At 44.6% G+C, this 57671-nt stretch carries 57 protein-coding genes and 4 tRNA genes (2 of these 61 cut by a window edge); 23 read left to right on the top strand and 38 right to left on the bottom strand.

The window, feature by feature from the left end; translation table 11 throughout:
• The 13 genes from E7008_04025 to plsY all read right to left on the bottom strand — a co-directional run.
• Positions 1-40: the 5' portion of a hypothetical protein gene (locus tag E7008_04025; protein MBE6457080.1), read on the bottom strand. The gene continues 1298 nt to the left of window position 1, outside the view; only the first 40 of its 1338 coding nucleotides appear in the window; the start codon lies at positions 38-40; the stop codon falls past the left edge of the window.
• A gap of 90 nt (positions 41-130) precedes the next feature.
• Positions 131-206: transfer RNA gene (locus tag E7008_04020), tRNA-Thr, on the bottom strand.
• Positions 207-323: 117 nt separating this feature from the next.
• Positions 324-1967 (bottom strand): tRNA uridine-5-carboxymethylaminomethyl(34) synthesis enzyme MnmG, encoded by a 1644-nt coding sequence (gene mnmG, locus E7008_04015; protein MBE6457079.1) that lies wholly within the window; start codon positions 1965-1967, stop codon positions 324-326.
• Between the two features lie 190 nt (positions 1968-2157).
• Positions 2158-2886, bottom strand: a complete 729-nt coding sequence (gene fabG, locus E7008_04010; GenBank protein ID MBE6457078.1) for a 3-oxoacyl-[acyl-carrier-protein] reductase — start codon at positions 2884-2886, stop codon at positions 2158-2160.
• Between the two features lie 2 nt (positions 2887-2888).
• Positions 2889-3764, bottom strand: a complete 876-nt coding sequence (gene fabD / locus E7008_04005) for an ACP S-malonyltransferase (GenBank protein MBE6457077.1) — start codon at positions 3762-3764, stop codon at positions 2889-2891.
• A gap of 29 nt (positions 3765-3793) precedes the next feature.
• Positions 3794-4333 (bottom strand): epoxyqueuosine reductase QueH, encoded by a 540-nt coding sequence (locus E7008_04000; protein ID MBE6457076.1) that lies wholly within the window; start codon positions 4331-4333, stop codon positions 3794-3796.
• Complete coding sequence (locus E7008_03995; GenBank protein MBE6457075.1) at positions 4334-4639, bottom strand: hypothetical protein; 306 nt, start codon at positions 4637-4639, stop codon at positions 4334-4336.
• On the bottom strand, positions 4633-6669 hold the full coding sequence (gene metG / locus E7008_03990) for a methionine--tRNA ligase (protein ID MBE6457074.1): 2037 nt from the start codon (positions 6667-6669) through the stop codon (positions 4633-4635). The genes E7008_03995 and metG overlap by 7 nt, the downstream gene beginning before the upstream one ends.
• Before the next feature lie 183 nt (positions 6670-6852).
• Positions 6853-6929: transfer RNA gene (locus E7008_03985), tRNA-Val, on the bottom strand.
• A gap of 61 nt (positions 6930-6990) precedes the next feature.
• On the bottom strand, positions 6991-8322 hold the full coding sequence (locus E7008_03980; GenBank protein ID MBE6457073.1) for an AAA family ATPase: 1332 nt from the start codon (positions 8320-8322) through the stop codon (positions 6991-6993).
• A 269-nt stretch (positions 8323-8591) separates the two neighbouring features.
• The gene (gene dprA / locus E7008_03975) at positions 8592-9626 is read right to left on the bottom strand and encodes a DNA-protecting protein DprA (GenBank protein MBE6457072.1); all 1035 of its coding nucleotides are present in this window, start codon (positions 9624-9626) and stop codon (positions 8592-8594) included.
• Between the two features lie 73 nt (positions 9627-9699).
• Positions 9700-10596: a hypothetical protein gene (locus tag E7008_03970; GenBank protein ID MBE6457071.1), complete on the bottom strand. Its 897-nt coding sequence runs from the start codon at positions 10594-10596 to the stop codon at positions 9700-9702.
• Positions 10597-10687: 91 nt separating this feature from the next.
• Positions 10688-11275, bottom strand: a complete 588-nt coding sequence (plsY, locus tag E7008_03965) for a glycerol-3-phosphate 1-O-acyltransferase PlsY (GenBank protein MBE6457070.1) — start codon at positions 11273-11275, stop codon at positions 10688-10690.
• A 73-nt stretch (positions 11276-11348) separates the two neighbouring features.
• Here plsY and E7008_03960 point away from each other — a divergent pair, with 73 nt between their 5' ends.
• Positions 11349-11609 carry a 30S ribosomal protein S20 gene (locus tag E7008_03960; protein ID MBE6457069.1) on the top strand — a complete coding sequence of 87 codons (261 nt, stop codon included), beginning with the start codon at positions 11349-11351 and terminating at the stop codon, positions 11607-11609.
• Between the two features lie 91 nt (positions 11610-11700).
• Here the strand turns inward: E7008_03960 and rpsO are convergent, their stop codons facing one another.
• From rpsO to rsmG, 7 genes are all read right to left on the bottom strand, one after another.
• Positions 11701-11973: a 30S ribosomal protein S15 gene (gene rpsO / locus E7008_03955; GenBank protein ID MBE6457068.1), complete on the bottom strand. Its 273-nt coding sequence runs from the start codon at positions 11971-11973 to the stop codon at positions 11701-11703.
• Between the two features lie 19 nt (positions 11974-11992).
• Entirely contained in the window at positions 11993-12868 is an 876-nt protein-coding gene (truB, locus tag E7008_03950) for a tRNA pseudouridine(55) synthase TruB (GenBank protein MBE6457067.1), read from the bottom strand.
• A 3-nt stretch (positions 12869-12871) separates the two neighbouring features.
• On the bottom strand, positions 12872-15382 hold the full coding sequence (mutS, locus tag E7008_03945; protein MBE6457066.1) for a DNA mismatch repair protein MutS: 2511 nt from the start codon (positions 15380-15382) through the stop codon (positions 12872-12874).
• Positions 15383-15407: 25 nt separating this feature from the next.
• Complete coding sequence (gene xseB, locus E7008_03940) at positions 15408-15602, bottom strand: exodeoxyribonuclease VII small subunit (GenBank protein ID MBE6457065.1); 195 nt, start codon at positions 15600-15602, stop codon at positions 15408-15410.
• A gap of 189 nt (positions 15603-15791) precedes the next feature.
• Positions 15792-16748 carry a ParB/RepB/Spo0J family partition protein gene (locus E7008_03935; GenBank protein ID MBE6457064.1) on the bottom strand — a complete coding sequence of 319 codons (957 nt, stop codon included), beginning with the start codon at positions 16746-16748 and terminating at the stop codon, positions 15792-15794.
• Positions 16660-17442 (bottom strand): ParA family protein, encoded by a 783-nt coding sequence (locus E7008_03930; protein ID MBE6457063.1) that lies wholly within the window; start codon positions 17440-17442, stop codon positions 16660-16662. Before E7008_03930 ends, E7008_03935 begins: the two co-directional genes overlap by 89 nt.
• Positions 17443-17667: 225 nt before the next feature.
• A complete protein-coding gene (rsmG, locus tag E7008_03925; GenBank protein ID MBE6457062.1) occupies positions 17668-18228 on the bottom strand; it encodes a 16S rRNA (guanine(527)-N(7))-methyltransferase RsmG in 561 nt (186 codons plus the stop codon).
• 21 nt (positions 18229-18249) lie between these two features.
• On the opposite strand from rsmG, the gene E7008_03920 reads away from it, so the two are divergent.
• The 3 genes from E7008_03920 (at position 18250) to E7008_03910 (ending at position 21671) form a co-directional block, all read left to right on the top strand.
• A complete protein-coding gene (locus E7008_03920) occupies positions 18250-19866 on the top strand; it encodes a hypothetical protein (GenBank protein ID MBE6457061.1) in 1617 nt (538 codons plus the stop codon).
• A complete protein-coding gene (locus E7008_03915) occupies positions 19863-20723 on the top strand; it encodes a hypothetical protein (protein MBE6457060.1) in 861 nt (286 codons plus the stop codon). The genes E7008_03920 and E7008_03915 overlap by 4 nt, the downstream gene beginning before the upstream one ends.
• Positions 20724-21131: 408 nt before the next feature.
• On the top strand, positions 21132-21671 hold the full coding sequence (locus E7008_03910) for a hypothetical protein (GenBank protein ID MBE6457059.1): 540 nt from the start codon (positions 21132-21134) through the stop codon (positions 21669-21671).
• Positions 21672-21697: 26 nt separating this feature from the next.
• Here the strand turns inward: E7008_03910 and E7008_03905 are convergent, their stop codons facing one another.
• The 5 genes from E7008_03905 to E7008_03885 form a co-directional block, all read right to left on the bottom strand.
• Positions 21698-22336, bottom strand: a complete 639-nt coding sequence (locus E7008_03905) for a glycine zipper 2TM domain-containing protein (GenBank protein MBE6457058.1) — start codon at positions 22334-22336, stop codon at positions 21698-21700.
• A 91-nt stretch (positions 22337-22427) separates the two neighbouring features.
• Entirely contained in the window at positions 22428-23375 is a 948-nt protein-coding gene (locus E7008_03900) for a hypothetical protein (GenBank protein MBE6457057.1), read from the bottom strand.
• A 73-nt stretch (positions 23376-23448) separates the two neighbouring features.
• Positions 23449-23525: transfer RNA gene (locus E7008_03895), tRNA-Val, on the bottom strand.
• A 38-nt stretch (positions 23526-23563) separates the two neighbouring features.
• Complete coding sequence (locus E7008_03890; protein ID MBE6457056.1) at positions 23564-24310, bottom strand: hypothetical protein; 747 nt, start codon at positions 24308-24310, stop codon at positions 23564-23566.
• Positions 24310-24960 (bottom strand): hypothetical protein, encoded by a 651-nt coding sequence (locus tag E7008_03885; GenBank protein ID MBE6457055.1) that lies wholly within the window; start codon positions 24958-24960, stop codon positions 24310-24312. Before E7008_03885 ends, E7008_03890 begins: the two co-directional genes overlap by 1 nt.
• Positions 24961-25014: 54 nt before the next feature.
• Here E7008_03885 and E7008_03880 point away from each other — a divergent pair, with 54 nt between their 5' ends.
• Genes E7008_03880 through E7008_03870 form a run of 3 tightly spaced genes read left to right on the top strand, consistent with a single transcriptional unit; the run spans position 25015 to position 29225 of the window.
• A complete protein-coding gene (locus E7008_03880) occupies positions 25015-25929 on the top strand; it encodes a sigma-70 family RNA polymerase sigma factor (GenBank protein MBE6457054.1) in 915 nt (304 codons plus the stop codon).
• Positions 25930-26955, top strand: a complete 1026-nt coding sequence (locus tag E7008_03875) for a hypothetical protein (GenBank protein MBE6457053.1) — start codon at positions 25930-25932, stop codon at positions 26953-26955.
• Positions 26956-26996: 41 nt separating this feature from the next.
• Complete coding sequence (locus tag E7008_03870; protein MBE6457052.1) at positions 26997-29225, top strand: hypothetical protein; 2229 nt, start codon at positions 26997-26999, stop codon at positions 29223-29225.
• A gap of 68 nt (positions 29226-29293) precedes the next feature.
• Here E7008_03870 and accC read toward each other — a convergent pair whose 3' ends face one another.
• The 4 genes from accC to rnpA form a co-directional block, all read right to left on the bottom strand.
• On the bottom strand, positions 29294-30643 hold the full coding sequence (gene accC / locus E7008_03865) for an acetyl-CoA carboxylase biotin carboxylase subunit (protein ID MBE6457051.1): 1350 nt from the start codon (positions 30641-30643) through the stop codon (positions 29294-29296).
• Between the two features lie 11 nt (positions 30644-30654).
• Complete coding sequence (locus E7008_03860; GenBank protein MBE6457050.1) at positions 30655-31095, bottom strand: acetyl-CoA carboxylase, biotin carboxyl carrier protein; 441 nt, start codon at positions 31093-31095, stop codon at positions 30655-30657.
• A gap of 66 nt (positions 31096-31161) precedes the next feature.
• Entirely contained in the window at positions 31162-31377 is a 216-nt protein-coding gene (gene yidD / locus E7008_03855) for a membrane protein insertion efficiency factor YidD (GenBank protein MBE6457049.1), read from the bottom strand.
• Between the two features lie 10 nt (positions 31378-31387).
• A complete protein-coding gene (gene rnpA / locus E7008_03850; GenBank protein ID MBE6457048.1) occupies positions 31388-31735 on the bottom strand; it encodes a ribonuclease P protein component in 348 nt (115 codons plus the stop codon).
• A 114-nt stretch (positions 31736-31849) separates the two neighbouring features.
• Between rnpA and E7008_03845 the strand changes: the two genes are divergently transcribed.
• The 3 genes from E7008_03845 to E7008_03835 are packed head-to-tail and all read left to right on the top strand — an operon-like array spanning position 31850 to position 34515.
• Positions 31850-32899: a rod shape-determining protein gene (locus tag E7008_03845; protein MBE6457047.1), complete on the top strand. Its 1050-nt coding sequence runs from the start codon at positions 31850-31852 to the stop codon at positions 32897-32899.
• Entirely contained in the window at positions 32833-34044 is a 1212-nt protein-coding gene (locus tag E7008_03840) for a hypothetical protein (protein MBE6457046.1), read from the top strand. The genes E7008_03845 and E7008_03840 overlap by 67 nt, the downstream gene beginning before the upstream one ends.
• Positions 34045-34050: 6 nt before the next feature.
• Positions 34051-34515 carry a hypothetical protein gene (locus E7008_03835; GenBank protein ID MBE6457045.1) on the top strand — a complete coding sequence of 155 codons (465 nt, stop codon included), beginning with the start codon at positions 34051-34053 and terminating at the stop codon, positions 34513-34515.
• A gap of 27 nt (positions 34516-34542) precedes the next feature.
• On the opposite strand, the gene E7008_03830 is transcribed toward E7008_03835, so the two are convergent.
• The gene (locus tag E7008_03830) at positions 34543-36600 is read right to left on the bottom strand and encodes a DNA helicase II (protein ID MBE6457044.1); all 2058 of its coding nucleotides are present in this window, start codon (positions 36598-36600) and stop codon (positions 34543-34545) included.
• Between the two features lie 59 nt (positions 36601-36659).
• On the opposite strand from E7008_03830, the gene E7008_03825 reads away from it, so the two are divergent.
• The gene (locus E7008_03825; GenBank protein MBE6457043.1) at positions 36660-37337 is read left to right on the top strand and encodes a DNA polymerase III subunit epsilon; all 678 of its coding nucleotides are present in this window, start codon (positions 36660-36662) and stop codon (positions 37335-37337) included.
• Positions 37338-37370: 33 nt separating this feature from the next.
• Here E7008_03825 and E7008_03820 read toward each other — a convergent pair whose 3' ends face one another.
• The 4 genes from E7008_03820 to E7008_03805 form a co-directional block, all read right to left on the bottom strand.
• A complete protein-coding gene (locus E7008_03820; protein ID MBE6457042.1) occupies positions 37371-39674 on the bottom strand; it encodes a phenylalanine--tRNA ligase subunit beta in 2304 nt (767 codons plus the stop codon).
• Positions 39675-39687: 13 nt separating this feature from the next.
• Entirely contained in the window at positions 39688-40635 is a 948-nt protein-coding gene (gene pheS, locus E7008_03815; GenBank protein ID MBE6457041.1) for a phenylalanine--tRNA ligase subunit alpha, read from the bottom strand.
• Between the two features lie 79 nt (positions 40636-40714).
• The gene (rplT, locus tag E7008_03810) at positions 40715-41083 is read right to left on the bottom strand and encodes a 50S ribosomal protein L20 (protein ID MBE6457040.1); all 369 of its coding nucleotides are present in this window, start codon (positions 41081-41083) and stop codon (positions 40715-40717) included.
• A gap of 14 nt (positions 41084-41097) precedes the next feature.
• Positions 41098-41301: a 50S ribosomal protein L35 gene (locus tag E7008_03805; GenBank protein ID MBE6457039.1), complete on the bottom strand. Its 204-nt coding sequence runs from the start codon at positions 41299-41301 to the stop codon at positions 41098-41100.
• Positions 41302-41441: 140 nt separating this feature from the next.
• Between E7008_03805 and E7008_03800 the strand changes: the two genes are divergently transcribed.
• The 7 genes from E7008_03800 to E7008_03770 all read left to right on the top strand — a co-directional run bounded on the left by E7008_03800 (position 41442) and on the right by E7008_03770 (position 50560).
• The gene (locus tag E7008_03800) at positions 41442-42266 is read left to right on the top strand and encodes a rod shape-determining protein MreC (protein MBE6457038.1); all 825 of its coding nucleotides are present in this window, start codon (positions 41442-41444) and stop codon (positions 42264-42266) included.
• Positions 42263-42721, top strand: a complete 459-nt coding sequence (locus E7008_03795) for a hypothetical protein (GenBank protein ID MBE6457037.1) — start codon at positions 42263-42265, stop codon at positions 42719-42721. The genes E7008_03800 and E7008_03795 overlap by 4 nt, the downstream gene beginning before the upstream one ends.
• The gene (gene mrdA, locus E7008_03790; GenBank protein MBE6457036.1) at positions 42711-44486 is read left to right on the top strand and encodes a penicillin-binding protein 2; all 1776 of its coding nucleotides are present in this window, start codon (positions 42711-42713) and stop codon (positions 44484-44486) included. Before E7008_03795 ends, mrdA begins: the two co-directional genes overlap by 11 nt.
• 4 nt (positions 44487-44490) lie before the next feature.
• Positions 44491-45636, top strand: coding sequence for a rod shape-determining protein RodA (gene rodA / locus E7008_03785; GenBank protein ID MBE6457035.1), 1146 nt, complete (start codon positions 44491-44493; stop codon positions 45634-45636).
• Positions 45590-47881: a type I DNA topoisomerase gene (topA, locus tag E7008_03780; protein MBE6457034.1), complete on the top strand. Its 2292-nt coding sequence runs from the start codon at positions 45590-45592 to the stop codon at positions 47879-47881. Before rodA ends, topA begins: the two co-directional genes overlap by 47 nt.
• 2 nt (positions 47882-47883) lie before the next feature.
• Positions 47884-49503: a DNA primase gene (gene dnaG, locus E7008_03775; GenBank protein MBE6457033.1), complete on the top strand. Its 1620-nt coding sequence runs from the start codon at positions 47884-47886 to the stop codon at positions 49501-49503.
• A 109-nt stretch (positions 49504-49612) separates the two neighbouring features.
• Positions 49613-50560, top strand: a complete 948-nt coding sequence (locus tag E7008_03770) for a hypothetical protein (GenBank protein ID MBE6457032.1) — start codon at positions 49613-49615, stop codon at positions 50558-50560.
• A gap of 62 nt (positions 50561-50622) precedes the next feature.
• On the opposite strand, the gene ychF is transcribed toward E7008_03770, so the two are convergent.
• Positions 50623-51702 (bottom strand): redox-regulated ATPase YchF, encoded by a 1080-nt coding sequence (ychF, locus tag E7008_03765; protein MBE6457031.1) that lies wholly within the window; start codon positions 51700-51702, stop codon positions 50623-50625.
• Positions 51703-51729: 27 nt separating this feature from the next.
• On the opposite strand from ychF, the gene E7008_03760 reads away from it, so the two are divergent.
• Positions 51730-52398: a SufD family Fe-S cluster assembly protein gene (locus E7008_03760; GenBank protein MBE6457030.1), complete on the top strand. Its 669-nt coding sequence runs from the start codon at positions 51730-51732 to the stop codon at positions 52396-52398.
• 35 nt (positions 52399-52433) lie between these two features.
• Here the strand turns inward: E7008_03760 and rpmJ are convergent, their stop codons facing one another.
• A complete protein-coding gene (rpmJ, locus tag E7008_03755; protein ID MBE6457029.1) occupies positions 52434-52568 on the bottom strand; it encodes a 50S ribosomal protein L36 in 135 nt (44 codons plus the stop codon).
• Between the two features lie 313 nt (positions 52569-52881).
• On the opposite strand from rpmJ, the gene E7008_03750 reads away from it, so the two are divergent.
• Genes E7008_03750 through E7008_03740 form a run of 3 tightly spaced genes read left to right on the top strand, consistent with a single transcriptional unit; the run spans position 52882 to position 56215 of the window.
• Entirely contained in the window at positions 52882-53178 is a 297-nt protein-coding gene (locus tag E7008_03750) for a hypothetical protein (GenBank protein MBE6457028.1), read from the top strand.
• Positions 53175-55607 (top strand): hypothetical protein, encoded by a 2433-nt coding sequence (locus E7008_03745; protein ID MBE6457027.1) that lies wholly within the window; start codon positions 53175-53177, stop codon positions 55605-55607. Before E7008_03750 ends, E7008_03745 begins: the two co-directional genes overlap by 4 nt.
• 47 nt (positions 55608-55654) lie before the next feature.
• On the top strand, positions 55655-56215 hold the full coding sequence (locus E7008_03740; GenBank protein ID MBE6457026.1) for a hypothetical protein: 561 nt from the start codon (positions 55655-55657) through the stop codon (positions 56213-56215).
• A 25-nt stretch (positions 56216-56240) separates the two neighbouring features.
• Here the strand turns inward: E7008_03740 and E7008_03735 are convergent, their stop codons facing one another.
• Both E7008_03735 and E7008_03730 read right to left on the bottom strand, forming a co-directional pair.
• Positions 56241-56828 carry a porin family protein gene (locus E7008_03735; protein MBE6457025.1) on the bottom strand — a complete coding sequence of 196 codons (588 nt, stop codon included), beginning with the start codon at positions 56826-56828 and terminating at the stop codon, positions 56241-56243.
• 456 nt (positions 56829-57284) lie between these two features.
• Positions 57285-57361, bottom strand: a tRNA-Met gene (locus tag E7008_03730).
• Between the two features lie 152 nt (positions 57362-57513).
• On the opposite strand from E7008_03730, the gene E7008_03725 reads away from it, so the two are divergent.
• Positions 57514-57671, top strand: the start of a protein-coding gene (locus tag E7008_03725) for a DUF374 domain-containing protein (GenBank protein MBE6457024.1). The gene runs 646 nt beyond the window's last position; the window shows 158 of its 804 coding nt (coding positions 1-158); it begins with the start codon at positions 57514-57516; its stop codon lies off the right edge, out of view.

Here is a 57671-nt window from a genome sequence, read left to right as displayed (position 1 = left end):
TTTGGATATAATAACTTTTACCGAATTTATATTGAATCATGATGATATTCCCTCTGTCTTTTTGGGTAATTATATCATAAATCAGGGATATTTTTTATTAAAAAATCCCGCGCGGGCGGGATTGTTATCATGGTGCCGGTGATAGGACTTGAACCTACGACCCCCTCATTACGAATGAGATGCTCTACCAGCTGAGCTACACCGGCAATGGTGAGATGACTATAATCTATCCCCAGAATAATTTCCAGTGGTTTTTTATACAAATTGTTATTCTTGGTTTTTTTGGATTTTATCTTTCCCGCGCAGGCGGGAGGCTGTGATTTTTATGCCTTGATTTTGCGCAGCACGACCATAATGCCGGCGGGGGTCATGCCCGGTATGCGCGTCAGGTCGGCAATGTTTTCCGGCCGTGTTGCCGTTAATTTTTCAACCAATTCATTGGTCAGACCCGGCAGGCCCGAATAAACAAAATCAGACGGAATCTTTAATTCCGCGTCGCGTTTATAGGCGGCAATTTCGCGTTCATTACGCGCGATATAGCCCGCATAGAATTTATCGTTTTCGGCAATTTGGTCGGCGCGCGCTGCCAATTTGCGTTCGTATGCCGCTGCGTCAATTAACCCCAAATCCACACCGATTTTGCCCAGGCGCGCAATCGCATTGTCCGCCCGCAACGACAATCGATATTCCGCGCGCGATGTGAACATACGATATGGTTCATCAACCCCCAATGTTGTTATGTCGTCAATCAGTACCCCAATCATTGAATTTGTGCGGTCAATTTCCAGGTACGCCAGGTTCAGCGCAAACGCCGCAGCATTTGCCCCCGCGACCAGGCCCTGGGCCGCCGCTTCTTCGTATCCGGATGTGCCGTTGATTTGCCCCGCAAAAAACAGGTGTGGGTGATCTTTGGACTGCAATTTATCATTCAGGGCGCGCGCGTCAATCGCATCGTATTCAATCGCATAGCCATAGCGCGCAATTTCGCAGTTTTCCAGACCCGGAATTGAACGAATCCAGATGTCCTGGATGTCGGCGCCAAAACTGGTGGAAATGCCATTGGGATAGATAAGGTCGCTGTTGTACCCTTCGGGTTCAAGGAACACATGGTGGGATGTGTGTTCGGGGAAACGCATAACCTTGTCTTCTAAACTCGGGCAATAGCGCGGGCCAGTGCCACGAATGTCGCCGTTGTACATTGGCGCGTTTTTGATGTTGTCACGAATAATCTGGTGCGTGGCCTGGGTCGTGTGTGTGATATAGCAGACCGCATCATAATTATTGTTTTCGTCGCCGTCGGAAAACCAATCGTGGGGCGTGTCGCCGGGTTGAATTTCACAGACGGAAAAATCAATCGAATCGCGTTTTATGCGCGCGGGTGTGCCCGTTTTCAGGCGCAACATATGAAAGCCCGCGTTCTGTAAAATATTTGATATGCTTTTGTCGGCGTCTTGGTATGTGCCGTCGTCCATCAATCGGCCCGATGGAATTTTTTCCGCACCACGGGTAACCGTGCCATTTAAAAATGTTCCCGTTGTCAGAACAACTGCGCGCGCATGATATTTGTTGTTAACGATTGCGTTTTCTAAATCCACAGATTCAACCGGTTCAAATACAACATCCAGATTTTTATATTCCGACAAAATATCAACAATCGCATTATGATATAAATCACGGTCGATTTGCGCACGCAAGGCACGCGTCGCCGCGCCATGGGTTGCGTTCAATGTGCGCCAATGAATCCCCGCGCGGTCGGCGGCACGTGGCATAACACCACCAAACGCATCCATTTCCGCCACCATCTGGGATTTGCCGGGGCCACCAATACTGGGGTTACACGACAACGCCCCCAGGTCAGATTGTGCCATGGTTAACAACAATGTTTTCGCACCACGACGGGCGGCCGCGGCGGCCGATTCCGTGCCCGCATGTCCACCACCGATAATGATTACATCATAGTCTTGCATTTTTTATTCGTTTTGATTCTAAAACGCGTTGCGTTTTATCTTATGGTACATATCATTTTGGGCGACTGCGTCGCAACCTATTTACCTGGATTCCGACCTGCGTCGGAATGACACGCCACTGCGTTCGCGTTCCGCTCATCCGTGGCTTTAAAATTGCCAGGGCAATTTTGATTCTAAAACGCGTTGCGTTTTAGAATCGTCCCATTCCACCATTTACGTGTAATGTTTGGCCGTTGATGTATGACGCTTCGTCGGATGCCAAGAACACACACGCGTTCGCAATATCGTCTGGTTCGCCAAAACGACCCGCCGGAATTTGCGCCAGATATGTTTTTTTCAGTTCGTCGGGCAGAACATCCGTCATTGGGGTTTTGATAAAGCCCGGTGCAATCGCGTTGGCGGTGATTCCACGGGACGCAACCTCGGCAGCGATGGATTTTGTCATGGCAATCATACCACCCTTGGATGCCGCATAGTTTGCCTGGCCCGGGCCACCGATTGTGCCGATGATTGACGCCATGTTGATGATACGACCAAAGCGGTTCTTCATCATTGGCATAATTGCCGCACGGCACATCTTGAAACAAGAACGCAGGTTGGTGTTGATGACTTCGTCAAACTGATCATCCGTCATACGCATTAACAATGTATCGCGTGTGATGCCCGCGTTGTTAATTAAAATATCGATTTTGCCCGCTGCTTCGATTGTGTTCATAACCAATTCAACCGCGCCGCCGTCCGCCGCCAGGTCGCATGGTATTTTAATATATTCATCGCCAAATTCTGCGTCCATTTTGGCGACATTGCGGCCCGACACAACAACGGTCGCACCCGCGGCACGCATTTTGCGCGCAATTGCGCCACCGATACCACCGGTTGCGCCTGTGATTAAAGCAACTTTGCCAGCTAAATCAAACATAGTTATATCTCCAATTTCTGTGCGGTTATTTTATCTGTAATACGGGAACACAGACCGGTTAAAACAGAACCGGGCCCAATCTCTATCATTTCTGTGATGCCAAGGTCGGCCATGTTCAAAACACTTTCGCGCCAACGAACACCATGTGTCATTTGATAGACCAATGCTTCTTTGATTTCATCAATATCCGTTGTGGGTTGGCATGTTTTATTCAATATAATCGGAACAATGGGCTTTTTAAATTCAACCGATTCCAATGCCGCGCGTATCGCGTCCGCCGCAGGTGATTGTACACGACAATGAACCGGCACAGACAATGCCAATGGCATTGCACGCTTGGCCCCGCAGGATTTTGCCAATTCCATTGTTTTTTCGACCGTTTCACGCAGGCCTGAAATTACAACCTGGCCTGGGGAATTGTCGTTGGCAACATCGCAATCGGTTTGTGCGCAGATTTCACGCACCGCATCAATATTCAATCCCAATATCACCGCCGTCAGGCCGTCGCCCACCGGCACAGCAGACTGCATCGCGTTACCACGCACACGCAACAATTTTGCCGCGTCACCCACCGATAACGCACCCGCCGCACACAACGCGGTATATTCCCCCAGGGAATGCCCCGCCACATATTCTGGGATGGTCGCACCCGCCGCACGCATCATAGCAATAGAGGTCGCCATAATTGCCGGCTGAACATTCGCGGTCAGGGTTAATTCTTCGGCTGGGCCATTAAAAATAGTATCAGACAATTTTTCGCCCAGTGCCGTATCCACCGCGTCAAACACAGCGCGCGCGGCGACATTGGTTTCATACAAATCGCGCCCCATGCCAACGCTTTGTGCGCCCTGGCCGGGGAATACAAATATTGATGACATATACAACCTTTTGTTAAATTATGTATGGATTATACTTTGCGAATACTAAATTCGCAACCGCAATAATTTTGTCGATAAAAATCAGATGCGCGGTTGATTTGGATGCGTAAATTTTCATCCCAATTAATTGGCAAATATTCAATATCGTCACAGGCTAATGTGGCGGCGTGATCCACCTGGGACTGGTCCTTGTGACGGGATACGCCCAGAACACTTGCAATTGCGTTATATCCGTTTTCACGCGCAAAACGCACTGCACGGCGAAAACGGTATTCAAAGCACAGTGCGCAACGCGCCCCGCGTTCGGGCGCGGTTTCAAACCCGCGAACACATTCGCGCCATGCGTCATGGTCGTATTCCAGAACTGCGTATTTTACACCCAGTTTTTCGCAATATTTAATCTGTTCATGCATGCGTTTAGTGTATTCTGATTCTGGGAATATATTCGGATTATAGAACAAAACGATAAATTCTGATACGCATGGCACAGCACCGTCCGCCAACTGTTTAATCGCGCCGGCCGAACACGGCGCACAGCAAGATAACAAAACCAGTTTCGTCGCGTTCATTTATAAAGTTTTTTGATATAATGTCGCACGGTTCGAACGCAGACGCTGGGCACGATTAATTACATTTAACGCACGTGTGCGCGCCGCTTCATCCGGCACAAATACCGTTAACAATGGCGCAACACCGTTAAGTTTGTACGTAGTCTGTGGAATGCGTTCGCGAATATAGTCTACAAAATGACAATTCGCAGGATTTGGGCATTCGTGTACACTCTTGCATTTGGCACAGTGATAGTGCGCAATGTATACAGGATTGTCATCCTGGGTTACAATTACTTTGATATTTCTGTTTAATCTTTCTAGCATTTATATTTACCACCAATTTCTGTATTTTCATCCAATTCGATTATTTTATCACCATCATCACCAATCCCCAGTTCCGACGGGCTGCACATCATACCATATGATTCGACGCCTGCAACCGTTCTTTGGGCCAATGGTTTTTTCATGCCGGGCAGTTTCGCCCCCACCGGCGCCAATACCCCACGCAGGCCCACGCGCACATTTGGCGCACCACAGACAATCTGAACCGTGTCCGCCCCAGTATTTACCGTCAAGATATGTAAATCATCGCGGGTTGGGTGATTTTTTACATCCGTGATTTCTGCAACAATTGGGGTTGGGATGTTTTCATCCTGTTTCGGGGCATATTTTTCGGTCAACATCGCAACCGTTTCATCATCAATACGGTTAAACAGGTTTTCAGGCACAGTAAATTCCGTACCGTCTTTGACGCGATGTTCGTATTTGGTTGGCCACGATAAATCATGTTTATCCGCAAAGATAGCCTGCATTTTTTCCGCGGCATTTGGGATAAATGGTGCAGACACGCGTGCAAACAGGTCAATCATCTGCATGCATTCGTTCAGACACGCCGCCGCACCCGCCATGTCACCATTTTTTACCAATGCCCATGGTTCACATTTTGTCATGTATTCGTTACCAATCGCGTACAGGCCACGCAGTGCCGCAATTGCCGCACGAAATTCACACGCGTCCAGCGCAGATGTTAATTCAGCCAGTTTTTCGTTAATCTGGGATTCCAGTTCTGGGTCAGCCGTGCCGTTAGATGGAACATTGTTCCCAAAATTTTTCGCAGTCAGTTTACATACACGCGACACAAAGTTACCCAACATACCGTTCAGGTCTTTGTTCACAACGTCTGCAAAACGCGCAATTGTAAAATCGTTATCGTCTGTTTCAGGCGCATTTGCCAACAACGCATAACGCCAATAATCCGCCGGCGCAACCGCAATCGCAGAATCCAAGAATATGCCACGCTTTTGCGATTTCGAGAATTTGCCCCCTTCGAAATTCAAGAAATTCATGCCCTTTAACATATCAACTGTTTTCCAGTTATCATTCATGGCAAGTTGCTGTTCTGGGAAAAAGACTGCGTGGAATTTCACGTTGTCTTTGCCCATAAACTGGGCATAGTGCGTGTCTGGATTTTTCCACCAATCGGCCCAATTTTCATTTGCGGCCTGGGAAATAGAGACATAACCCCACGGCGCGTCAAACCATACATAGAAAACCTTGTTCTCGTACCCGGGTTTGTTCACAGGTATTCCCCACGGCAGGTCGCGCGTAATGGATGTATCACGCAACCCTTCGTTCGCCCAGCCGCGCGCAATCGCCGCCGCAGAACGCGACCATTTTGGCGCGTGTGTGGCCAGCCAATCTTTCCAGGTATCTTCGACACGCGACGCCAGAAAGAATAAATTCTTGGTCGGGCGCATTTCGATTTTATCGCTGCCTGAAATGGTGCTGCGCGGGTTTATCAGTTCGGTCGCTTCGTAGGTTGCACTGCATTTATCACACTGGTCGCCACGCGCGCCGTCAAAACCACATTTTGGACATGTTCCAACCAATTGACGATCGGCCAAGAACATATTGTCATCAATTGAAAAAGGCTGAATTGTTTCGCGTTCTTCGATTAGGCCCAATTGGTCCAATCGGGAAAATAATTCATGGATTAATTTTTCTTGTTTTTCAGTGTGGGTGCGACCGTACAGGTCAAATGACAAATTAAAGTCGCGCACGGCACGCAAATGTTTTTCATAATATTTATTATTATATTCAATAACTGGCATATTTTCCGCCGCCGCACCAACAACCGCAGGTGTGCCATGTTCGTCCGCACCACATACATATAAAACATCGCGGCCGCACGCGCGACAAAAACGCGCATATACATCAGATGGCAACCAACACCCAATCAAATGCCCCAGGTGCAATTCCCCATTTACGTATGGTAATGCCGATGTAATTAAGTATTTCTTTGCCATGTTTATGTGCCTTTTATTAAAAAAACAGACGCCAACGGGGGGCGTCATTCGATTCCCGTTGATTTGTTGCCTAAGATTAGATTTGCATTCGCATGCACGGTATTATAAAACATATTTTTGACAAATCAATATTTATAATATCGCCGATTTTATCGGATCAGGTGTTTGTGGGGGATGTGATTGGATTACATGCTAAAATCAAAAACACCCCGAATGGGGTGTTTGTGTTTGTGGTGGATGTGATTGGACTCGAACCAACGACCCCCTCCATGTCAAGGAGATACTCTAACCATCTGAGCTACACATCCGATAAAGCCAGTCGATTATAACAAAGTTTTTTTCAATTGCAAATTATTTATATAATTACTTTTAACGGCATTCTGATACCAACTGTTGAATCTGGGCAGATAATACCAGGTCAGATGCCAATTGCTTTTCAATCTGTTTGATTGCATATAATACAGTTGCATGATCGCGACCACCAACAAAATTGCCAATTTCAGACAATGATAACTGGGTCGCCTGTTTCAATACAACCATCATTGTCTGGCGTGCCAATACCAATGCACGGGAACGGCCCGAACCACATACCGCGTCGTATGATACCCCCAGTTTTTCACACATTGAACGCACCATTGCAACCGGTGTTTTTACAGTCTGCAATGTGTCCGCCAACAAACGCGTCGCAACCGCCATATCCACAGACGCACCCATCAAGTCAACATAGGCACGAATCTTTTTCGCAACGCCTGCAATCATGTGACCATCGTTCGCAATGCGCGCACACAATGCATCGGCAACATCCGTCGCAACACCCGCACGACGCAACATAACAGATTTTACATACGCGTTTGGCGATGCAACATCTGCAACCAGGCCAGACGCCAACAAAGATTGTGCGTGACGATCAAAACCCGTCAGGTTGTTTGGTGCCGCGTTCGCAGTCAGAACAACGTTTTTGCCCGCGTTGCGCAAATCAACAATCAATTGCATAAATTCGTCGGTCGATGCACGTTTGCCAGATAAGGCCTGGACATCGTCCAAGATAAATGTATCACATTTGCGGCAGAAGTCTTTGAATGCAAAAACATTGTGTTCTTTTAGGCTGCGGGTGAATTCAGATACAAATTGCGCCCCAGACATCTTTACAACGCGACCAGTCGCCGCACCCGAAATACATTCGGTCAACAGTGTTTTACCACAACCCGCCGCACCGTAAATGAACAAAGGTGAAAATGGAACAGATGCGGTTGCAACCTTTTTACAGGCGGATACAACAAATAAATTTTCATCACATGTAACAAATGAATCAAACGCAACCGTTGCCGCAGGTGAAACAGTCGCCGCAGGCGTATATGTTTGTGTCGTGTTATCATTTGCAACCGGCGCCGACGATACAGATGTGTTGCGTACAACAATCTTTAATGCCAGGCCAAATGTCGATGCAACAGATGACAACGCACCAAAGTGTACACCGTTAATAAAGTTTGCAGAAAACTGATTCTGTGCACCCAAAACCAATGTGTCGTTTTCAATATCAAATGTCAGTGGTGCAATCCAAGATGTATATGTCGCAGTGTCAAATTTTGCCGCAATCGCCCCCTTGATTGTTTCCAAATCTGCGTTCATTGCCATTGCCACTGTCTGCATACCTTTTTCTCCTTTGCTTCCCACACAAGAGATTGTACAAACCACCCACATAAAACGCCATTTTCATGACATTTTCTGTTGCATCTACATTCCCCTGCCCCAGTAAAATTTGTTTCAAGATGTATCTTTATTTGTTAATAAAAATTCATCCCGTTTTTTGATTACCTTCTTTCGTTTTGGATACGTCCAATAAGTTATAAGATAAAAATCAATTTGCAACAAAAGGTTGATTGATTTTTGATGAATGATTGTTTGACAACGATTCGTTTTTTTGCCAGATTTTCGCACATTGTATATACACTGTATAGACAACACACAAACTAGGCACGAACATAGCCGCCATCAATTTTTCGCACAAGTCCGCCTAATTCCAAAATTACCAATTCACTTTTGATTTCCGAAATCGATTTTTTGACAATTTCTGCCAATACAGATTCCGAGACAGGAATTGTTCCAATCGCATCAATTAAATTATTTTCGGCATCAATTTTTTTTGAATTTTTTTTCTGATTTGTTTCTGGGTGGGATGCGTCAAAAAAATCATTCGCACCCATACATAAACGCGCAACGCCAGACTGGATAAGGGAATTTGGACCAAAAGCCCTTAAATCCGATGGGTGTGATGGAATTGCCCAAATTTCACGATTTAATTCATGTGCGAATCGGGCCGTTGTCATTGAACCTGATTTTATATCCGCTTCGCCCAGAATCAGGCGACGCGACAAACCCGCCACGATTCGATTACGCTGAACAAAGTTTGTTGCAATGGGTGTAAATCCAACGGGCATTTCACTGATGACTGCGCCGTGCGCAACAATATCCCAATACAACGATTCGTTTTCCAGTGGCCATATATAATCCACCCCACCCGCCAAAACCGCAATCGTTCCTGCGCCAGGCGTTGCGCGCAACGCACCGCGGTGGGCGGCGGTATCTGTGCCAATCGCCATACCAGATACGACAACGGTGTTATTTTCTGCAAACTTTTGCGCAATATCGGCAACCAATTCCATACCGGCCGCCGTCGCGTGACGTGTGCCAACAATTGATACCATATCACGCGTCAATATATCCAGATTGCCACGCACCGTTATGACGGGCGGATGATTTTTTGTCGCACGCAAATGGTCTGGATATAAATCATCGGTGTCACTTATATAATATATATGCTGTTCGGTGGCGCGCGCCATTTCATCAGACACTGCGTCACGCAATTTATCGGTTGGGCACAGCGCGGCAACCACATCATCAAGCGAACCAAATTTCTGAATCAGTGCGTTAAATTTCGCCGGACCAATGCCTGGGGTGCGCAAAATCAATAATCTGTTAAATATATCTGACATGTTTGATACCATAGGAAAAATACCATATTAAATAAAGTATATTATTTGCAAGCCATTTAAAAATCCCGCAAACGCGGGATTTAAACTAATTCTTGGCACACATCTTGTTATTAACGCCGGGCAATACAAACGCATATTCATATTCGGTGCATGCGGCCGGTTTTTTTGATGCATCGGGCCAAACACTGTCATCACAGGCACATTTTAAGTCGCCCAGGTATTTGATAAAGCGGTTGTATTCAGCCTCGCTATCCTTTTTCAATACCGCCAATTGGGATTCCAGCAGTTCAAGCCCTTCTAGATCCTTTTGTCCCATAACCTTGCCACCGATTAATTTGTTTCCAAATAATTCCATTGCGCCAACACCAATGGCCGCACCACCGACCGCACCACCAACGGTTGCCCATGTGCGGGCAGATTTCTTGGCATCCAGAATCCGTGATTTCAAGGTGTCATAATTTGCCCATTCGCCGCATGTAATGTCGCGCCCCATTTCAAAATATTTAGACGGGACGTCGGCAACACTGATTTTTGGGTCATCGGATTTTAATTCAACCTTAACAAAACAGGTGTTGTTTTCAGGTTCTTCGACGTCTTCTATCATTGTAGAATAACTGCCTAAATTACTGTAACGCGATGCCCAAACAAATGTATTGCCAATGCCGATGTTATTTTGCAGGCATGCACGTTTTTCGCGTTCGCGCATATCTTTTTCAGCAGGCTTCATTTCATCGGGCGTGACCGCCAGTTTATCGTCAGGTGTCGCAACAGGCGCGGCGGGAACAGTTGGCGTGGCAACTGTGCCAGACTGATACGCAATACCAGACAATTGATTCTTGGACGCAACCGCACGTGGTGCCGCCATCATTTGATTCGACATAGACGCGCGTCCACGACCCGTGGCGGGTGTCATATTGGGCGCAGCCGCAATTGCGGACGTAGCAACCATGCACATTGCAATTAATGATAGGACAGATTTCATATTCCCTTTCCCCTGTATATAATCTTTGGAATGTATTATATCACAAAATGCGTCAAAAAACAACAAAAAACGGGGACGCGCCCCGTTTTTCTTATTTTTTCCATTTCCATTCAATCTTGGATTCTGTACCTGACAGCAAACGCTTGATATTTTCACGATGTCGCCACATGCACAACAGACCAATGGCCAGAAATGCAAAACCAACATGTGTGTTAATCGCAAATCCTAAAATCGGAATCAAACAAAATACAATTACCGCACCCAAAGATGATATCCCGGACGTTAGTGCGACCAACAACCATTCAATACCACACACCACAAAGGACACAGGACTGACCGCCAACAGCGTGCCGAACAGGGATGATATCCCCTTGCCCCCTTTGAATTTTAGCCAAACCGGATAACAATGTCCGACAATCGCCGCAAAACCACACCACGCACCAAATGCATCGCCTGCGATATATTTACCGATGAATACGGCGGCGGCCGCCTTGGCCATGTCAAGAATCCAAACCAGACCCGCCATACGCAGACCACCAACACGCATTACATTTGTTGCGCCGATATTACCACTGCCGACGCGGCGCAGGTCGCCCTTGCCCGCCAGGCGCGTCAACAACAACCCCATGGGAATTGACCCCAATAAATATGAAACAATAATACCAATTAAATACATCATGTTATTTTTCCTTGATTTTGTGTTTGTTTGTTATAAAATACCAAAATCAAAACAAAAATAAAAGGAAAATAACGTGGCAAATCATAAGTCATCAGAAAAAAGAATTTTGGTAACTGCCAAGAAAAATGCAATTAACACATCACGTCGCAGCGTTGTTAAGACCGCGACTAAGAAAGCATTGGTTGCAATTGAATCGGGCGACAAAGCGGCGGCAACAACAGCGGCCCGCAATGCAGAAAGCAAAATCATGAAATCAGCCGGCAAAATCATGCCAAAGAAACGCGCAGCGCGCAAGATTTCAAGATTGGCTAAGAAAGTTTCCAAAATGGCATAAATAAAAAATCCCCCGATTGGGGGATTTCTTTATTTAGCAAAGCGTTTCTGGCTCATATCTCAAAAAAAAATCCCGCGATTGCGGGATTTTATTATTTACGCAGACCTAATTTCTTAATCAGGGCTTCGTAGTCAGATGCATTACGCTTCTTGATATATGCCAACAATTTCTTGCGGCGGTTAACCATCAACAACAAACCACGTTTTGAATGATTGTCTTTGTGATTAGCCTTCATATGTTCGGTCAAGTTGCGAATGCGTTCTGTCAAAACTGCAACCTGGGATTCAACAGAACCGCCGTTGTCAACGTCAGACACTTTGTATTCCTGAATCAATTCAGATTTTTTTGCTTTTGTTACGGACATTATGTTTTCCTTTTATTTTTTATATTGTTCGTTTTGGTCGCAAAACGCCATCTGATACCACACCAATTCCAATAAAGTTCTTATCAGAATAAATACGATACAGACCGTTATCTGCGCCCGTTTCGATAAAGCCGCCGCTTCGATAAAAATCAGCGTCTTTACAGACAAGACTTAAAACCGGAATGTCCCCCAGTCCAAAGTCCGTCGGTTTTAGGTTTTCGCCTAAATTTCCACTATTATTAAATACTTTTTCCAAAAAATCAAGTTTTACGGCATCTTTTATATCAAATCCGTTGGTCTGGGTACGACGTATCATATCGACCGTCGCCAGGCATCCGCACATTTTCGCAATGTCACGTGCAACAGACCGCACGTATGTGCCGGGCGAACAACGCATGCGAAAATGCCACGAACCATTGCAAATACCAGTCAATTCCAGCGCAAATATTTCAACATCACGCGCAGGGATTTTAACCGCCCGTCCCCGACGTGCCAATTCGTATGCACGCGCGCCGTCCACATGCACCGCCGAATAAATTGGTGGAATCTGCGAAATATGCCCAATGAAATTTGGCAAAACAGCGCGAATGGCGGTTTCGCTTGGGACAATATCATTGCGTGCGATTTCTGTGCCGGTAATGTCCAACGTGTCTGTTTCAAAGCCAAACACACATGAAAACAGGTATTCCTTGGTATGATTGCCCATTTCTTCGACAAAGGGTATCATTTTAGTTGCGTCGCCAATCGCAATCGGCAATACACCCGTGGCCATGGGATCTAGTGTGCCAATATGTCCAAACTTTTTCGTTCCCAACATGCGCGCAATGCGACCGCCCGCCGTTCGTGAAAACAGCCCTGAATCTTTGTCTAAGATTATCCAGCCAGATTGCGACATGACCTATCCAAATAAACTTAATTGCGGGGACACATTATCCGACACACTTTGTTTTTTTGTGCTGGGCGCGGGTTTTGGCGCACACGTCTGAGAGGCTTGCACAGGTTCGTGCGATTCCAATGCAGACAACACACATTCGGCGCGCGCAATCACAGATTTTGGCATGCCCGCCATGCGCGCCACATGAATACCATACGACCGGTTCGCAACACCCGCAACAATTTTATGCATAAATATAATTTCATCGTTATGTTCGCGCACATCAATCGTCAAACACGAAACGTTATCCATACTTAGTGCGGTTAATTCATGATAGTGCGTCGCAAATAATGTGCGCGGACACATCGCGTCCAGGTATTCCAGAACCGCCTGGGCAATTGCCATACCGTCGTATGTCGCAGTGCCCCGCCCTATTTCGTCAAATATGATAAACGAACGGTTTGTCGCACGGTTCAGGATGTTGGCAGTCTCGCTCATTTCCACCATAAATGTAGACTGGCCCGCCGCCAGGTTGTCTGATGCGCCAACGCGACTGAATAACTGGTCACAAATACCAATGGTCGCGCGGGTTGCCGGCACATATGACCCCAGGTGCGCCAACACCACAATCAATGCATTTTGGCGCAGATACGTTGATTTACCCGCCATATTCGGCCCTGTTAGCAATGCAATTGCGTGCACATTTAAATTACAATCATTTTTTACAAAGTTATCACCACGCGCACGCAGCACGGATTCAATCACAGGGTGGCGACCACCGACAATATCAAACGCACAATCGTCCGTCATGACGGGACGTGTCCAGGAATATTTGTCTGCAACGTGCGTTAATGCCGTCCACACATCCGCATCCGCCAATAAATCCGCCGCCGACAACAGGTCGTCTGCAATATCGCGAATACGTTCTATGAATTGTTTTACGATTTCATCTTCGATGGCGGCAGCCTTTTCAGCGGCACTGCGCACATCGTTATCCAAATCAATCAGGCGCGATGTGGTAAATCGCATGTTGCCCGCCATCGTCTGGCGATGGATAAAGCCCGAATCTGGCGACATCATAATATCGGCGCGGGAACTGGGAACCTCTATAAAATACCCCAGGATATTGTTGTATTTTATTTTCAGCGTGTTTATACCTGTCTGGGTTATGTACTGTGTTTGCAGACCAGCAATCGTTTCGCGCGCGCCATTCGACAATTCACGCATATTATCCAACGCTATATCAAAGCCAGCACGAATCACGCCACCATCACGGAAAAATGTCGGCAGTTCATCAGACAGTGCACGCGTTAACGTGGCACACAGTTCACCATGTGTATTCAATTCGGCAAAACGTGCGGCAAATCCCGAATCCAGGCGCGATGCCAATAACTGGGCCCGGGGCAGAACCGTTATAAAATTTGTGATATTGCGCATATCGCGTGGTGTGCCCCGCCCCGACAGTAATCGCGACAGGCAACGCCCAACATCGGGTACATTTGCCAAAATATCTTGGACCATTGCGCAGACGTCTGGGTTTAACATAAAGTGTGAAATGTGCGATTGACGCATGTTAATTTCATCAATATCCGCCGATAAATTACGCAGATATGCACGCAATTTGCGCGCGCCCGCCGCCGTGCGCGTTTCATCCAGCACATCAACCAGACACGCGCCACCGTCGTTTATCGGGGCGTCGATTTCCAGACTGCGCCAGGTGGCAGAATCAATCAATAATTGCCGACCAGACTTGAATGTATATGGCGCACGAAATGTGATTGATGCATCACGCTGGGTATTAAATAAATATCCCGCAAGCAAGCATATCGCACCGTCTGTATTTTTTGCCGCCACACCGGCATCAACCGCACCACCAAATACACGCGACACAACCATGTCTATGTCGGCGCGATGATACAGTTTTTCATAGACCGGTGCGGCCTTGAATAATTCGCGCAGTTTGGAAATTGTTTTTTCTTCGGCGGTGTGGAATGGGAATATAACCTCGGCTGGGTTGATTCGTACCAGGTCATCAATCGCATCCGATGTTTGACCAACAAAAAATTCACCCGTCGAAATGTCACAGCCCGCAATATCATACGCACCGCCACCAATCGGCGAAATCGCAACCAAGAAATTAGAGTTTTTTGGTGTCAGTAAATTTTCATCCGTCAATGTACCAGGCGTTAAAACACGCACAACACGACGTTCAATAAACTTGTGCCCGCGGGCCTTGGCCTGGGCGGGGGTTTCCATTTGTTCGACCAGTGCAACCTTGTACCCGGCACGCACCAGGCGACCAAAATAGTTGTCCGCCGCGTGCCACGGAATACCACACATCGGAATGTCGTTTCCGTTACCATCGGTGCCACGCGCAGTTAAAACCAGCCCCAGTGTCGCACTGATTGTGCGGGCGTCTTCAAAAAAAGATTCATAAAAATCCCCCAAACGAAACATCAACAACGCGTCTGGATTTTCAGACTTCATGTCGACATATTGTTGCATTACGGGGGTCAGTTTACCTTGGTCTGCCACGATAATATCCGTTTATTTTTGTGTTTTATGCGCCCACTTTCAGGGTTTCGATTTTTAATTCTGCTTCTTTTAACAATTGTTCACAGTACGCCTTTAATTTTATACCCTGTTCGTATGCGGCAACAGAATCAGCCAACGGTAATTCGCCCGATTCCATTTTTTTTACCAATTCCATCAGTTGTTTATAGGCATCTTCGAATGATAATTTTTTGTCGTCCATTGTGTATTTCCCCTGTGATTTTTATTGTATGTTCAGACTACAAAAAAAATTGCAGTTTTTCAATTAAAATCCCATTAAAGGCAAAAACACATCAAAAAAGCCGGCAAAAGCCGGGAATTAATCAACATTTTTATTTATTTGGTCGCATATACAAAAATTGCCGGCTTTTGCCGGCTTTTTTGAACATTTTTATTTGGTTAAACTGTCCACCAATTCATACAGTTGCGTACGGGTGGCAAATGATAATGTTATCGTGCCCGCACCACCACGACGTTCGGTCAGTTTCACAGGCACACCCAGGGCGGTTTTTATGCGGCCTTCGATTTCGCGGACGGACGCAGCATCAATTGTTTTTTGCGCGTGCGCACGCGTATTTTTTGCGCGTGGCGCGTTTTTCACCAATCGGTCTGTTGCAGCAACCGATAATTTTTCCGCAATAATTTTGTGCGCCAATTCGGCTGGATTTTCCGCAACCGCAATTGTACGCGCGTGGGACGCGGTCAGTTCGCCCTGCTCTACTAACCCCTGGACAGATTCCGGCAGTGACGTCAGGCGTAACATATTGCGAATATAACTGGCCGATTTGCCAATTAAACGCGACACATCATCCAATTCATAATCACAACATTCCATCAGATTTTTATAGGCGTTCGCTTCTTCGATTGGGTTCAGGTTTTCACGCTGAACATTTTCAATCAACGCAATTTCACGCGCATTATTATCATCCAATGATTTTACCAACGCTGGAATTTCGGTCAGCCCCGCCATCTTGGACGCACGAAAACGCCGTTCGCCTGCAACAATTTCGTACATATGTGGACGCCCCGATACACAGCGCAACAAAATCGGTTGCAAAACCCCCCGTTCACGAATGGACGCCGCCAATTCATTCAATTCCGCATCAGAAAATGTCTTGCGCGGTTGGTCTGGGTTTGCACCAATTTGTGCCAATGGAATCTGTTTGACAACAACCCGGTCATTTTGGGTTAATAATGATATATCAGGTATCGCGCCACGCGACGCACTGATATCCGCCAAGCCACGTCCCAATCCAAATTTATTCGCCATCTGTTCCCCCTGTGGTTCGTTCGACAACCTCGGTCGCGACACGTAAATACGCCTGGGCGCCGGTTGAATTAAAATCATAGAATAACGCTGGTTTGCCGTGGGACGGCGCTTCGGACACACGGACGTTGCGCGGAACAACCGTTTTAAACACAGTATCGCCAAACGTTTTGCGCACATCTTCGTCCACTGCACGCGTCAAGCCATAACGACGATCGTACATGGTCAGCAACACGCCCAATATTTTTAAGTCTGAGTTCCATTTGCTTTGCACAATATCGATTGTGTCGGTTAATTGCTGAACCCCTTCGAGTGCGAAAAATTCACACTGCAACGGGATTATCACAGAATCAGCCGTCGTTAATGCGTTAATTGTTAAATACCCCAATGCCGGCGGACAATCCAGCAGAATATAATCATAATAGTCCATAATCGGCCGCAACGCATCACGCAGGCGAAATTCACGGTTTGGCATATCCAGCAAATCAACATCCGCACCGGCCAACGCCTGGGACGACGGCAACAAATGTAATCCGGGTACTGCTGTGGATAAAATATTATCCGCCGCGTTTGCAGTCCCCATAATCACACCATAAACACTTTGGCGATGTGACGCACGTTCAAACCCCAATCCCGTTCCGGCATTACCCTGTTGATCCAAATCGACCAGTAAAACACGCTTTTTTATCGCCGCCAGGGATGCACCGATATTAATAGCGGTTGTGGTTTTACCCACCCCGCCCTTTTGATTCGCAAATGCAATAATATGTGTCATAAAACCCCTTCCGTTTCATGTAAAGATTATAAAAACCGGTCGATTCGGTCAAGAGTTTATATTTCACAACGCAAAAACAAAATAAAAACAAATATTTATTAACAATTTCACATGAAACAAGGCATACTTTTCAACAATTAAAAATACCGGCTTTTGCCGGCTTTTTTGTAATATTTTTAAATTAACAATGTTTTTTCAACAATTTAACACGTATTTCATATGAAATTACCGGCAAAAACGCACAGAAATTATAAAACCATCACCTGTTTTGGACGGTGTTAAATCATATTCAAAATCATACTTGGTTTTTGCAGCATCGATTTCCCCGGCAATTTCGCGACCTTTTAACAGAAAAAGCCGGTATTTTGTATGTGCGACATAGTCCATAATCTTGGTCAAGGATGCAAACGCACGTGCAGTGAAGACAAAATCATTCGAATTTGCCGGTAAATGCCGGACATAATCTTCGACACGGCCATGATAAATTGTCAGGTTATCCAGTTTTAATTCATCCTTGACCGCGTTCAGAAACGCAACCTTTTTACCAATTGATTCAATACACGTCACGCGCCAACCCAGAATCGCCAAAACAACCCCGGGGAATCCCGCACCACTGCCTAAATCGATTATATTTACATCGCGTGGCAAAACGTCTGCCAATTGGGCAGAATCCGCAATGTGGCGCGTTTCTATGTCGTTTAGCGTGCTGGGCGCGACAAGATTCATGCGCGACGACCATTGGCGCAATAAATCTGCATATCGTTCAAATTTGACTTTATTACTCATAAGTACTATTCTAGCATAATCATGAAGAAAATAGAAAGTTTATTTGTCACAATTAGTTTATTTGCCGCCATCGCCATAACAAGTGGTGCGATTTGGAACGCAACACACACAACGGGGCAGGGCGAAAAATATGAATTCCCCACCACAAAATACGGGGCATTTTTGGCTGCACAACACGCAATATACGTTAATGATTTCGATACTGCGAACAATTTAACCCAGAATTTGCGCGATATACAATATCCAATTGTGCAAAACACAATTTATATTTCTGATTTTTTAAGCGGTCGCATGCCGTTTGATGCGCATTTATTAAAAAACGAAAAGGGAATGCCGGCACAGTTGGTCTATGATGCATATCTGATTCAGAATGACATGTGGAAAGAATTACACAACCGGCACAAAACGGACGAATCTGCATTGGCCGCACCGCTGCGTATTTGGTCGGCAATTGCAAATGATTGGCGCACAAATACGTTTAAATTTATAGACCGCCTGCCGACAAATGCGTCGTGGAAATCGTTTGTACGGGGACAGATTTATGCCGAACTGGGTGACACAGATACGGCGGCCGAAAACTTTGCCGCGGTCAGTCCAGATTTTATGAATATAAACGATTATTTGTACATTATGTCGTTCTATACGCATCACAATATGACGGACGCGGCGGCACAACTGCGCGATGATTTTACCGCGCGACCAGGCGGTATGTTCATGCGCGGATACGACAATATTCCAGATTGGTCTGTGTATGCGGGGTATAAAAACCAACTGGCGTTCAGTTTGGTGCAAAATGTATCGCATACCCAGATTATGATGTATTCTGATTTGGCGATGCTGTTGTTGCGATTTGCCCAGATTACCGCGCCAGAATTTGCAGAAACAAATGGTGTTGTTGATTATTATCTGGGGAATTATTTTTGGAATAATCGCGGTGATTACGGGGCGCACTTTGCCCGTATCAGTCCGGACAGTCCTTTTTATCTGTTTGGCGTATTGCGCAACGTAGAAAAGAATGGAAATATCGACGAATTGCAGGATGCGCTGCGTGAACACCCGTTGTTTGTACCGGCGGTAAATAAACTGGTGGGGTATCATATTCAGCATGGTAATAAACGGGCCGCACTGCGTGTGATAAATCGCGCGATAAAGGACAAAAACCTGAACGACGCGGGCAGGGCATTCTTTACCAAGGGACGCGCACAAATACATTTTGCATTTGGCGATATGGACGCAGCCCAGCAAGATTTGCGCGACGCGTCCGAAATACTGGTTATGGATGCAGAAATCATATCTTTGCAGGCAAAAATTTGGGCCGCACAAAACCGAGAATTGGATAATGCGTACGATTATGCAATGATGCTGGTACAGCAAAATCCAACAGATATTCTGGCGTGGGATACACTGGGGGTTGTGGTTGCACAACGCGAAGGGGTGGATGCCGCACTGGAAGTATTGGAACGCGTTGGCGAAGTATCTGAAACGTGTTCTTCGTTGTTCGAGCACTTGGGGGACATATATGCAATCACGGGCGATGTTGACAAAGCCGTTGAGTCATATATGCGTGCAATTGATTTATCAGATGATGGATTAACAGTTATCCCTGTAATTGAAAGAAAAATAAGGAAAATAAAATGAAAGTTGGTGTAATTGGCGCGGGCGCATGGGGCACTGCGTTGGCAATCGTGTCCGCACAGGGCGGGGCAGATGTTGTGTTGTGGTCTTATGACGGCCTGCACAAGGATTTTGATGGCGTAGTAATGCCAAAAAACATTCGTATGACCGCGAATATGGCCGATATGCATGATATGGACACGTGGTTGGTGGTGACGCCGGGGGCTTTTTTCCGGGAAACAATGCGTAAAGCGCGTAATGAATATAACGGCCAACCGATAATTATTTGTACCAAAGGGGCAGAAAACACCACAGGCCAGTTTATGTCTGAAATTTTGGCAACTGAAATTCCAGAATGTGTTGATTTTGGCGTTTTGTCGGGCCCGCAGTTCGCCGCCGAAGTTGCACAAGGGGTTCCAACCGGGTCAACACTGGCCGGAACGGACAAAGCAATTATCGCAGGGCAGGGCGCACTAAACAAACTGTATCTGGAAACAAGTTCCGACATTATCGGCACACAGGTGTGCGGCGTTGGCAAAAATGCAGTGGCATTGATTTGTGGATATAACAGTGTCAAGTGCGCAGAAAACGAACGTGCACTGATATTCACACGCACATGGAACGAAGTTATGGCAATAGGCATTGCAATGGGTGGCCAGATGCGATCATTTTTGGGATTGTGCGGGATTGGGGATTTGTTCCTGTCGGCGACCAGCGCAACCAGCCGGAATTTCGCGGGCGGCATGGCAATTGCCAACGGCAACCCACCACAAGGCACAGTTGAAGGGATATTCGCGTTGGGCGGACTGATTGCCCGTGCCAAAGATTTAGGAATAGACGTTCCTGTGTTAACCGAAATGCAAAAGAAATTAAATATATAAAAAATCCCGCACATGCGGGATTTTTTAGTGGTTAGTGTAAGTGGTAAGTAATGGCACTATGGTGTGCGACATTTGTCGCACGCCGCCACTAAATTTTATTTATATAAGCAATTGTGTTTTTGATTGCGGTGGCATATAATACATATGAATCCAAGTGGAAGTTGGGTTCGGGACTTAGAAAATCCCATAATTTGGCGGTGCAGAAGTGCGCTGTTATCCGATCAGAATATTAGAAGGCGTTTATTACGCCAACTTTTTCTGTATCCCGACCGAATTGGTCGGGAAGTTGTGGCTATAAAACAGTGCATACGCACGAAATCCACAAGGTCATTCCAAATTATGATTTTTCTAACTTCCCGACCGTCAAATTTGACGGTTTTGTTTTTTCAAAACAAAGGGAGATAGAAAATGAAAAAAATTTTATTTTTAACAACGGCGATAATGGTGACCGGAAATGCGTTTGCGATTACACTAAATCCGGCGGCCTGTTACCTGAGCACATGCAAGAACCAACAAACACCCGACAGCACCTGTGATAACATATGCAGTTTTTGTAGTGGTACAGCAACAACACCCGATGGATACGTATATCAACCTGCGTTATCAGCCGGTACATACCAAACATCATTTACACGACAAATCAGTCTGGATTGTGGCGAAAGTACATATTCGTGTAACTGTGGTGTTTATGGCGGGGATAATCTAATTGCAACTGGGACACTGCTATGCGACACAGGATATTACGGCACACCAACATACACATATACAGAACAATACGGGGATTACTTTGCCGGGTGTTATCGTTGCCCATCGTCAGGCGGGGTATATGGCACAACCACTGGACCGGGCGCAACCAGTGTTACCGAATGCTTTATCCCATCGGGCAACACGTTTTCTGATGACAGTGGCAGTGGTGAATATTCGGGCGATTGTTATTATACAAACTAAAAAAACCGGCGATTGCCGGTTTTTTCTTATTTATTTGGAATAATCTTGATTTCAACACGACGGTTCAACGCGCGACCATCGACAGTTGAATTCGACGCGATTGGATTAGATGACCCCAGCCCCATAACCTCGAACCGGGATTGTTTTACACCCTGGCCCTGGAGGTATGCAGCCACAGACCCTGCACGTTCACGCGACAGTTTCAGATTGTAATCGGCACTGCCGGTGCTGTCGGTATGGCCGGATACCATAACTGTTGAATTTGAATACTTGTTCAAAACGCGCGCAACCGAATTTAAAACCGGATAGAACGATGAATTTATATCCGCAGAATCCGTTTTAAATGTGATATTGCCCGGCATAATTAAACGAATACTGTCAGAATCTTCGACAACCTGAACCCCGGTTGACACCAGTTCCGCGCGCAGTTCCGCCGCCTGGACATCCAGATAATAACCAACACCGCCACCAACGGCCGCACCCGCCAGGCCACCGATTAATGCACCTTCGCTGCTTTGCGTGCTGCCAATCAGGGCGCCGGTCGCCGCGCCAATTGCAGTGCCCCATGTGGATTTTGCCGTTTGTGTCTGGCCTGTATATGGATTAACGGTCGTGCAGGCCGAAACCAATGCCAAAACCGCAAAAATTGAAATCGTTCTTTTCATATTTTCCCCTTTGTTTTATTACCGTGTTTATTCTAGACCATATTATTAAAAAACACAAAAAAATTAACGCCCGGATTTCCGGGCTTTTAAACTATTTATTTTTTAATTTTGTTTCACGCATGCACAACAACTGTAACATTTGCATTACTTTATTACGTGGCAATTTTGGTATAACCGGCGTACCACGGTCAAAGAATACACCCGGTAACATATGCTGGGCCGGGGAATCGTACATGTTGGGTTCAAGGCTTTGCTTTTCCCGCGTAAATTCAGACAATTTTGTTTTTGATGCATCTAATTGCTTTTGCAGGGTTTGCTGTTTTTCAGGCGTCGCTTCGCGCGAAATCGCGCGTTCCAGTGATTTTTCCTGGCGCGGCAAGATATCATATTGCAATTCTTCGATTTTGGCGGTCAATTCTGCATAACGTTTTTCAAAGGTCTTTTTCTCAATATCCAAAACACCAAATTTGCGACCATATTCAATACCCAGCTCATCCATCTTTTTTCTGTATTCGGATTGATAGTATTTCATATCACAAATCATCATGGATGAAAATACGCGTTCAATGGCATACCACACGCACTTGTTAACATAGTCTTTAACACGTGAATGCAAAAAATCTGGTAAATATGCATTTTTATCCAACATACCCTGAACCAAAATCGCATTTTTTCGTATCATTATTGGATGTGGACGACAGTATGTACGCATATGCTGGGCGGCGACAGAACGATATATTTCATACTTGGCATCCGGCGATACGTTTTGTGGGCGCGTCAATTCATATGAATAAATGTAATCAATCGGCAATGCACCCTGGGACATATGGGACGAACGACGCGTCATCAAACCACCATAAACATTGTCCAATAAATCAAATGAAAAACACGATAAAAAAGGACCAATCGGCGACTGATTTCCCATAAATTCCGGCGCATACATCGCAATGCGCCCTTCGTCGCCAATTGCAACAAATTTATAGCCACGCGGTGCATGTTTGTTCATTTTATGCAAAAACCATCCCCTTTCAAAAATCATATAATAATCCCTTTGATTTATAAATAACCGTGAATTTTTGGATAAAAAATCCGCCGTGTGGCGGTTTAATTTTTGGTGGGTGTTGAGGGACTCAAACCCCCGACCCTCTCGGTGTAAACGAGATGCTCTAATCAACTGAGCTAAACACCCGAAGCCTTAATAGCGGACGAATGATATAATATATTTTTTTATTTGTCCAGTATTTTTTTGCCGTCTGATGCATTAAACACTTCGCGGCCAACCGTTATGCGCCCATTTGCATAGGTTGCGCCCGTTTGTGATTCTACATCTGTACGCCAAAAAACCGTCCCGTCACGCAAAGATACCGCGTACAGGTTCGAATCTGTACCAACAACAAACGCGTAATCACCCGCAATCACAAATGGTGATGCAACACCGATATTTACACACCATTTTTTTGCACCTGTGGACGCATTTACACGACAAAACGCATCCGCCAAACCACCCACATAGACGGAATCGCCATAGGGGACAACGGGTGCAATAATATCAACCATCGATGCGCCACCGGTCATATTGCTGGCACGATAAATGTCTGCAATCCACATAATCTGGCGATTTTTTGGGTTTATTTTTACAAGTTCACCGGTCGACAGGCCCACATAGACATATTTGCCACTGCAAACAGGATGAACGGGGGCCGATACAGTATTGTTTGTTGGAAAACCACTGAAAATTTTGCGCGTACCATCCCATACAACATTGTCTGAATCGCGCGTATAGGGACAATCGGAATTATCGACAATATGCGCAGATTCTGGTATCTGTTCAATGACTTTGTTTTGAACGCTTACACGGTCTGTGTCAAAAATTGGTGTACGCGTGCCTGGCAAAATTGGGTCATGCTTGTCACAGGACGCAACCGCAAATAAACAGCACAAAATCGCAATAATCCGACGCATAATAATCACCATTAACGCAGTGTCGCCGCGGTTGCCGCAATTGTTGATGGCGCATTTTTATCGGCAATTATTTCGTCCAGAATTTCATTCGCAGCAGATGTGTTGTTTTCTGATAAATATTTCTGGGCCAGTGTTATACGCGCACTGTAATAAAATGGTGATGATTTTGAATCCATATCAGACAGGTATTTTTTCATATCCTGGGCCGTCATATCATCGCCACGGATACCCACAATATGCAGGCGTGCTAAATCACGAAAATCACGTGTATTGCCGTCGTTTGCCAATTTTTCCAATTTGTTTACATCGTTGTCCAACAAATATGCCTGGAACAAGGCCAGATCCGCCGTTGCGCCCGACGCATTATCCGCCAACGCCGCCAATGCATTTGCATCCCGGTTTTCAATCGCCATTTCATAGGCGTTTGCAGTCGCAATTTTGTTTGCACGATGTGTACGAATACCAATCTGGATACCCGTTGCAACAATCAAAATCATCAGGGCAGCAACCATCATATGCTTGGAATATTTTTTGATAAACTGCATCGTTTTTTCGTTGTTGACATCTTCCCAAACCTCGCGATAAAGGGCGTCTTCCATATGTTCGGCGCGGGTTTTTTGTGGGGCTTTGACTTTTTTATTTCTTTCCAGCATGGTTGCCATGATACTATTCTCCTGTGCTTGATAATTATTAATTTATGATATACTATAAAAGTTATGAGCAAGGAAATCAAGACCACATTACCAGCAAAAAATAATACCAATATCGTTGCCGCACGTGGCGTCAGCGATGATACGTCGCTGGCACAGTATATTCAAAATGTGCAAAAAATTCCTGTCCTGACCGCAGAACAAGAATATGAATACGCCACAAAATGGGTGCAAAACCAGGACAAGTTTGCAGCGGAAAAATTGGTGGCCAGTCATCTGCGCCTGGTGGTGTCGGTGGCGTATGACTATAAGAACTATGGAATTCCCGTCGGCGAATTAATCGCCAGTGGTAATATGGGGCTGATGCAGGCATTACAAAAATTTGACCCAGACAAAGGGTTTCGGTTTTCTACATATGCGATGTTCTGGATCAAGGCCGAGATTTATGAAACAATTTTAAACAACTGGTCTATTGTGCGAATTGGAACAAGTGCAAATCAAAAGCGTGTGTTCTTTAATCTGGCACGGGCAAAACGGGCGTTGGGGATTATGGATAACAATCTGTCAGACGAGCAGACAAAACAAATTGCCGAATACCTGGACGTGCCGGAACGCGACGTGGAACGCATGGCAACACGTGTTGGGGCACGCGATGTTTCGCTGAATGCGCCACTGAATTCCGAAGATGGGGCGACGGATATCCTGTCGAATATGACGGACGGGCGCGAGACAATTGAAGAAACACTGGAACAAATCGAATTTCGCCGACGCGGATATGATTTATTGAAAAAACATTTGGAAAAAATGTCAGAACGCGACCGCGCAATTTTAACCGCACGCCGATTACAACAACCAGTGGCGACGTTGGAATCGCTGTCCCAGAAATATGGCATTTCGCGTGAACGCGTACGCCAAATCGAAGAACGCGCATATAACAAACTGCGTGATGCGATTTTAAAGGAAACAGGGGAACAAAATTAAATGTTCAAATTAATGAAAATATATGCCGCTTTGGCAATGTGTGTTTTGATGCCAAATGTGGCACATGCGTTGCAATATGATATGGGAAAATTTTCCGCAAAACTTACCGGATATGCAACGGGCGGGGTGATTAATCCAGACTTTGAAACACCACTGGGGATTGGGGATTGGCGCGGGCGCGCACAATTAACGTACGCGGCAAATGATGACTATAAAATTGGGGCGGTTTACGCACTGGACAAAGCGGCGTTGGACAAAGGTAACCTGTCGCGTGAAGTGTTTGGATATATTGAATCGCGTGAATTGGGGCGCGTCGAATTTGGTTTAACGGATTCAATTGCACGAAAACTGGGGGTTGGATTGCCGGACGTTGGGGGACTGCGCATAAATGACCGACCGTTGTATAATGAAAAAATTATCCCAGATGGCCCAATTATCGCAGATACAACACTGACATCTGGGCGGTCTGACCCGCGTGTTAATATTGTATCAACGCCAACAAATGGCGCACAGTATGGTATTTCCGCATCTGGGTTTGCAAATAACTATGACTGGGCAGTGGACGCAGGGTTAAAAATACGTCGCCCATCAGGCAAGGTCAAGACCGCATATGCGCTGGGGATGTCGTTTATGGATAATCCACGCGATTTTGATAACGAAGTGTACACCCCAGGCGTCACCGCCGATTGGCGTGCACAGATGTCAATGGGAATGAACCTGCAATACAACAGTTGGGTTTGGGGATTGTCGGGACGTGTGATTTATGATAACAACCCAGTCGGCGATATTTCAGACGGATTCGTCGTTGGAACAGGGGTCAGTTATGATTTACTGCGGTACAGTGTTTCTGTGACGTATATGATGTCAGACACAGGCGTGTGGCAATCAGATGTGGATGACTTTATCGACCATATGGGGATTGCTTCGTTCCGGTATAAATACAGCGAAAATGTAGACGGGTGGATATCAGGTGGATTAACATCAAAAACACCTTTTATTTCAGCCGGGTTACGATTGACTTTTTAACTGACTTAATTGTTTTTTTATGATATAATTCGCGCAAGAGAATGAAAAAACTGCTGACGTGTTTTTTGGCGTTGATGATTGTTGCGCCCGCTGCATTTGCAGATGGGGCGACTGTGTCACGTGCAATTCCAACAGGTAAAGACACCGCAAAACCCACAGAATCAACGGCGCGTACAACATCGTCACGCACAACTGTTCAGACGCGCGGGGCGGTATCACGTGTTTTTTCGGGCGACAACAACAATAACGTCGCTCAATCACGCACCGGGGTAATTTCACGCGCAGTTAGCACAGGCAAGACAGATGTTAATTCCGCGCGCTCGAATTTAGAAGCGACCGTGAACACAGTCGGGCGCAATAAACGCGTGTCGGATGCCAGTATCAACAACAATCCCACAGTGCGACGGGCTGGACTGGTTCTGCGGCCCAGCACGGCCGAGGTTGGCGGACGCGCCGTAATTGATGACACAGGCGTCCAGACCGGTTCGAACATAGACGAAGCGGTACGCAATGTTAAATCGCGCGCAGCAGCCAAAGCCACCGCCGAAAGTATTGCAGAGGCAACCAGTCGCCTGGAACAAACAGCAACACTGAATAAATCATGCCAGGAACAGTATAACGAATGTATGGATCAGTTCTGCGCGGTTGTTGACGCAAATCAGGGACGCTGTTCATGTTCGGCAAACCTGAGCCAATATACCAAGGTGGAAACCGCCGTCAAAGACGCAAATGCACAATTGAACGAGGTTGCACAACGTATCAGATACGTCGGATTATCTGCGGATGAAATTCGCGCAATTATGACCGAGACTGAGGCCGAAGAAGCCCTATCGGGGGCGGTTGACACGTCTGAAACACGCAATATGCTGGAAGAAATTGAAGATTTAATCCGCGATCCGGTATCGAATTCATCTTATTATTCTGATACGTCGATTGGTCTGGATATGGATTTAGATTTTACGTCGGATACGGCCGATATGTTCAGTCTGGATTTTCTGAACACAGATTCGACCAGCAGTTTTTCAAACCTGCGCGGGCGCGAGTTATATAATGCAGCAAAAAGACGCTGTAATACTATATTGACCCAATGCAAAAGTGCAGGCGCAACGCCCGGCCAAATTACAGGGAATTATGACCTGGCGATTGACAAGGATTGCGTGGCATATGAAAACGGTTTGAAAAAAATGAATGAAACACTGGTGTCTAATGTGCGCAGTGCAAACCGTATGTTGCAAAAGGCGCGATTGGCCGTGTTGCAAAATAAAAATACATATGATGCCAAGGGATGTATCGGCGCACTGGAAGCGTGCATGAAAGACGATATGGTTTGTGGCGAAAACTATTTCAAATGTGTTGACCCAACAAAAAAATATATCGACGAAAATGGCGAAGTTGTTCTGGGGCAAAATATTTCAGATATTACCACATTTATGGCGGGGTACAATAACGCAAAGATTGATGATGATTTTTTAAAAAACGCGTATGAAAACCAAACCATTAGTGACAGCACATCAGACGGCTGTGCAAAAACATCATCGGATAGTGCCGACGGTGGCAATGACGGTTCATGCGTTGCAAAATATTTATTACAAAAAATTGGTACAAAACAAAATGTAACAGACGAAGGTCTGTGTCGCGCTGTTTTGGATAAATGCCAGCGATACACATACAACGCCGATGGTACGTACGAACCATACAATGATGTTGTTGTAAACTATGTTCAGCGCGCCATGACAAATATTCGCGCCGCGCAAAACCAGGCAATTTCAGATTATGCGTCCAGTTGTATGGTTGATATTGCACAATGCTATAACCAACAGGTGACCCAGGTAAACGCATGGTCTTCCAGTGCCAGTGTCAGCAGTATTTATAACGTTATGCGTGGCGCGTGCCGGAATGTCGCATTGACGTGTGCGTATGCGGTGTTTTATAACAGTGATGTAAAGTTGTGTTATGACGCAAATCAGGATGGTAAAGTTGACAATAACAGCGAATGTTCAAGTACAACAACCCCCGCAACAGAAAATCAATACATAGAAGGTATTTCTTCTATGTTCTATCAGTCATTATTATGTCCGGACAATTCAACATATGTCGCAACGGCGGCAGCGGACACCGATATTGGTAACGGCAAACAATACGTTAATTCACATTGTAAGTGTAATGATTTTGGCAGTGCCAAGGGGTACGAGGCATGGGGTACAGCATGTATGTTAAAGTGCGATACTGGTTATACCCGCAATCAGTATGGAACATGCCAGAAAAATTAGAATCAATCTTGACTGGGCTTAGATAAATAAAAGTTTAGCGAAGTAAAAAATCCCCCGAACGGGGGATTTTATTCGTCTTTGCTTAAAAACTTTTCCAGCCATTTGTTGTCAAAGTTTAGTTGCTTGACATCCTTGTTCTTTAACAGGCGTTGTTGCAAGGGGATTGTGGTTTTTACCCCTTCGATAACAAATTCATCCAGCGCACGCGTCGCACGCATAATGCACGCAGGGCGACTTTGCGCGTGAACAATTAATTTCGCAATCATTGAATCATATGTCGGCGGAATTGTATATCCGGTGTAGACCGCACTGTCCACACGGACACCCAAACCGCCCGACGGTGCATACAATGTTATTTTGCCTGGATTTGGGATAAATGTTTCAGAATCTTCGGCATTGATACGAAATTCAATTGCATGACCGTTTGGAATTACGTTCGATTGTGTGTATCCCAGTTTTTCCCCGGCGGCAATGCGAATCTGTTCACGAACCAGGTCAACACCATATACCATTTCGGTCACAGGATGTTCAACCTGTAATCGCGTGTTCATTTCCAAGAAATAGAATTTGCCATCTTCGAACATAAATTCAAATGTGCCGGCATTCGTATAGCCCATTTTTTTGGCGGCAGACTTACAGATTTCAATCATATCGTCGCGCTGTTTCTGGGTTAAAATGGCGGCGGGACATTCTTCCATAACCTTTTGATTGCGGCGTTGCAGGGAACAATCGCGTTCGCCAAAGATTACAACGTTACCGTGTTTGTCGCCCAGAACCTGAAATTCAATATGACGCGGGTGGGTCAACAGCTTTTCCATATATAATGTGTCGTCGCCGAATGCGGATGCAGCCTCGTTCTTGGTAAGTTGGTATGCGTCCGCCATTTCGTCAACGTTGTGTACAGGGCGCATTCCGCGACCACCGCCGCCGGCAGATGCCTTTAACATTACTGGATATCCAATTTTTTCAGCAATTTCCAGCGCATGTTCCAATGAATCAACCGCGCCATCAGACCCCGGCACAACCGGCAGGCCACATTCAATGGCGGTTTTCTTGGCGTTAACCTTGTCCCCCATTTTGGTTATCATATCGGGCGACGGGCCAATCCAAATCATGCCATGCTGTTCAACCTTGTGCGCAAAGTCAGCACGTTCAGATAAAAATCCGTATCCAGGGTGAATCGCATCAGAATTTGTTAATAATGCCGCCGTCAATATCGCAGATTCATTCAAATAAGAATCACGGGCCGGCCCCGGTCCAATACATACAGATTCATCCGCAAGTTGCACATGCATTGCATCACGATCAACCGTCGAATAAACCGCAACCGTGCGGATTCCCATATCGCGACACGCGCGAATAATACGCAGGGCAATTTCCCCACGATTTGCAATTAAAACTTTTTTTATTTGTGGCATTGTGTATGCTTTTATTCAATTACAACCAAGGCCTGGTCAAATTCGACCGCCGCGCCGTCAGAAACCAAGATTTCTTTGACAACACCATCACGGTCCGATTTGATTGGGTTAAAGGTCTTCATCGCTTCGACCAGGGCAACTGTGTCGCCGGCGTGTATCTGTTGTCCGACTGTGACAAATGCATCTGCGCCGGGTTCAGGTGCCAAGTAAACAACCCCAACCATTGGGGACTTTAACGCATAGCCATTAATTGATGGCGCAGCGGTTTCAGACTTTGCAACCGGTGCATCCGATGATGTGGTTGTCGGCGCAATGGCCAGTGCCTGTTGCTTGGACAAATGGATGTGTTTACGATATACGCCGAATAAAAACTGACGTTCCAAATCAAGTTCAGTTATGCCCATATCGTCCATGATTTTTGACATAGATTCAACGGTTGCACGAAATGACATAGTTAATCCTTTATGTATAAATTGCAGTCATGCATAGTTTAAATTGTACCACATTGATGCCCTTTGTCAAGGAACAGGGTCGTAGCCACAGCCACCACCCGGACGACAACGACATATACGTTTTAACCCCATCCAACACCCACGTATCGCGCCATATTTTTCAATCGATTGACGGGTATATTCACTGCAACTGGGGGTAAAACGACACGCCGCACGACCGCCAAATATCGGCGACAAGGCGCACTGATAAAAACGCACCATACAAATCGCCACGCGTTGAATTAGTGACAGGTTATTGGGCATTTATTTCCTGTTTACGCAGATAATTTAGGGCCTTTTTCATTGCAACGCGGCCAGATGTTCGGTCGGCATCAATTATCGCACGACGAATTATAAACACATAATCCCATTCAGGACGCAGCATATGTTCATTAAATGCCAGCCAATCACGCAACATGCGTTTTGCACGGTTGCGGTCAACCGCGTGTTTAAATGTTTTTTTAGTCACAATCATGCCATAGCGCGCATCACCTGGGAATTTTGCATTTTTTGCACGCACCAGGAAATATGCACTTTTTGCCACGGGGTCGTTTTCACCCATCGCAAAGTCAGAATGATTTTTAATCGTATCACGTTTCATAATGTGCGTATAATACCATAATATCCTGTAAATCAAATAAATTTATGGGGGCGTCTTGATTTTTTGAATATCGTGATTTATAGTTCAAAAAAATCGTAATTTATGGGGAAAAATATGTATAACTGGTTGATGAAATTCTTTTCAGCAGATATGGCAATTGATTTGGGGACGGCAAACACACTGATTTATGTCAAGGGACGCGGTATTGTCTTGAACGAACCATCGGTTGTGGCGGTGGCTGAAAATCGTCTGATGGGGCGCAAAGAAATCCTGGCCGTGGGGACTGAGGCTAAACAGATGTTCGGCCGTACACCGGGTACTATTTCTGCGGTGCGTCCGTTGCGCGATGGGGTTATCGCAGACTTTGAAGTCGCCGAAGAAATGATTAAATACTTTATCCGCAAGGTTCATCATAAAAACCCATTGGCCGCACCACTGATTATTATTTGTGTGCCATCATGCGCGACCCAGGTGGAACGACGCGCCATTCAAGAGGCCGCAGACGCCGCCGGCGCACGCAAAGTATTTATCGTCGAAGAATCAACCGCCGCCGCAATTGGCGCAGGATTGCCGGTTGAAAAGCCAGTTGGTTCAATGGTGCTGGATATCGGTGGCGGTACGACCGAAGTGGCGGTTATGTCCCTGGGGGGGATTGTTTATTCAAACGCTGTTCGTACGGCCGGTGACCAGATGGATGTTGATATTATTGACTTTGTACGCAAATCTAAAAATCTGTTGATTGGTGAAAACACAGCCGAAGATATCAAGAAAAAAATTGGCACTGCAATCGCCCCAAAGGACAAGGCGAACGAACTGACCATGAAAATCAAGGGACGCGACCTGTTGTCGGGTACGCCACGCGAAACAGTTATCACAGAATCGCAAATCGCAGGTGCGTTGGCCCAGACCGTGTCTAAAATTGTTGACACAGTGCGTCAGGCGTTGGAATTAACACCACCTGAACTGTCGGCCGACATTGCAGATTTGGGTATTGCAATGACCGGTGGGGGGTCTATGTTGCGGGGGTTGGATGTTGCTATTCGTGCTGCGACCGGATTGCCGGCGTTCTTGGTCGATAATCCATTGGCGTGTGTCGCATGTGGCAGTGGAAAAATGTTGTCAAACCTGGACAAGAACAAACACGTGTTGCAGACTATGTATTAAAAAGAACGTCCCATATGGGGCGTTTTTTCTTGGACGGTGGGTTATTTTTCTTGTATTATTGGCGCATGATTAATCGTATCAGTTTAACAGATTTTCGTAACCATACAATGTGTCGTATCGAAACATATGGACGGCGCAATGTGATTATTACCGGCCCAAATGGCGCAGGCAAGACCGCCGTGTTAGAGGCCGTATCCATGCTGGGTGGGGAACGTGGCATGCGTGGGGCAGGTATGGGTGATGTTGCGCGATTTGATGGTTCGGGGGGATTTAGTGTTTTTGCAAACCTGGCCGATGATACAGAAATTTCCGTTCAATACACTGGGGGTGACGCAAATCGACGCGCAAAAATTGATGGCGATAATGCGGCATTATCTGAACTGGCACGACATGTACGGGTGGTTTGGATTACACCACGCGAAGACAGACTGTTTGTAGACAGTGCCGCAGACCGACGTGCGTTTTTTGACCGACTGTGCGCCAGTTTTGACGCCACGCATCCAGGACGGACAGCCAGGTTGTCTAAATTACTAAGCGAACGCGCGTATGCGCTGAAAACCGGGACGGATGCGCGCTGGGTTGATGCGCTGGATGTGCAAATCGCAGGCGTGGCCGTGGCCGTCGCGGTGGCACGTATTCAATATGCGGGGGAACTGAATTATTTTTTGGCGCGGTGCGCGGTATCTGTGATGGGAATTGTTGAAAAAATGCTGATTGATGGTATGACGGCCGGCGACACAGAACGCGCATACCTGGATTATTTAAAACAAAACCGTACATTGATTGGCGATAAAATGGTTCTGGATGGACCGCATAAATCTGATTTTGGGGTGTTTAATAATGAACTGGGGCTGCCGGCGCACTTGACCAGTACAGGTCAGCAAAAGACCGTGATTATTGATTTGATTTTGGCACATGCAAAACTGGTTCACACAAAAACAGGACGCAGCCCAATTATTTTATTAGACGAAGCGGCGGCACACCTGGATAAAAACGCACGGGAAAATATGTTTCGCGAACTGGCACAATCAAATGCCCAAGTGTGGGCAACGGGACTGGACCCGGATATTTTCAGTAATATCGAAGATGCTGTATTTGTTGCTTGCGAAAATGGGGAAATAAGTAATATAGTATGCGCGGGGTAAAAAGATATGGCACGTATTGATTATCAAACTTTGTTAGACAATGCTTTAAAATCAGTGGTCAAGGATGCACTGGTTCATGCACAGTTTAATGGACTGGGGGACGGGACACATTTCTTTATCACGTTTCGTACGCGCGACAGTGGTGTTGTGTTGCCGGATTTCCTGCGTATACGATATCCAGATATTATGACAATTGTGTTGCAGTATTCGTATAATAACCTGCATGTTTCAGATAAAGAATTTGGGGTACAATTAACATTTGATGGACGACCGTTCTTTATTCGTGTGCCGTTTTCAGCACTGGTTGAATTCAAAGACCCTTCGGTTGATTTTATGTTGTCTTTTCAGACGAAAATTCAGCCAGCCGCCGCGGACAACGATATGGAATTGCCACTGGATGAAAAACCAGGGACTGTTCCAGACCCAGGACGCGTTGTGTCGTTGGATGAATTTAGAAAGAATAAAAAATAACAAAAAGGCCGGCAAATGCCGGTATTTTTATTCGGAAATTTTTACAAAATCACGGGCGACTTTTTTTATGCCACGCAATTTGAACGCAATTGTCAGAATTGCGCCGGCGTCTTCGATAACAACACCCGCACCCAATTCATCGTGCGATACCAATTTACCAACCAGGGACGCAGGGCGTGAAATTTTGGGTTTTATCGCGGGGGTTGGATTATAAGTGTATGTGGGCGCGTATGTGCGGGGCGCGCCACCCTGAAAATCCAGATAGCGATTATCCATTTCGGTGATAAAACGACTGGGTGAATTATATTGGCGCGACCCAAATACAAATCGCATCATTGAATTTGATATTACACAGCGACGGCGCGCACGTGTTATCGCAACATAGGCCAGGCGGCGTTCTTCTTCGACGGCGCCTTCGTTTATCGCGCGGTCATTTGGGAAAATGCCTTCTTCCCAGGCGGGCAGAAACACAGTGTCAAATTCCAACCCCTTGGCCGCATGAATTGTCATTATGCTGACCGTGTTGGTGTTTTGTGGCGTGTCATTTACATCGTTATCGTCGGTCATCATCAGCGCCGCCTGTTCCAAAAATTCGGGCAGGCTGTCATACTTAGAAATAACCGATGTTAACAATTCGCGGATGTTTGATATACGGTCGGGTGCGTCGGCGTCTTTGGATTCAGACCACATTTTCATGTATCCGGTGCGTTCCAATAATGTTTTTGCCGCGTCGCGTGGGGATATGGACGCCCATTCAAAATCAAATGCAGATAAAAATTCGTCCGCCGCCGCGCGCAATTTTGGTGCAAGTTTTGCGTTACGCAATCCGTCCATCAGCGTGCCACCCGCCGCGCGCAGGTTCGCAATTGCGCGTTCCCCAAATCCACGACGCGGTTTTGCAATCACACGCAGAAAAGACATATCGTCAAATGGATACACCAGCAGGCGCAAATATGCAATAACATCGCGGATTTCCATGCGGTCATAGAATTTTGTCGCGCCAATCAATTTGTATGGAATGCCACGGGATGCAAATTCTTCTTCGAATATGCGGGACAGACTGCCCGCGCGAATTAACAGGGCGAATTTCGTAAAATCGGTGGTGTCTTCGCGGATTATTGCGTCGGCGATTATGCGCGCTTCGTCCCGGTCGGTCGGCAGGGTCAGAACATAGACCGGTTCGCCAACTGAATCTTTGTTTTCAGCACGCAAATCTTTGCCCAGGCGGCCCTGGTTATGGCGAATAAGGGAATTTGCCGCGTTCAGGATGTTTGATGTACTGCGATAATTTGTTTCCAGGCGAATTATCTGGGCATCTGGGAACGTTTTTTCAAAGTTCAATATGTGTTTGATTTCCGCCCCGCGCCATGAATAAATCGATTGATCGTCATCGCCAACACAGCATATGTTTGGACATTCAATGCCACGCGTTAACATTTGCAAAAATTCCATCTGGGCATTGTTGGTGTCCTGGAATTCATCAACCAGGATATATTTAAATTGGTTTTGATAGCGTGATAAAATGTCGGGATTTTTATCAAATAATTCCAAGACATGCAAAATAATATCACCAAAATCAACCGCGTTCAGACGCATCAATTCTGCATTATATGCGTTAAACAGTTTATCTGTGTTTTTTAGTGCTATTAACCCCTTGTCCTTAATTGCGGAAAATTCTTCGACATAGTCGGCGGGCGTCTTGGTAGATGACGTCAGTAATGATTTGATGACGTTTTTCTGGTCGTCTTCGCCATAGATAATAAAGTCGCGGCGCAAGCCTGCACGTTCAGCGTTGGCACGCAATATACGCAAACAGATTGAATGAAATGTCCCACACCAAACGCCATCTGGATACCATTGACCATTTGACAACTTCGCTAAACGCGACTTCATTTCATTTGCAGCCTTGTTCGTAAATGTCATTGCCAGTATTTCATATTTGCTACATAATCCTTTGTTCAATATGTATGCAATGCGCGTTGTTAAAACACGGGTTTTACCGGTGCCTGCGCCCGACAGAACTAACAGCGGCCCCGCAGTTGTTTCAACCGCTAAACGTTGTTCATTGTTAAGATTTTCTAGCATTAATTCCACCGTTCTATTATAATACCCGCGACAATTATTATCAAGGGTTGGGATTGGATATGAAACGTGTTATCTGCTTTGACATTGAAACGACTGGATTTGAATATATGCGTGGCGATCGCGTTATTGAAATCGGCGCGGTCGAAATAATTGATGGAAATATTACAGATAATAATTTCCACGAATATATTAATCCCGAAGGGAAAATTATCCCGCCAGATACATATATGGTTCATAAAATATCGAACGCGTTTTTGGAAGACAAACCCAAAATGAGCGAGGTTGCACCGCGGTTCTTGGAATTTATTGGCGACAGCCCGATTGTCGCACATAACGGATTGGACTTTGACTTTCCATTTGTAAACTTTGAATTGAATAAGTTAGGGTTAAAAACAATTCCGCGTGAACAGATGATGGATACACTGGTTATCGCGCGTAATCGTGTGTTTGGGCCGAAAAGTTATACGCTGGATGCGCTGGCAAAATGGTATGGGATTTCATTGACGGCGCGTGCAGATGCACACGGGGCGTTAATCGACTCGGAAATTCTGGCACGCGTTTATCTGGAACTGGAAAATACCGCACCAGCCCCAGATGTGTCAGAAATTATTGCCAAGCAGCATGCCGCCATGCTGGCCCACCCCAAGGTTGGTGGTGATTTTCCATATCGGAAATTCGAAGTGCCGGCGGCAGATTTGGAAAACCACACGGCATTTATGGAAAAGATAAATAAATAAAAAACCGGCATTTGCCGGCTTTTTTGAATCGTTTTATTTGTCGCGGATTTGTGCGTTGCACTTTTTTTCAACCGCAGATATTACCGCGTTTTGAATTGTCATCAAATCCGTGTCAGACATATTGTCAGTTGGTTGAATTGTAATCGTAAATGCAACAGACTTTTTGCCGTCAGGTAATTCAAACGAATCAAAAACAATAATGTCTGTTATTCGCGAATCCGCAGAACGTGCGGCGGATGTTAATTTTTCCGCCATTGTGTCCGCATCTACAATAAACGCAAAGTCACGCGTTATCGGTTGAAATTCAGACAAATGTGGTTCAATGCCACCCCTGCGCGACGGCAGATTTTTAACATCGTCCACAATCGCGATAACTGTGTTTGTTTTGATACGTAATTTTTTCGCAACAGATGGATGCAATTCACCAAATTCAGCGATTTTCTTTTTACCCTGCATCAATGCGGCATAGCGATATGGGTGTGCCCAACGCGGCGCGTCGTCTGTCGAAATTGTAAAACGGCCACCCGCCATTAATGCAATCAAGTCAGCCTTGACATCATAAACATCAACGTTGCGGGTGCGTGATGCCCAGTGCTTTGGTGATGTTGCGCCCGTGCGAACAATACACAGTGAAGTATGCTGCATATTCGGCGCATCGCCATCAAAAACAGTTCCCAATTCGAACAGATTTAAATCGGAATATCCGCGCTTTTCATTATTAGACACAGCCATCAACAATCCGTACATCAGGCCATTGCGCATTGTGTCATAGTCCGATGTGATTGGGTTTGCAATTTTTATGTTTGGTTTGTCTGACAACAACTGTTCAATTGTCAGATTCCCAAATCCGAACGAACGACATTCGTTTAACCCGCGTGATGCCAATAATTTTTTAATATCAATTTCATGCGTATCATGTGGGCGTGCATCACCAATTGTGTGCGCAGACGATGTTGCGATTTTTTCATAACCATAAATACGAATCAAATCTGCAACAACCGTTTCTGGGATTTCAACATCAACACGCGCCGGTGGTGGCGTTAATATCCAATTGTCCCCTGATGCCTTGATTTTATACCCCAGACGGGTCAAGATTTCATGCTGGGTATCAGATGGGATATCAAAGCCGGTCTTTTTCATGAAATATGACGGCGTGTATTTGATTTTAACGTCTGGCGCTGTGTCTGTGCCGGCGGCGTATGCACCAACAATTTTACCACCGCACGCATCCATTATAATCTGGGCAGCACGCATAGCGGCCACGCCCGTTATAGTCGGGTCAATGCCGCGTTCATAACGATATGACGCATCGGTCGATATCCCTAATCTTTTTGCAGATTTACGAACAGATACCGGGTCAAAATACGCCGATTCCAGAATAATATTTTTTGTTTTATCCGTTGTAGACCCGCGCGCGCCACCAATAACACCCGCCAATGCCAGAATTCCAGACGCGTCGGTAATAACCATATCGGTTTCGGACAATTGGTGTTCGTTGCCGAACAGGTCTGTGAATTTTTCATTAGTTTGTGCCATACGCACAATAATGTCGCCATTGATTTCGTCTGCGTCAAAACAGTGCATAGGTTGCGCCATATCATAACAGATATAGTTCGTCGCATCGATTGGTGCGTTTTTCGGATTTATACCAATCGCCGCCAGGCGCGATGCGATTTTCTTGTCACTGGGGTTCACAGTTATGCCGTGAATTTCAATCATTTTATACGCACGACATTTGTCGGTTTCAAGTTTGACAGAACGCGCGGGCGCAATATTTTTAAATTCTGGGTCATTTGGTGCGATATATTCACCCAGCCCCGCCGCAGACAAGTCACGCGCAATACCGCGAACCGACAAATAATCTGGACGGTTTGGTGTAATGCCGGCATCAAAAACTGTTTTTGCATCAACAACTGGTGTGCCAATTTTTGTATCAGATGGTAATTCGATAATACCACTGTGGTCATCACCAATACCCAATTCGCGGGCAGAGCACATCATTCCATTTGATACAACACCGCGCAATTTACCGGACGCGATTTCATGTCCGTCAATAACACAGCCCGGCACAGCCAGCGCAGATATTAATCCCACGTGCGCGTTGGGTGCGCCACATACAACCTGGCGCAAAGTACCCGTACCATCGTCCACCATCAACACATGCAGATGATCGCTGTTTTCGTGCGGTTTGCATTCAACGATTTTTGCCGCAATCGGTGGGATGGGGGATTGTAAATCTTCGACTTCAAGCCCGATACGGGTCAGGGTATCTGCGATTTGCGCGGCAGACGCATCTGTTTTCAAATATTCAATTAACCAATCATATGTCCACTTCATTTTTTCCCCCGTATTAGAACCCAGCCGATTTTAACCAACGAACATCACTGTCATAAAACTGACGAATATCGTTCAGACCGTATTTTAACATTGCCAAGCGATCCCAACCAAAACCAAAGGCAAAGCCCTGGTATTCGTCTGGGTTTACACCACAGTTACGCAAAACGTTTGGATGCACCATACCTGCGCCCATGATTTCCAGCCATTTATTACCACGCCATTTCAAGTCAATTTCAATAGATGGATCGGTAAACGGAAAGTAGGACGGACGAATACGCAGTTCAACATTATCAATGCCGAAAAAGCGCGATAAAAACGCACGAACATCCGCAATTAAATCCGACATGGTAATGTTTTTATCGATATACAACCCTTCGATTTGATGGAACATTGGGCTGTGTGTTGCGTCCATTTCTTTGCGATATGTCGAACCAATGCCGAACATTTTAATTGGCACAGATTCAGATTCCATTGCACGAATTTGAATCGCAGATGTCTGGGTGCGCAACACATTGCCATTGAATAAGAAAAATGAATCCTGCATATCACGGGCCGGGTGATGTAATGGCGTATTCAATGCGGTAAAATTATGCCAGTCATCTTCGATTTCAGGACCGGTATGCATGGTATAGCCAAACGATTCTAAAATTGCCGATATTTCAGATAAACTTTGTGTCAACGGATGTAATGTGCCACGGTTTTCAGGTTCTGGATTTAATGACATATCCAGTTTCTGTTTTTGCATTCCCGCCATTAACACCGCATTTTCAATTTCGGCTTGACGTGTTTTAAACAATTCGCGCAGTTCCGTATTTTCACGATTTAGGGCCGCGCGCGCATCATTGTCCAGATTCTTCATATCACGCAGACGTGCCGTCATTGTGCCATTTTTGCCAAAGGTCGCAGTGTACAGCGACTGTAATTCATCCAATGTATTAATATTCTTTATTTGTTCGTGCATAATTTTAACCCCAGAAAATTAAAAAGCCGTCATACGACGGCCTTTATTATTACAAAACAGATACCCCGCCGACAAGGTATTATTTACTTTCGGCGCTGATAAATCGTTTCGCTGTGTCAACCAATTTGACGAAGTTTGCATCACCTGCGTATGCCATTTCGGCCAAAACCTTGCGGTCCAGGGCGATGCCGGCCTTTTTCAAGCCGTTCATAAACTGGCTGTAAGTCATACCGTTCGCGCGAACTGCGGCGTTGATACGGACAATCCACAAACCACGAAATTCACGTTTTTTAACGCGACGGTCGCGATATGCATACTGACCCGCTTTTTCTGTTTTTTCACGCGCAGCGCGATATGTTGAATGATGACGGCCCAGGTAACCCTTGGCACGTGCTAAGATTTTATTGTGCTTTTGTTTAACGGTTGTACCGCGTTTTACTCTTGCCATGACCTGTTACCCCCTTATTTCAAACCGTATGGTGCCAAGATTTTTGCCTGACCCACCATGTTTTCATTCAAATACTGTGGTTTTGCACCTGCCTTGTTTGCACGGGCAGATTTCTTGCGCAACAGTTTTTTATGAGAGTTGCGTGCAACACGGATTTTGCCGGTCGCGGTCATAGACGCACGTTTTTTCAAGTACGACTTGGTCTTTAATTTTGGCATTTTATATCCTTTTATTTTTAGATAGTCTTTGGTGTCTGGTGGCAATGCCTGCCACTTTGACTGACCATATTTTGGCAGATTTATTTCAAAAATCAAGTTTTTATTGAATATCTGAACTTTTGGGATTAAAGTATGCCCCGATGAAGCAAAATAATATATCTTCCAAAATATATCCGATTATTCGTGCGGTCGCAACGGCCGCTGTGTTGCCGGTGCTGTTTATTTATATCATGATTGCCAAACCGGATTATGCAATTATGAATGCATTGGGACATATTGTTGTACCGGTTGCCCAGGTGGTGGGGGATGTTGTTACGTGGCCATTTCGCGTCGTCGGAAATACAATCAGTGGTATTGCCCAGGTTTCATCCCTGCGCGAAGAAAATCGTGAACTGCGGGCACGCCTGGACGCAGCGTTGATTGATAAAAATATGTGCGATGTCGCAATCAAAGAAAATCAGAAGTTAAGCAATGAATTGGGCCTGGTTAAAACACAGCCACGCGATGCAGTTATTGCCGATGTAATTCACGACAATCGCGCAATGGGACATAATACTTTTATAATTAATCGCGGTGGACGCGACGGCGTTGAAACAGGTATGGTTGTCGCAACCACAGATATGAGATTGGTCGGCATTATTATCGACAGTGCAAATAACTTTTCACGGGTGCGTGCACTGACAGACGTGGATACGAATATTGCAGTACGTGTTGTTGGTTCAGAAGTATATGGCTTTATGACCGGAAACGGGTCAAGCAAACCAACAATGGGATTTTTCAGCAATCCTGAATTTAAACCAACCAAGGGTATAAAACTGGTGTCCAGTAATATTTCAGGTGTATTGCCGGCCGGACTAATTGTTGGGGAAATGATTGACGAAACAGATGTCAATGTCGCCAACCCAAATGAAATATCGCGTGTTATGGTACTTAAATTTGACACGCCCAAAAACGAATACAGATGAAAGAAAATATAATTCATTTTTTACGCGTTGCATTTCCGTTTTTGTTAACGGTCGGACTGTGGCGGTTAAGTGGCCCGTTTTGGAATCCGGCGGGTGTGTTGGCGATTATTCCAATCTTTGTTTGTTCATTTGTACGGCCAACAAACTGGTTTTTGTTATTTTCTATGATAATGTGTGTGTGTTTAGATTATAATTTTGAAACAGTATGTTTTTGGTTGGCGATGTATTGCCTGTTCTATGCAATCAACAGTTTTCAAACCTATATCGATATTACACGAATGGATAACCATGGATTATTTGCGTTTATGGTGTTTTTTGGTGTTGCCATTTTTATTCAAACGGTTTCTAATTTTTCATTTATAAATATCCTGCGTGGGGCGTGGATGTTCGTGTGGGGATGTGCATTATATATCCCAATCGCAAAATTAATCAAAAGGGTTGGCGATGATAGATAAAGAAGTCGCAAGAACCTTTGATAGACGCAGTGCACTGTTTTTAACCGCAGGGGCGGTTTTGACGTCTGCGTTGGTGTTGCGAATGTTGCAGATGCAGGTGTTTAGTTATCGTGACTATAAAAAGAAAAGCGAAAGTAATTCATATCGTATTCAAATCGATATGCCAGAACGTGGCAAGATTTTATCACGCAGTGGTGCGCCAATTTCACGCGACGCGCCGATTTATCGTATCTATATCGTACCCGAAGAAGCACATGATGTTGACGCGTTGGTTGATACAGTTGCGGCGGATTTAAATCTGCGGGCAAAGCGCGTTGAAAAGATACGCGCAAAAATAAAAAAACAATTAAAATTTCAACCTGTGTTGGTCAGTGAAAATACAAACTGGAACGTATTGGCAAAATTACAGGCGAAAAATTTACCAGGCCTGCATGTGGAAAGTGGGTATGCACGAATCTATGAAATGGGGCCGGCGGGTGCGCAGATTTTCGGATATGTTGGCGAACCTAAGACACCTGTGCCAAATGCACCGTTTTTAACAACCGGTATCACAGGACTGGAAAAACGTTTTGATGATAATATGAAGGGTACAGCCGGGCAAACTGTTTTGATTTCAAATGCAGTCGGGCGTATTACCGGCGAAGATAAATCACAATATATTGCGCCAATTGTCGGTGAAAATATCAAAACAACCATAAATGATAACGCACAACGTGTTTTGTATGACGCATTAACCCAGCATCGGTCGGGATGTGGTGTGGCACTGGATATTGAAACAGGCGACATACTGGCCATGGTGTCAACCCCCAGTTTTGACCCAAATATGTTTCGCGAAGATGATGGGGATGAATATATACAAAATCTGCGGGGCGATATTGCAAAACCATTTATGAACAAAGCAATCGAAGGATTGTATCCCCCGGGGTCAACATTTAAAATCGTTGTTGCATTGGCGGCACTGGAATCGGGCGCAATTAATCCACGGGAAAAGATTTTCTGTCCAGGATATTGGGACTATGGCGATCGCAGATATCACTGTTGGGAAGACAAAGGGCACGGGCACGTTGACCTGGCGGGGGCGTTGAAACATTCGTGCGATATATATTTCTATCAGATTGCATTGCGTATTGGAATTGATGCAATCAAAGATATGGCAATTCGACTGGGGTTCACAGAAAAATACATGGATGATATTTTGTCACGTGAAATGGGTGGTGTAATCCCAGACAGATATTGGAAAGAAAAACAAATTGGTGCGCGTTGGGTGCATGGGGATACGGTTATATCTGGTATCGGCCAGGGTTTTATTCTGGCAAACTGTTTACAGTTGGCAGTGATGATGGCGCGCACAGCATCAAACAAGCGTGTTGTACCGCGACTGATTGCGGATACAAAAAAACCAAAATTCGAAAGTATGAATTTACAGCCCAAGAATATTCAATATGTGTTAAACGGGTTGGAACAAGTTCTGAAAAAAGGTGGAACAGCCGCAGGCAGTGCAATTAATGTTAATGGTATGCGTATGGGTGGTAAAACCGGTACATCCCAGGTGCGCAGTATTTCAAAAAAAGAACGTCAAAGCGGGGTTCTGACCAATGAACAGTTAAAATGGCAAATGCGAAATCATGGACTGTTTGTAGGATACGCACCAACGGATAATCCACGCTTTGCGGTTTGCGTGGTAACAGAACACGCCGGTGGCAGTGGGCCGGCCGCGCGAACAGTTGCCGCGGTAATGAAGGAATTGTTAAAGGGATTAAAGTAAAAAAATGGCACGACAGACACGCGTTTCAAATGCAAATATGATGACCTTTCCTGAAAAGTTAAGCCGCTTTTCATGGGGGTTGTTTGTGCCGATGTGTATGGTGTTGGCAATTTCAATTGTGGTGCTGTATTCGGCGGGCGGCGGCAATTGGAAACCGTTTGCGTTATCACAGTTGATGAAAATCGTGTTGGGGTTTGGGGTGTTCTTTTTCGCGGCATTTACAAATATCAAAACATGGGTAAAGTCTGCATATGTGATTTATGCCGTTGCACTGATTATGATTATTTTGGTCACATTTGTGGGACATACTGGTATGGGGGCGCAAAGGTGGCTGAACCTGGGGTTTATTCACATTCAACCGTCTGAATTAATAAAAATTGCGCTGGTGCTGGCATTGGCGCGATATTTTGCGTGGTTTAATTCAGTGGAACTGGGGCAATTTAAGAATTATATTGCGCCGATGTTGATGCTGATGGTGCCGTTTGGACTGATTGTTGCCCAGCCGGATTTAGGCACTGCGTTATCATTGGGGATGATTACGGTTGGAATGTTCTATATCGTTGGGGCAAATAAAAAATGGTTTATTATTGCGGCGATTCTGGGACTTATGGCGGCGCCGGTTGTTTGGTTTGGCGGCCTGCACGATTATCAGCGTGGTCGAATTATTACTTTTTTAAATCCAGACAGCGATATCCAAGGTGCAGGATATCAAATCAACCAGGCAAAAATCGCGTTTGGCAGTGGGGGAATGACCGGCAAAGGATATATGGCCGGCACACAATCCCAGCAATCATTTCTGCCGGAAAAGCAGACGGACTTTATATTTACAATGCTGGGGGAAGAGTTCGGATTTATCGGCGCGTTCGGTTTGCTGATGATTTATACATGGATTGTGGTGCTGTTGTTCTGGACGGCGAAAATGTGTCGAAATCGTTTTGGGCAATTAATCTGTTTTGGATTTATGTTGAACTTTTTTGTTTATTACTTTATAAATATTTCCATGGTTTTGGGATTATTGCCAACCGTCGGCGTGCCGTTACCGCTGATGTCGTTCGGTGGCAGCAGTCTGTTATCACTGATGTTTGGGTTTGGGTTGTGCCAAAATGCACATATTCACAAAGACCAACAATTATCTGCAAAGGGGAGTTAAAGGTATGAATTTATTAATTGTGGAATCACCGTCCAAGGCAAAGACAATTGAAAAATATCTGGGGGCAGGTTGGCGTGTTATCGCGTCGGTTGGGCACGTGCGCGATTTGGTGCCTGAAAATGGCAGTGTGGACACAGAACATAATTTCAAAATGAAATGGCAGATTATGCCAGGCAAAGAAAAACAAATCAAACTGATTACAGATGAACTGAAAAAAGCAGATGCAGTATATCTGGCAAGCGACCCGGACCGCGAAGGCGAGGCAATTGCGTGGCATTTGCTGGATATTTTAAAGGCAAAAAAATTATTAAAAGATAAAAAAGTTTATCGCGTTGCGTTCCACGAAATTACAAAAAAAGCTGTCCAGGCCGCAATTGAAAATCCACGTGAAATTGATACAAATCTGGTGGATGCATATTTGGTACGGCGTGCGCTGGATTACCTGATTGGGTTTGGTATTTCACCATTGCTGTGGCGCAGAAACCTGGGGAAATCGGCCGGACGCGTGCAATCGGTGGCGGTTAAATTAGTCGTTGACCGTGAAAAAGAAATCGAAGCGTTTAAACCGGTTGAATATTGGAGTATCAATGCGCAATGTGCAAAGAACAAAGAGCAATTATTCAATGCTGGATTAATAAAATTCAATGGACAGAAAATTGAAAAAATGACCGTTGAAAATAAATCGATGGTTGATGATATTGTGGCAAAAATTGGGACGCCTGAAATTGCTGCTTCGGTTATAAATATCGAACGCAAAAAAACTCAACGCAAGCCGGCCGCACCATTTACAACATCAACACTGCAACAGGAAGCGTCGCGCAAACTGTACTTTGCGTCCAAACGCACGATGAGTGCCGCCCAGCACCTGTATGAACAAGGGTTGATTACATATATGCGTACGGATGCAACAAACCTGAACGCGGATGCCGTAAATGAAATTCGCGGTTTTATTGCACGCGAATATGGTGAAAAATTTGTACCAAGTGCGCCGAATATTTATGCGACAAAATCTAAAAATGCCCAGGAAGCACACGAAGCAATTCGACCAACACACTTTGAAGGGCCGGCAAAGAATTTATCTGGGGACGAAGCGAAATTGTATGACCTGATATGGAAGCGTACAATCGCGTGCCAGATGTGTAACGCTGAATTTGATTCAGTTGCCGCAGATATCGAAACTGATAATCATGTGGCGGTTTTCCACGCGGTTGGAACAACACGTACTTTTGACGGTTTTATGAAAGTATATACCGAAGATAAAGATGACGACGAAGATAAAAAAGATGCAAAATTACCGCCGATGGAAATTGGCGACCGTGTTGCGATTTCTGAAATTATCCCAGAACAGCACTTTACCCAAGCACCACCAAGATATACAGAAGCGTCACTGGTAAAAAAATTAGAAGAACTGGGGATTGGACGTCCGTCAACATATGCGACAATTATGTCCACAATCGTTGATCGCGCATATGTCGAACAGGATAAACAGCGTCGTTTTCATCCAACATCAGGTGGGTGGGTAATCGCGTCGTATTTGAACAAATACTTTACAGATTTGGTTGATGTGAACTTTACTGCAAAAACAGAAGATACCCTGGACGATGTTTCAAATGGAAAACAGGATAAAATTACAGCCCTGAAAAACTTCTGGGGGCCGACGGACGCGATGATTGATGGCGCGCGCGGTATTAAGACATCTGAAATCATTGATGAAATAAATGAATTTATGCACCATCATTTGTTTGGGGATGCGGGTGATACTTGCCCCGAATGTGGCGCAAAACTGGGGATTAAATTATCAAAATTTGGGCCGTTTATAGGTTGCGAAAAATATCCAGACTGTAAATATACAAAGCAACTAAATAAAAACGACAATTCAACACAGCCCACAGAATCCGCCGTACAGACGTCTAAGAACGACACGATAGAACTGGGCGACGGGATTGAATTTCGTGTCGGAAAATTTGGCCCATATGTGACAGACGGCGCAAAAAATGTTGCCGCCAAGCAATATAACAGTGACACCATCACGCTGGATATCGCGCGCGAATTGTTGGCAAACGCGAATAAAAAGGCCGAACCAATTAAAATTGGCGAAAATCCAGAAACCAAGAAAATTATTTACTATTACCCAACGGGGCGGTATGGTGCGTATATATCTTCGAATCGGGTAAATGTTTCGGTACGCGAACAGCCAGATTTAGAAACCGCAATTAAACTGATTAACAACAAGGCAAAGAAGTAATAATGGCGCTAGGACGACACAACTATTCCAACTTTACAGATGAACTGCGTGCGCGGTTGTCGGTTGTGGATGTTGTGGGGCGCGTTGTGCCATTGACACGCAAGGGGCAAAATTACTGGGGTTGCTGTCCGTTTCATAATGAAAAAACCCCCAGTTTTTCCGTGAACGAAGAAAAGGGATTTTATCACTGCTTTGGTTGTGGTGAACATGGCGATATCATTTCGTTCACAATGAAGCATAATAATATGGATTTTAGGGCGGCGATAACAGAACTGGCCAATATGGCGGGGCTGAAAATGCCGGACTATAAACCACGCGACCCAAATGTTGTGCGGCGCGAAGATGCGCTGTTTGATATTTGTGAACGCGCGGCGCAAACATATGCTGAAAAATTATTTACCCCGGACGCGGCGCATGCGTTGGATTATGTGCGCAGACGCGGATTTACAGATGATATGATTAAAAAATATCGTATTGGGTATGCGCCAAAAAATAATATCATCGCAAACAAATTTGCAGAATCTAAATTTTTAATTCCGTCTGGCCTGTGTCGGCGTGGCGATTATGGGATGTATGATTTTTTCCGTGATAAATTAATGTTCCCAATTTTTAACGCACATGGCAAGATTGTCGCGTTTTCAGGGCGTTCACTGGATGGGTCTGAACCAAAATACATTAACACAACCGATACCGATATTTTCCATAAACGCCAGACTGTGTTTGGTTTGAACTTTGCGCGCGATGCGATTCACCGCGCAAATCGCAGTATTGTTGTCGAAGGGCAAATTGACGCAATCAAAATGCAGGTAAATGGATTTGCGGAGACCGTCGCACCATTGGGGACTGCATTGACCGAAGATCATATTGCGTTGCTGTGTAAATCAAATCGAAATATAACATTTTGCTTTGACGGGGATGCGGCTGGGCAAAAGGCCGCCGCACGCGCATGTAATATTGTTTTGCCGTTCATTCGTGATACGTCCGATGTGCGATTTGCGTTTGTGTCGGGCGGCAAAGACCCAGATGAAATTCTGAAAACATCTGGCGCGGATGCCATGCGGAAAATTATTGATGATGCGGTTGGGTTGACTGATTTCCTGTGGGAATTGGCAAATAAAAATTACATTGTTTCAACACCCGGGGGGCGCGCCCAGGCGGAAAAATTTTTAGATGGGCAAATTGAAAAAATTGCCGACCCAGAATTGCGTAAACAGTACAAGCAAGAATACGATAAGCGCAAATTCCAAAATTGGCACAGTTGGAAACGCGTGCCAAAAACAGTCAATATAAAATTGCCCGATATTGATGCGATTACAAAAAACACTTTGGTTTATATTGTGAATAAATATCCGGAACTGGTGGAACGGTATTTGGATTTCCTGGGCACGTTGGGGGTGGATTTTGATGGGACGGCGCCTGATTTGAATATGGATATTGGTGCCGCAGAAAAATATCTGGTTTCATTAAAACTGCAAAGATATTTAGAAAAGTTAAACGCACAAAAACGCGAATTTACAAACCAACTGTTGGCGGGGGATGACAGTGCACGCGACGAAATTCAACGTATAAACGACGAAATTGAAAAATATAACGAAAAATTAGAAGTTTTGATTTCCATATAAATTCCCGGCTTTTTTGAATATTTTTATCAAAAAAGCCGGTGTTTTTTAACAAATTGATTCGTTTTGTTAATTGTTTGACATAAATTATTTTTGTGTTAATATAAAAATTATGAAACATATTTTATCCCGTACGGAATTTTGTTATTGGTTGGATAATAATTTTGTATGGTCGCCTTTTTTCAAGATTACAAATTTGTGCAACTATTGTTGCGCACACTGTTGTGAACGCAGTGGCCCGAACGAGGCACCGACATTTATTCCAATATCTGATGTTCGCGCGATTACCGAAGATTTTAAGTACACTAAAAACAAAATGCCAATCGCAATTGTCAGTGGGGGCGAACCGATGATGGTTTATAACCATGCGCCACACTATATGTCCCAGATTATGAAAACATTGACGCGTGCGGGGTTCACAATTGAATTAAAGACAAATGCCGGTTGGACAATGACAGACAAAGCACCGGTTATATTTGGTGATTTGGAACAGTTCTTTGTAAAAAATCCAACTGCGTATTTTTCGTATCATTTGTCGCTGGACCGGTTTCACCCACAATCAAAACAGACAACAATCGAATTTCTGCGTTGGTTTTATCAGAACGACAAATTGTCGCGACGCGCAAATGTTCACATATTCTATGATGCGCCAGAATTTTTAACTGATACTTTTGTTCAACTGGCGGACAAGTATGAAATTTTGCTGGATATGGAAAAACAGCCGACAAATGAATTTGCGAAAATCGGTGCAAATTTGTTTCGCGGTAAAGAAAAGTACATTGTTATCGAACCTTACCACGGAATTGATAATCGTGGGCGTGCGCGTGATAACGGTATTGCGACCAAGCAAAATTCAATTATGAAATCTTTTGCCAAGCCGGGCGATGTGCACGCAATCACATTTGACAATTTTGGAAATTCTTATTTTGACTGCGCCAGTGACCGTGTTAAAACACCGTACCGAAATGCGCGCGGCAAGATTAAACCAATTGAACAAATTAAACGCGAATTGTTTAATTTGCTGTACGATAAATATGTTGCCGAAGAAATGGCAAAATAAAAATACCGGCTTTTTTGAATATTTTTATCAAAAAAGCCGGTATTTTTTTAACAAGTTTATTTTTAAGTATTGAATAAGAAGTGGCAGATGTCGCCGGGCTGCATAACATAATCACGACCAACAAGGCGCATTTTGCCGGCCTCTTTAACCGCAACTTCGCCACCCAATTCGATAAAGTCATCGGGGGAAATTACTTCGGCGCGGATAAAACCGCGTTCAAAGTCTGTGTGGATTTTACCCGCCGCCTGGGGCGCGGTCATGCCAGTGGTTATGGTCCAGGCATGTGCTTCCTTAGGCCCAATAGTATAATATGTTTGCAGGCCAAGTGTTTTATAGCCTGTCTTGATAACCTGATCCAGGCCAGATTCGGTCAGCCCCAAATCATCCAAAAACATTTTGCGTTCGTCGGGGTCAACAATTTGGGAAATCTCCATTTCAATCTTGGACGAAATAACCAAAACATCATTTGTCGCACTAAATTTTTCACGAACCATATCGGAATATTTATTGCCGGTGGCGGCGGACGCTTCGTCCACGTTACAGACGTAAATAACCGGTTTGGTGGTCAGCAAATTAAACGGCGTTGAATCAACATCGCCCAGACGCGCTGGAATCGATTTTTCCAGATTTGTTTTAATTACATTTGCATCCGCCAGTAATTTAATTGCATCTTTGTCCAGACCGCGTGCCTTTTTTTCCAGGTTTTTAATCTGTTTTTCAATGCTTTCCAGGTCGGCCAACATCAATTCTGTTTCAATTGTTTCAATGTCGCCCAATGGATCAATCTTGCCGTGGACGTGCACAATATCATCGTTTTCAAAGCAACGCACAACGTGAATAATTGCGTCTGTGGACAAGATGTTCCCCAGGAATTTATTCCCAAGCCCTTCGCCGTTTGACGCACCGCGTACCAGACCCGCAATATCAACAATTTCCAGTTGGGTCGGCATTATTTTTTGCGACCCCGCAACCCGCGCCAATTCATGTAATGTTGCATCTGGTACAACAACACGACCGGTGTTCGGTTCGATTGTACAGAACGGATAGTTCTGGGCATCGGCGGTGGCACTTTGTGTTAACGCATTAAACAATGTAGATTTACCAACGTTTGGCAAGCCTACAATTCCACAATTGAATCCCATAATTAAATCCTTTATAATGCGCATAATATGTCATACATGTGGAACGAATTCAACATAAAAACCAGACCAGCGGAAACTATCGTTTTCCGCGATGGGGTTTATTGTGGCGAACTGTCAACACTGGAAAATGCGCCAATTAATACAAAGTATGATTTGCCGGTTCATATTATTTATGTTGGGGAAATTGCCGGGGATAATAAATTAGAAGTTTTGGTTGGCGTGGAAAACCAGGAAGTTATCATCAGCGCAAATGTAAAAATAAAAAAGCCGGCAAATTTGAACATTTTTATTAAAAATGCCGGTAAAAATTCAAAAGTTTCAGGAACAGTGTTATTGGATAATGAATCTGATTTAACATATAACTGTGATGCGCGGCATTTGTATAAAAATACGGCGATTTTGATAAAAAATAAGGTTTTGGCCGGGAAAAATTCAAATTCTAAGTTATCAGGGTTGGCAACGATTGATGCGGAGTGCGAAGGGTGCGAATCCGATGTTGCGTTTGTTGCCATGGCGGAAGATGGTGCAAAAATTGATTTTATGCCGGGGCAAAGGATAAAATCAGAACCGGCGCGCGCCGACCACAGCGCGGCAATTTATAAACCAACCGATGCCCAGGTATTTTATTTGCGCGGGGCCGGCCTGTCGGGGGCGGAAGTTGACACTGCATTAAAAGAAGCATTTTTGAGTGAGTAAGACTTTATAAAAAAAACCGCCGATTGGCGGAATTTTTATTTCTTCTTGAAACCCTGTTTCGCTTTGAACTTTGGATTATCAGGATCAATCAAGATAACTTGTTTACCACGACGGATTTGTTTAACATTACCGCGTTTCTTCCAAGCCTTTAATGAACTTAAAAATTTCATGTCGTTATCCTTTTTACAAGGCGATTATAAACATATTTTTTGAAAAATCAAATAATATATTATTTATTTAGTAGTTGTTGTAGGGGCTGTTGAAATTGTTAAAAATGGTTTTTAGTTTTTTATTAACAAGTTTTCAACAATTATTTGCCGGGTTTTTCCGGCTTTTTTGTCAGAATGTTGAAAAAGTACCACAAATAATTAACAGTTGAAAAAGTCGGCGTTTTTAACAGTTTTAACAAAAAAAGGTCGGGGGCTTTTTGTACTTGTTGAAAATTGTTGAAATTGTTATAATTATCAACAGGACGGAAAGAGAATGAAACAGCAGGTATTAAAAGCATTGGCAAATCCGGCGCATATTTTTTATGTGCCTTATTCGTTGGCGGTGCTGAATTTTGTTATTCAATTCTTGATTTGGATTGTTTTGTTTGTGGCGTCCTTGATTATTACAAAAGGGGCAAATCCGGTTAATCCAATGTTCTTTTTAGTGTCTGTGATAATCGTTCATTCGATAATTGCGATATTTTCAAAACGCGACCCGCAGTTGGGTCAGATTGTTAACGCAAAATTACAATTGTTAAAACGTAAAATACCAGGGAAATTGGCGGCATGATGAATAATTTAAATGATTTTTTTGAATATTTTGCAGGTGGTGGTTTCCCAATTACGTTGACCGTGTTGGTGGTGGCGGCGGTTTTAGTGTTCTTGGTACTGATGATGTATGTGCCAGTGTTAACAAGGAAAATATTCCCAAAATTTGGATATGCGAAATATTCAAACTATTTGCCGTTTGGAACGGTTTTTAATGATAATTCAATGCAACTGACAGATGGCAGTTTAATTCGTGTTTATCGTGTCGCAGGTTTGCAGACCAGTATGCAAGATGACGCAACCAAAGAAAAATTTTTAGATTTGCGGGCGCAATTGTTTAATCAAATTCGTGATCCGAATGTTGTGTTGCGATTCTATATGGTGCGGGACGCGGCGGATGAAAATACAAACTATGAATTTGACCAGCCGACGTTACAACGTATCTATGACAAGTGGCGTGGCCAGGGATTAAAAATTTTCCTGAATAATTATTATATTGTTTTGTCCGTTGGTGGAACAGATGCGCGGGCAAAACTGAATCAATATGGTAATTATATTGAATCTATTTTGGCGGCATATAAACCACAAGTGTTGAAAAATGACAGCACAGACAATATGGCACGGTTCTTTGGGCGGATTTTGTCGCCAATTAGTAAGCCGGCCCCAAAACGTGCGGATAACAATATTGCAAAATTAACAACGGTTGATGATGTGGAATTTCTGCGCGATGGGATTGTGCGATATGTCAGTGGTGGCAATCAATCGTTCGCGGCATGTGTGTCGTTTAAAATATCACCTGATTATTTAGATGAAGAATTTTTTGATACTGTGTCGACAATTCAGACTGAAATGATCTGTATGAATGGATTTCATATTATGGGGGCGGCAGATGTCGAAAGTACAATTCGACAAAAACGTTCAACCGCAGATGATGAAAAAGCACAATCAACAGAAACACAAATTTCCGAAGCACAGGTTGCAATGGATGAAAATTTAAGCGGTAATCAGAGTTTGGTTGATTATTATCCGCTGTTCGTATTGTTTGGGGCGTCGCGTGAAGAACTGCAAAAATATGTTGATGAATTTAAAAAAATTGCCGCGCAATTTGGTATTTCGCCGGTTGTTGAAACATTTGCGTCCAAGGTTTCTTGGTTTGCACAAATTCCAGGGTTTGATGTATTCCCGCGCAGTTTTAAATTGCTGTCACGGGCGGCGGCGATTTCAATTCCAATGTCAACACAACCACGTGGGGTGGAAAATTCAGATTGGGGGCCGGGGCCATTGGTTGTGTTCCCAACCGCCCAGGGTACACCATATCAATTCCAATTCCATGTGTCGGATAAACCAGCGGCTGTTGGACATACACTGACAATTGGGCCGACCGGTGGTGGTAAAACAACACTGTTTTCGTTTTTGATTGCGCAGAGTTTGCGTCATCCAAAGTTAAAGGCCTTTTTCTTTGACCGAAATAAAGGTGCTGAAATATTTACGTTGTCGGTTGGTGGTAAATATATCACGATGCAAGGGAAAGAAAAAAATTCAGACCCGATGGCACAGAGTTTCTTGACACATTTAAATCCGCTGAAAATGCCGGATACGGCGGCAAATCGTGCATTCTTGCGGCGGTGGTTTGCAATTATTTCAGGGCAAAGTGACGCGGCGTCGGCTGATGAAATTGCGCGTGCGGTATCTGTGAATTTTGATTATTTGTCCGATAAAGATAGGTTGTTAAAAAATCTGTGGGAAAGTTGTTTTTCATCGTCTGGTAATATGCGGTCAGCACTTAAAAAATGGGTTGATCCGTTGCAGTATGGGGATATGTTTAACGAAGCGTCGGATACACTGGATTTGCATTCACGTCTGACCACGTTTGATTTTACCGATATTTTACAGGATGAAGTTTTGTCGCCGGCGGTGATTTCTTATATCCTGCACAGAATTAACAATATTACAGTGTCGGGCGGAAATCCATCACTGATTATGATTGACGAAACAGCGCCGATGTTGGAAAACAAGATGTTCCGTGATAACTTTATCACCGGATTACAAGAAGGACGTAAAAATCGCCAGGCGTATATGGTCGCATTCCAACGCGCAAATGTTTTGGATAAACTGGGGGTGGGGGATGTTGTTCGTGGTCAGGCCCAGACGGTCATGTTTTTCAGAAATCCGGCCGCAGATGCGTCGGATTATGCACATTGGAATTTAAATCCGTTGGAAATGGCGTTTATCCAGGGCAAGGCATATCCAAATCTGAAACGTGCAGTGTTGTTGTCGCGCCCAGTTAATGGGGAATCGGTGATTTTAAATACAGAATTGGGGGGATTGGGAAATTTGTTGCGGTTGTTTGAATCTGGGCGGTCGTCGGTTCTGTTGGCCGAAGAATTGTATAAAATGTATGGCAATAATTTTGTAAATGAATACCTGAAAAAACAAGGGGCGGCGGATTAATGCGGTTATTAGTCTGGGGCGGTTTGTTTTTGTTGGGGGGCCCGTGTATGGCGGCGGATTGTTTGCAATTTAAAAAAATTCCCGGCGTTTATATTAATACACCAGATTGGATAAAAACCGTCGTGCAACCACGCACGCCGATGGATTTGTGGCATGGAAATGTGGTGGCGACATTTGTTGATAATTATCAAATAAATGCAGATGTTAATACGGTGGACGGTGGGTTCTGTGTTGGATTAAAATCTGTAAATGCCGTTGTTGGATATAACGACTTTGTTGTAAATATTGATATTAGAAATGTGCTGGGAACATGTGAGTATAATGCGGTGGTGGCACACGAAGATAAACATATCAATGCATATTTGTCAGTTGTTGATGATTTTAAGGGGGATTTGCAGCGGTCTATTTACAGTGCGGCGCAATCGATAATGCCGCGATTTGTAAAATCACGCGATGATATAGATGGTGTTATAGAAGCAATGAATGATCAATTACAATCACATCCAGATTTAGTATTGGTTAAGCAAAAAATTAATGCCGCCCAGGAAATAAGAAATAAAGAAATTGATAAAATTGAATCAGGCGCAGATTTAAAAAGTTGTAAATAAAATCCCAAAATAAGGGGATTTTTATCTAGAAGTTATATCTGAAACCAACCGAAAATTCAGACATTGTGTTTATAAATTCGTTGTTTATCGGTGTATAATTGTACTGGATAAGGGCGGAAATACTGTCGACTGGGAATGTGTACATCAGTCCAATACCGATGCGGGTGCTGACACTGTTGTCAGATTCTTTGATTTCGGTGGCGTTCAAAGATTCAATATAGTCAAATTTGTTATAGACTTTGTAATTGGCAACACCAAAAGTTGTGAAAAAATCAAATTCGTTTGTTATGTTATAATATCCATAGATATCAAACCCAAATGCCATATAATAAATTTCGTGTTCAATCGCATTAAGGTATTGTAAATACTGAACATTGTTTGTAGATGAATGTGTGAAAAATAATTCCACGCCAAAGTTGCGTCCAATACGTGCGCCGGCATTAATTTTAGCGGAATAATATGTTTCGTCCAGGTCTGTTTGTAATGTGTAATCAGCAATATTTAAACCTGCATCAATACCAATATATGGGCGGAAATTATTGTTGTGTGTATAAATACCAGCGTTCGCACATATTGGTAATAGGCAAGTAGATATTAAAAGCAGTCTTTTCATTTTTATTCCGTTTATTCGTATATTTTTATTGTATTTAAATATGTTTTATATGGCAATGATAAAAAATATCCAGGGTGGTGATTTTTTATTAACAGGGGAATGGATTTCGCTCGCTCGGCATTTTGAACTGGCAACTGACGTTGCGGGGGGTCAAAACAATATGGACATGTCCGTCTGCGTTCGCTTTGCGAACTACGCCGAGACACTGAATTTTCTAAAATAAAAATACCGCATTTGCGGTATTTTTAGAAAATTCGTGGTTGCGGGGGTTGGATTTCGCTCGCTCGGCACAAAGTGCCGGCTGTGCGCAAATTTGTAGTTATTCGAACTGCGCGGGGCTTGTTCTTATATACAAATTTTGAACCGGCAACTGCGTTGCGATGGTTCAAACCAATAAACCACACAATACAATGTTTAATAAAAAATACGCCACAGGGGCGTATTTTTTATTAAAACTGGTTGCGGGGGTTGGATTTGAACCAACGACCTTCAGGTTATGAGCCTGACGAGCTACCGGGCTGCTCTACCCCGCGATAAGGTGTGTGTATTATATATTATTTGTGATAATAGTCAAATAAAAAATGTGCTTTTAGGTTTTTTGACTGTTTTCCTTGGTCTGTCTTGAATTATATATTTTTGTTTGCTAAGATTTGCACATTGTATAATAAATATTAAGGACATAAGTGTGTCAGAAAAAATTACTTTTAGAAAAATCTGGAAAAAGTTTTGGCAGCCTATTTTAAGCCTGGGGATTTTTCAGTGGATTGTCGCGGTGTTTATGGCGATACCAATTTGGTTTACATATTTTACATCTACAAAACGTATTTCTAATATAGAAGTGTT

It is taken from the genome of Alphaproteobacteria bacterium (assembly GCA_015062495.1).
Classification (GTDB): Bacteria; Pseudomonadota; Alphaproteobacteria; order Rs-D84; family Rs-D84; genus Enterousia.
The sequence above is the reverse complement of the archived record's forward strand: the minus strand, read 5'-3'. Positions and strand labels throughout refer to the sequence as shown.

Coding starts and splice junctions, on each gene's coding strand:
- E7008_03820 (MBE6457042.1), bottom strand. CDS start 39,674: ATGAAGTGGACATATGATTGGTTAATTGAATATTTGAAAACAGATGCG.
- E7008_03740 (MBE6457026.1), top strand. CDS start 55,655: ATGGCGGCGGATTGTTTGCAATTTAAAAAAATTCCCGGCGTTTATATT.
- E7008_03970 (MBE6457071.1), bottom strand. CDS start 10,596: ATGAAATCTGTCCTATCATTAATTGCAATGTGCATGGTTGCTACGTCC.
- fabG (MBE6457078.1), bottom strand. CDS start 2,886: ATGTTTGATTTAGCTGGCAAAGTTGCTTTAATCACAGGCGCAACCGGT.
- E7008_03880 (MBE6457054.1), top strand. CDS start 25,015: ATGAGCAAGGAAATCAAGACCACATTACCAGCAAAAAATAATACCAAT.
- pheS (MBE6457041.1), bottom strand. CDS start 40,635: ATGCACGAACAAATAAAGAATATTAATACATTGGATGAATTACAGTCG.
- E7008_03930 (MBE6457063.1), bottom strand. CDS start 17,442: ATGACACATATTATTGCATTTGCGAATCAAAAGGGCGGGGTGGGTAAA.
- ychF (MBE6457031.1), bottom strand. CDS start 51,702: ATGGGATTCAATTGTGGAATTGTAGGCTTGCCAAACGTTGGTAAATCT.
- topA (MBE6457034.1), top strand. CDS start 45,590: ATGCACATATTCACAAAGACCAACAATTATCTGCAAAGGGGAGTTAAA.
- E7008_03905 (MBE6457058.1), bottom strand. CDS start 22,336: ATGAAAAGAACGATTTCAATTTTTGCGGTTTTGGCATTGGTTTCGGCC.
- truB (MBE6457067.1), bottom strand. CDS start 12,868: ATGTCGCAATCTGGCTGGATAATCTTAGACAAAGATTCAGGGCTGTTT.
- rpsO (MBE6457068.1), bottom strand. CDS start 11,973: ATGTCCGTAACAAAAGCAAAAAAATCTGAATTGATTCAGGAATACAAA.
- mrdA (MBE6457036.1), top strand. CDS start 42,711: ATGATAGATAAAGAAGTCGCAAGAACCTTTGATAGACGCAGTGCACTG.
- rsmG (MBE6457062.1), bottom strand. CDS start 18,228: ATGAGTAATAAAGTCAAATTTGAACGATATGCAGATTTATTGCGCCAA.
- E7008_03910 (MBE6457059.1), top strand. CDS start 21,132: ATGAAAAAAATTTTATTTTTAACAACGGCGATAATGGTGACCGGAAAT.
- E7008_03875 (MBE6457053.1), top strand. CDS start 25,930: ATGTTCAAATTAATGAAAATATATGCCGCTTTGGCAATGTGTGTTTTG.
- E7008_03860 (MBE6457050.1), bottom strand. CDS start 31,095: ATGTCATTTCGTGCAACCGTTGAATCTATGTCAAAAATCATGGACGAT.
- E7008_03825 (MBE6457043.1), top strand. CDS start 36,660: ATGAAACGTGTTATCTGCTTTGACATTGAAACGACTGGATTTGAATAT.
- dprA (MBE6457072.1), bottom strand. CDS start 9,626: ATGGTATCAAACATGTCAGATATATTTAACAGATTATTGATTTTGCGC.
- dnaG (MBE6457033.1), top strand. CDS start 47,884: ATGGCGCTAGGACGACACAACTATTCCAACTTTACAGATGAACTGCGT.
- E7008_03845 (MBE6457047.1), top strand. CDS start 31,850: ATGTATAACTGGTTGATGAAATTCTTTTCAGCAGATATGGCAATTGAT.
- E7008_03750 (MBE6457028.1), top strand. CDS start 52,882: ATGAAACAGCAGGTATTAAAAGCATTGGCAAATCCGGCGCATATTTTT.
- E7008_04000 (MBE6457076.1), bottom strand. CDS start 4,333: ATGAACGCGACGAAACTGGTTTTGTTATCTTGCTGTGCGCCGTGTTCG.
- E7008_03795 (MBE6457037.1), top strand. CDS start 42,263: ATGAAAGAAAATATAATTCATTTTTTACGCGTTGCATTTCCGTTTTTG.
- E7008_03935 (MBE6457064.1), bottom strand. CDS start 16,748: ATGATTTTAATTCAACCGGCGCCCAGGCGTATTTACGTGTCGCGACCG.
- E7008_03770 (MBE6457032.1), top strand. CDS start 49,613: ATGAAACATATTTTATCCCGTACGGAATTTTGTTATTGGTTGGATAAT.
- fabD (MBE6457077.1), bottom strand. CDS start 3,764: ATGTCATCAATATTTGTATTCCCCGGCCAGGGCGCACAAAGCGTTGGC.
- E7008_03995 (MBE6457075.1), bottom strand. CDS start 4,639: ATGCTAGAAAGATTAAACAGAAATATCAAAGTAATTGTAACCCAGGAT.
- E7008_03900 (MBE6457057.1), bottom strand. CDS start 23,375: ATGATTTTTGAAAGGGGATGGTTTTTGCATAAAATGAACAAACATGCA.
- E7008_03870 (MBE6457052.1), top strand. CDS start 26,997: ATGAAAAAACTGCTGACGTGTTTTTTGGCGTTGATGATTGTTGCGCCC.
- rodA (MBE6457035.1), top strand. CDS start 44,491: ATGGCACGACAGACACGCGTTTCAAATGCAAATATGATGACCTTTCCT.
- E7008_03760 (MBE6457030.1), top strand. CDS start 51,730: ATGTCATACATGTGGAACGAATTCAACATAAAAACCAGACCAGCGGAA.
- E7008_03840 (MBE6457046.1), top strand. CDS start 32,833: ATGTGGCAGTGGAAAAATGTTGTCAAACCTGGACAAGAACAAACACGT.
- E7008_03980 (MBE6457073.1), bottom strand. CDS start 8,322: ATGTGGGTGGTTTGTACAATCTCTTGTGTGGGAAGCAAAGGAGAAAAA.
- plsY (MBE6457070.1), bottom strand. CDS start 11,275: ATGATGTATTTAATTGGTATTATTGTTTCATATTTATTGGGGTCAATT.
- metG (MBE6457074.1), bottom strand. CDS start 6,669: ATGACGCCCCCCGTTGGCGTCTGTTTTTTTAATAAAAGGCACATAAAC.
- rnpA (MBE6457048.1), bottom strand. CDS start 31,735: ATGAAACGTGATACGATTAAAAATCATTCTGACTTTGCGATGGGTGAA.
- E7008_03920 (MBE6457061.1), top strand. CDS start 18,250: ATGAAGAAAATAGAAAGTTTATTTGTCACAATTAGTTTATTTGCCGCC.
- E7008_03805 (MBE6457039.1), bottom strand. CDS start 41,301: ATGCCAAAATTAAAGACCAAGTCGTACTTGAAAAAACGTGCGTCTATG.
- E7008_03885 (MBE6457055.1), bottom strand. CDS start 24,960: ATGGCAACCATGCTGGAAAGAAATAAAAAAGTCAAAGCCCCACAAAAA.
- E7008_03735 (MBE6457025.1), bottom strand. CDS start 56,828: ATGAAAAGACTGCTTTTAATATCTACTTGCCTATTACCAATATGTGCG.
- xseB (MBE6457065.1), bottom strand. CDS start 15,602: ATGGACGACAAAAAATTATCATTCGAAGATGCCTATAAACAACTGATG.
- rpmJ (MBE6457029.1), bottom strand. CDS start 52,568: ATGAAATTTTTAAGTTCATTAAAGGCTTGGAAGAAACGCGGTAATGTT.
- rplT (MBE6457040.1), bottom strand. CDS start 41,083: ATGGCAAGAGTAAAACGCGGTACAACCGTTAAACAAAAGCACAATAAA.
- E7008_03835 (MBE6457045.1), top strand. CDS start 34,051: ATGGCACGTATTGATTATCAAACTTTGTTAGACAATGCTTTAAAATCA.
- E7008_03800 (MBE6457038.1), top strand. CDS start 41,442: ATGAAGCAAAATAATATATCTTCCAAAATATATCCGATTATTCGTGCG.
- mnmG (MBE6457079.1), bottom strand. CDS start 1,967: ATGCAAGACTATGATGTAATCATTATCGGTGGTGGACATGCGGGCACG.
- E7008_03890 (MBE6457056.1), bottom strand. CDS start 24,310: ATGGTGATTATTATGCGTCGGATTATTGCGATTTTGTGCTGTTTATTT.
- E7008_03745 (MBE6457027.1), top strand. CDS start 53,175: ATGATGAATAATTTAAATGATTTTTTTGAATATTTTGCAGGTGGTGGT.
- E7008_03915 (MBE6457060.1), top strand. CDS start 19,863: ATGAAAGTTGGTGTAATTGGCGCGGGCGCATGGGGCACTGCGTTGGCA.
- E7008_03830 (MBE6457044.1), bottom strand. CDS start 36,600: ATGCTAGAAAATCTTAACAATGAACAACGTTTAGCGGTTGAAACAACT.
- accC (MBE6457051.1), bottom strand. CDS start 30,643: ATGCCACAAATAAAAAAAGTTTTAATTGCAAATCGTGGGGAAATTGCC.